General features: G+C 37.8%; 62 protein-coding genes and 1 riboswitch (2 of these 63 cut by a window edge). Of the genes, 15 read left to right on the top strand and 47 right to left on the bottom strand.

All coding sequences use genetic code 11. From position 1 onward, the window contains the following. Both ACYQ73_RS19835 and ACYQ73_RS19830 read right to left on the bottom strand, forming a co-directional pair. Positions 1-676: the 5' portion of a MurR/RpiR family transcriptional regulator gene (locus ACYQ73_RS19835; protein ID WP_460014042.1), read on the bottom strand. 191 nt of this gene lie to the left of the window's left edge; only the first 676 of its 867 coding nucleotides appear in the window; it begins with the start codon at positions 674-676; the stop codon falls past the left edge of the window. A 636-nt stretch (positions 677-1,312) separates the two neighbouring features. Next, positions 1,313-2,542 (bottom strand): MFS transporter, encoded by a 1,230-nt coding sequence (locus ACYQ73_RS19830; protein ID WP_460014041.1) that lies wholly within the window; start codon positions 2,540-2,542, stop codon positions 1,313-1,315. A 206-nt stretch (positions 2,543-2,748) separates the two neighbouring features. Here ACYQ73_RS19830 and thrC point away from each other — a divergent pair, with 206 nt between their 5' ends. The 4 genes from thrC to ACYQ73_RS19810 all read left to right on the top strand — a co-directional run bounded on the left by thrC (position 2,749) and on the right by ACYQ73_RS19810 (position 5,668). Next, positions 2,749-3,801, top strand: coding sequence for a threonine synthase (thrC, locus tag ACYQ73_RS19825; protein WP_142508535.1), 1,053 nt, complete (start codon positions 2,749-2,751; stop codon positions 3,799-3,801). After that, on the top strand, positions 3,798-4,712 hold the full coding sequence (thrB, locus tag ACYQ73_RS19820) for a homoserine kinase (protein ID WP_460014040.1): 915 nt from the start codon (positions 3,798-3,800) through the stop codon (positions 4,710-4,712). The genes thrC and thrB overlap by 4 nt, the downstream gene beginning before the upstream one ends. A gap of 27 nt (positions 4,713-4,739) precedes the next feature. After that, a complete protein-coding gene (locus tag ACYQ73_RS19815; RefSeq protein WP_460014039.1) occupies positions 4,740-5,423 on the top strand; it encodes a 2-hydroxy-3-keto-5-methylthiopentenyl-1-phosphate phosphatase in 684 nt (227 codons plus the stop codon). Between the two features lie 122 nt (positions 5,424-5,545). Further along, the gene (locus ACYQ73_RS19810) at positions 5,546-5,668 is read left to right on the top strand and encodes a hypothetical protein (protein ID WP_460014038.1); all 123 of its coding nucleotides are present in this window, start codon (positions 5,546-5,548) and stop codon (positions 5,666-5,668) included. Here the strand turns inward: ACYQ73_RS19810 and ACYQ73_RS19805 are convergent. The 6 genes from ACYQ73_RS19805 to ACYQ73_RS19780 form a co-directional block, all read right to left on the bottom strand. Continuing rightward, positions 5,663-6,274, bottom strand: coding sequence for a phosphatase PAP2 family protein (locus ACYQ73_RS19805; protein WP_460014037.1), 612 nt, complete (start codon positions 6,272-6,274; stop codon positions 5,663-5,665). The genes ACYQ73_RS19810 and ACYQ73_RS19805 overlap by 6 nt on opposite strands. A 338-nt stretch (positions 6,275-6,612) precedes the next feature. Next, a complete protein-coding gene (locus ACYQ73_RS19800; RefSeq protein ID WP_460014036.1) occupies positions 6,613-7,512 on the bottom strand; it encodes a hypothetical protein in 900 nt (299 codons plus the stop codon). Positions 7,513-7,945: 433 nt separating this feature from the next. Beyond that, a complete protein-coding gene (locus tag ACYQ73_RS19795) occupies positions 7,946-8,560 on the bottom strand; it encodes a response regulator (RefSeq protein WP_460014099.1) in 615 nt (204 codons plus the stop codon). Next, complete coding sequence (locus ACYQ73_RS19790) at positions 8,544-10,802, bottom strand: sensor histidine kinase (RefSeq protein WP_460014098.1); 2,259 nt, start codon at positions 10,800-10,802, stop codon at positions 8,544-8,546. Before ACYQ73_RS19790 ends, ACYQ73_RS19795 begins: the two co-directional genes overlap by 17 nt. Positions 10,803-10,837: 35 nt before the next feature. After that, positions 10,838-10,996, bottom strand: coding sequence for a competence pheromone ComX (comX, locus tag ACYQ73_RS19785; RefSeq protein ID WP_460014035.1), 159 nt, complete (start codon positions 10,994-10,996; stop codon positions 10,838-10,840). A gap of 12 nt (positions 10,997-11,008) precedes the next feature. Continuing rightward, entirely contained in the window at positions 11,009-11,911 is a 903-nt protein-coding gene (locus ACYQ73_RS19780; protein ID WP_460014034.1) for a polyprenyl synthetase family protein, read from the bottom strand. Between the two features lie 489 nt (positions 11,912-12,400). Here ACYQ73_RS19780 and ACYQ73_RS19775 point away from each other — a divergent pair, with 489 nt between their 5' ends. From ACYQ73_RS19775 to ACYQ73_RS19755, 5 genes are all read left to right on the top strand, one after another. After that, positions 12,401-13,045 carry a hypothetical protein gene (locus tag ACYQ73_RS19775; protein WP_460014033.1) on the top strand — a complete coding sequence of 215 codons (645 nt, stop codon included), beginning with the start codon at positions 12,401-12,403 and terminating at the stop codon, positions 13,043-13,045. 97 nt (positions 13,046-13,142) lie between these two features. Further along, positions 13,143-13,328 carry a hypothetical protein gene (locus tag ACYQ73_RS19770; RefSeq protein ID WP_460014032.1) on the top strand — a complete coding sequence of 62 codons (186 nt, stop codon included), beginning with the start codon at positions 13,143-13,145 and terminating at the stop codon, positions 13,326-13,328. 17 nt (positions 13,329-13,345) lie between these two features. Continuing rightward, the gene (locus ACYQ73_RS19765; protein ID WP_460014031.1) at positions 13,346-13,471 is read left to right on the top strand and encodes a hypothetical protein; all 126 of its coding nucleotides are present in this window, start codon (positions 13,346-13,348) and stop codon (positions 13,469-13,471) included. After that, a complete protein-coding gene (locus ACYQ73_RS19760; protein ID WP_460014030.1) occupies positions 13,468-13,593 on the top strand; it encodes a hypothetical protein in 126 nt (41 codons plus the stop codon). Before ACYQ73_RS19765 ends, ACYQ73_RS19760 begins: the two co-directional genes overlap by 4 nt. Before the next feature lie 17 nt (positions 13,594-13,610). After that, a complete protein-coding gene (locus ACYQ73_RS19755; protein WP_460014029.1) occupies positions 13,611-13,799 on the top strand; it encodes a hypothetical protein in 189 nt (62 codons plus the stop codon). Between the two features lie 97 nt (positions 13,800-13,896). Here ACYQ73_RS19755 and ACYQ73_RS19750 read toward each other — a convergent pair whose 3' ends face one another. The 18 genes from ACYQ73_RS19750 to putP all read right to left on the bottom strand — a co-directional run bounded on the left by ACYQ73_RS19750 (position 13,897) and on the right by putP (position 29,708). Further along, on the bottom strand, positions 13,897-14,211 hold the full coding sequence (locus ACYQ73_RS19750) for an antibiotic biosynthesis monooxygenase family protein (protein WP_460014028.1): 315 nt from the start codon (positions 14,209-14,211) through the stop codon (positions 13,897-13,899). A 1-nt stretch (position 14,212) separates the two neighbouring features. Continuing rightward, positions 14,213-15,223, bottom strand: coding sequence for a siderophore ABC transporter substrate-binding protein (locus ACYQ73_RS19745; protein ID WP_460014027.1), 1,011 nt, complete (start codon positions 15,221-15,223; stop codon positions 14,213-14,215). Positions 15,224-15,273: 50 nt separating this feature from the next. Next, entirely contained in the window at positions 15,274-16,035 is a 762-nt protein-coding gene (locus ACYQ73_RS19740) for an iron ABC transporter ATP-binding protein (protein WP_460014026.1), read from the bottom strand. After that, complete coding sequence (locus ACYQ73_RS19735) at positions 16,032-16,985, bottom strand: iron chelate uptake ABC transporter family permease subunit (RefSeq protein ID WP_460014025.1); 954 nt, start codon at positions 16,983-16,985, stop codon at positions 16,032-16,034. The genes ACYQ73_RS19740 and ACYQ73_RS19735 overlap by 4 nt, the downstream gene beginning before the upstream one ends. Next, the gene (locus ACYQ73_RS19730) at positions 16,978-17,928 is read right to left on the bottom strand and encodes an ABC transporter permease (protein WP_460014024.1); all 951 of its coding nucleotides are present in this window, start codon (positions 17,926-17,928) and stop codon (positions 16,978-16,980) included. Before ACYQ73_RS19730 ends, ACYQ73_RS19735 begins: the two co-directional genes overlap by 8 nt. Before the next feature lie 423 nt (positions 17,929-18,351). Continuing rightward, positions 18,352-19,404 carry a YkvI family membrane protein gene (locus ACYQ73_RS19725; protein ID WP_460014023.1) on the bottom strand — a complete coding sequence of 351 codons (1,053 nt, stop codon included), beginning with the start codon at positions 19,402-19,404 and terminating at the stop codon, positions 18,352-18,354. A gap of 53 nt (positions 19,405-19,457) precedes the next feature. After that, positions 19,458-19,781, bottom strand: coding sequence for a hypothetical protein (locus tag ACYQ73_RS19720; RefSeq protein WP_460014022.1), 324 nt, complete (start codon positions 19,779-19,781; stop codon positions 19,458-19,460). A gap of 162 nt (positions 19,782-19,943) precedes the next feature. Continuing rightward, complete coding sequence (locus ACYQ73_RS19715; RefSeq protein ID WP_460014021.1) at positions 19,944-20,198, bottom strand: hypothetical protein; 255 nt, start codon at positions 20,196-20,198, stop codon at positions 19,944-19,946. Continuing rightward, on the bottom strand, positions 20,132-20,365 hold the full coding sequence (locus tag ACYQ73_RS19710) for a hypothetical protein (RefSeq protein ID WP_460014020.1): 234 nt from the start codon (positions 20,363-20,365) through the stop codon (positions 20,132-20,134). Before ACYQ73_RS19710 ends, ACYQ73_RS19715 begins: the two co-directional genes overlap by 67 nt. Beyond that, positions 20,341-20,574 carry a hypothetical protein gene (locus ACYQ73_RS19705; protein WP_460014019.1) on the bottom strand — a complete coding sequence of 78 codons (234 nt, stop codon included), beginning with the start codon at positions 20,572-20,574 and terminating at the stop codon, positions 20,341-20,343. Before ACYQ73_RS19705 ends, ACYQ73_RS19710 begins: the two co-directional genes overlap by 25 nt. Continuing rightward, on the bottom strand, positions 20,487-20,708 hold the full coding sequence (locus tag ACYQ73_RS19700; RefSeq protein WP_460014018.1) for a hypothetical protein: 222 nt from the start codon (positions 20,706-20,708) through the stop codon (positions 20,487-20,489). The genes ACYQ73_RS19705 and ACYQ73_RS19700 overlap by 88 nt, the downstream gene beginning before the upstream one ends. Before the next feature lie 110 nt (positions 20,709-20,818). Continuing rightward, on the bottom strand, positions 20,819-21,073 hold the full coding sequence (locus ACYQ73_RS19695; RefSeq protein ID WP_460014017.1) for a hypothetical protein: 255 nt from the start codon (positions 21,071-21,073) through the stop codon (positions 20,819-20,821). A 28-nt stretch (positions 21,074-21,101) separates the two neighbouring features. Next, on the bottom strand, positions 21,102-22,208 hold the full coding sequence (menC, locus tag ACYQ73_RS19690) for an o-succinylbenzoate synthase (RefSeq protein WP_460014016.1): 1,107 nt from the start codon (positions 22,206-22,208) through the stop codon (positions 21,102-21,104). Positions 22,209-22,230: 22 nt separating this feature from the next. Further along, the gene (locus ACYQ73_RS19685; protein ID WP_460014015.1) at positions 22,231-23,055 is read right to left on the bottom strand and encodes a GNAT family N-acetyltransferase; all 825 of its coding nucleotides are present in this window, start codon (positions 23,053-23,055) and stop codon (positions 22,231-22,233) included. Next, positions 23,055-24,200, bottom strand: coding sequence for a M20 peptidase aminoacylase family protein (locus ACYQ73_RS19680; RefSeq protein WP_460014014.1), 1,146 nt, complete (start codon positions 24,198-24,200; stop codon positions 23,055-23,057). The genes ACYQ73_RS19685 and ACYQ73_RS19680 overlap by 1 nt, the downstream gene beginning before the upstream one ends. A gap of 704 nt (positions 24,201-24,904) precedes the next feature. Next, positions 24,905-26,392 carry a peptide MFS transporter gene (locus ACYQ73_RS19675; RefSeq protein WP_460014013.1) on the bottom strand — a complete coding sequence of 496 codons (1,488 nt, stop codon included), beginning with the start codon at positions 26,390-26,392 and terminating at the stop codon, positions 24,905-24,907. A gap of 408 nt (positions 26,393-26,800) precedes the next feature. Next, positions 26,801-28,087: a GTPase HflX gene (gene hflX / locus ACYQ73_RS19670; protein WP_460014012.1), complete on the bottom strand. Its 1,287-nt coding sequence runs from the start codon at positions 28,085-28,087 to the stop codon at positions 26,801-26,803. Between the two features lie 133 nt (positions 28,088-28,220). Beyond that, complete coding sequence (putP, locus tag ACYQ73_RS19665; protein ID WP_460014011.1) at positions 28,221-29,708, bottom strand: sodium/proline symporter PutP; 1,488 nt, start codon at positions 29,706-29,708, stop codon at positions 28,221-28,223. An 89-nt stretch (positions 29,709-29,797) separates the two neighbouring features. Here putP and ACYQ73_RS19660 point away from each other — a divergent pair, with 89 nt between their 5' ends. Next, positions 29,798-29,923, top strand: coding sequence for a hypothetical protein (locus ACYQ73_RS19660; RefSeq protein ID WP_460014010.1), 126 nt, complete (start codon positions 29,798-29,800; stop codon positions 29,921-29,923). Between the two features lie 248 nt (positions 29,924-30,171). Beyond that, positions 30,172-31,332, top strand: coding sequence for a class I SAM-dependent methyltransferase (locus ACYQ73_RS19655; RefSeq protein WP_460014009.1), 1,161 nt, complete (start codon positions 30,172-30,174; stop codon positions 31,330-31,332). A gap of 136 nt (positions 31,333-31,468) precedes the next feature. Here ACYQ73_RS19655 and ACYQ73_RS19650 read toward each other — a convergent pair whose 3' ends face one another. Then, positions 31,469-32,788, bottom strand: coding sequence for an ABC transporter permease (locus ACYQ73_RS19650; RefSeq protein ID WP_460014008.1), 1,320 nt, complete (start codon positions 32,786-32,788; stop codon positions 31,469-31,471). Position 32,789: 1 nt separating this feature from the next. Continuing rightward, positions 32,790-33,476, bottom strand: a complete 687-nt coding sequence (locus ACYQ73_RS19645) for an ABC transporter ATP-binding protein (protein ID WP_460014097.1) — start codon at positions 33,474-33,476, stop codon at positions 32,790-32,792. Positions 33,477-33,976: 500 nt separating this feature from the next. Here ACYQ73_RS19645 and ACYQ73_RS19640 point away from each other — a divergent pair, with 500 nt between their 5' ends. The 3 genes from ACYQ73_RS19640 (at position 33,977) to ACYQ73_RS19630 (ending at position 37,858) form a co-directional block, all read left to right on the top strand. After that, on the top strand, positions 33,977-34,597 hold the full coding sequence (locus ACYQ73_RS19640) for a DUF47 domain-containing protein (protein ID WP_079562474.1): 621 nt from the start codon (positions 33,977-33,979) through the stop codon (positions 34,595-34,597). A gap of 19 nt (positions 34,598-34,616) precedes the next feature. Next, positions 34,617-35,633, top strand: a complete 1,017-nt coding sequence (locus ACYQ73_RS19635; RefSeq protein ID WP_460014007.1) for an inorganic phosphate transporter — start codon at positions 34,617-34,619, stop codon at positions 35,631-35,633. A 113-nt stretch (positions 35,634-35,746) separates the two neighbouring features. After that, positions 35,747-37,858 carry an MMPL family transporter gene (locus ACYQ73_RS19630; protein ID WP_460014006.1) on the top strand — a complete coding sequence of 704 codons (2,112 nt, stop codon included), beginning with the start codon at positions 35,747-35,749 and terminating at the stop codon, positions 37,856-37,858. 55 nt (positions 37,859-37,913) lie between these two features. Here ACYQ73_RS19630 and ACYQ73_RS19625 read toward each other — a convergent pair whose 3' ends face one another. The 18 genes from ACYQ73_RS19625 to ACYQ73_RS19540 form a co-directional block, all read right to left on the bottom strand. After that, on the bottom strand, positions 37,914-38,525 hold the full coding sequence (locus tag ACYQ73_RS19625) for an alpha/beta hydrolase (RefSeq protein ID WP_460014005.1): 612 nt from the start codon (positions 38,523-38,525) through the stop codon (positions 37,914-37,916). Positions 38,526-38,543: 18 nt separating this feature from the next. Beyond that, the gene (locus tag ACYQ73_RS19620) at positions 38,544-38,717 is read right to left on the bottom strand and encodes a hypothetical protein (RefSeq protein ID WP_460014004.1); all 174 of its coding nucleotides are present in this window, start codon (positions 38,715-38,717) and stop codon (positions 38,544-38,546) included. 40 nt (positions 38,718-38,757) lie between these two features. Beyond that, positions 38,758-39,222 (bottom strand): hypothetical protein, encoded by a 465-nt coding sequence (locus tag ACYQ73_RS19615; RefSeq protein WP_460014003.1) that lies wholly within the window; start codon positions 39,220-39,222, stop codon positions 38,758-38,760. A gap of 556 nt (positions 39,223-39,778) precedes the next feature. After that, a complete protein-coding gene (locus ACYQ73_RS19610; protein WP_460014002.1) occupies positions 39,779-40,390 on the bottom strand; it encodes an NUDIX hydrolase in 612 nt (203 codons plus the stop codon). Between the two features lie 12 nt (positions 40,391-40,402). Further along, positions 40,403-41,482, bottom strand: coding sequence for an AI-2E family transporter (locus ACYQ73_RS19605; protein WP_460014001.1), 1,080 nt, complete (start codon positions 41,480-41,482; stop codon positions 40,403-40,405). A 236-nt stretch (positions 41,483-41,718) separates the two neighbouring features. Continuing rightward, on the bottom strand, positions 41,719-43,416 hold the full coding sequence (locus ACYQ73_RS19600) for a M3 family oligoendopeptidase (RefSeq protein ID WP_460014000.1): 1,698 nt from the start codon (positions 43,414-43,416) through the stop codon (positions 41,719-41,721). Between the two features lie 74 nt (positions 43,417-43,490). Beyond that, positions 43,491-44,066 carry a YdcF family protein gene (locus ACYQ73_RS19595; protein ID WP_460013999.1) on the bottom strand — a complete coding sequence of 192 codons (576 nt, stop codon included), beginning with the start codon at positions 44,064-44,066 and terminating at the stop codon, positions 43,491-43,493. An 86-nt stretch (positions 44,067-44,152) separates the two neighbouring features. After that, complete coding sequence (locus ACYQ73_RS19590; RefSeq protein WP_460013998.1) at positions 44,153-45,895, bottom strand: methyl-accepting chemotaxis protein; 1,743 nt, start codon at positions 45,893-45,895, stop codon at positions 44,153-44,155. 266 nt (positions 45,896-46,161) lie between these two features. Then, on the bottom strand, positions 46,162-47,457 hold the full coding sequence (locus tag ACYQ73_RS19585; RefSeq protein WP_460013997.1) for an arsenic transporter: 1,296 nt from the start codon (positions 47,455-47,457) through the stop codon (positions 46,162-46,164). A 347-nt stretch (positions 47,458-47,804) separates the two neighbouring features. Further along, the gene (locus ACYQ73_RS19580) at positions 47,805-48,524 is read right to left on the bottom strand and encodes a YebC/PmpR family DNA-binding transcriptional regulator (protein WP_132361468.1); all 720 of its coding nucleotides are present in this window, start codon (positions 48,522-48,524) and stop codon (positions 47,805-47,807) included. A gap of 200 nt (positions 48,525-48,724) precedes the next feature. Beyond that, positions 48,725-49,189, bottom strand: a complete 465-nt coding sequence (locus ACYQ73_RS19575; RefSeq protein WP_460014096.1) for a low molecular weight protein-tyrosine-phosphatase — start codon at positions 49,187-49,189, stop codon at positions 48,725-48,727. A 258-nt stretch (positions 49,190-49,447) separates the two neighbouring features. Next, complete coding sequence (locus ACYQ73_RS19570; protein ID WP_460013996.1) at positions 49,448-50,056, bottom strand: lysophospholipid acyltransferase family protein; 609 nt, start codon at positions 50,054-50,056, stop codon at positions 49,448-49,450. Positions 50,057-50,135: 79 nt separating this feature from the next. Beyond that, a complete protein-coding gene (locus tag ACYQ73_RS19565; RefSeq protein WP_460013995.1) occupies positions 50,136-50,972 on the bottom strand; it encodes a putative RNA methyltransferase in 837 nt (278 codons plus the stop codon). Further along, on the bottom strand, positions 50,972-52,357 hold the full coding sequence (locus ACYQ73_RS19560; protein ID WP_460013994.1) for an MATE family efflux transporter: 1,386 nt from the start codon (positions 52,355-52,357) through the stop codon (positions 50,972-50,974). The genes ACYQ73_RS19565 and ACYQ73_RS19560 overlap by 1 nt, the downstream gene beginning before the upstream one ends. A 255-nt stretch (positions 52,358-52,612) precedes the next feature. Then, positions 52,613-53,380, bottom strand: coding sequence for a tyrosine-protein phosphatase (locus ACYQ73_RS19555; protein WP_460013993.1), 768 nt, complete (start codon positions 53,378-53,380; stop codon positions 52,613-52,615). 416 nt (positions 53,381-53,796) lie between these two features. Continuing rightward, positions 53,797-54,759, bottom strand: a complete 963-nt coding sequence (locus ACYQ73_RS19550) for an ABC transporter substrate-binding protein (RefSeq protein ID WP_460013992.1) — start codon at positions 54,757-54,759, stop codon at positions 53,797-53,799. Between the two features lies 1 nt (position 54,760). Then, positions 54,761-55,303 carry a hypothetical protein gene (locus tag ACYQ73_RS19545; protein ID WP_460013991.1) on the bottom strand — a complete coding sequence of 181 codons (543 nt, stop codon included), beginning with the start codon at positions 55,301-55,303 and terminating at the stop codon, positions 54,761-54,763. Between the two features lie 306 nt (positions 55,304-55,609). Further along, positions 55,610-55,817, bottom strand: a riboswitch (cobalamin riboswitch). Positions 55,818-56,048: 231 nt separating this feature from the next. After that, positions 56,049-56,597 carry a hypothetical protein gene (locus ACYQ73_RS19540; RefSeq protein WP_460013990.1) on the bottom strand — a complete coding sequence of 183 codons (549 nt, stop codon included), beginning with the start codon at positions 56,595-56,597 and terminating at the stop codon, positions 56,049-56,051. 217 nt (positions 56,598-56,814) lie between these two features. On the opposite strand from ACYQ73_RS19540, the gene ACYQ73_RS19535 reads away from it, so the two are divergent. After that, a complete protein-coding gene (locus ACYQ73_RS19535; protein WP_460013989.1) occupies positions 56,815-57,066 on the top strand; it encodes a hypothetical protein in 252 nt (83 codons plus the stop codon). Between the two features lie 91 nt (positions 57,067-57,157). Here the strand turns inward: ACYQ73_RS19535 and ACYQ73_RS19530 are convergent, their stop codons facing one another. Continuing rightward, positions 57,158-57,671, bottom strand: partial view of a C40 family peptidase gene (locus ACYQ73_RS19530; RefSeq protein ID WP_460013988.1) — the final stretch only. The gene runs 707 nt beyond the window's last position; 514 of the gene's 1,221 nt are visible here — the last part of the coding sequence; the start codon falls outside the window, past its right edge; the stop codon is at positions 57,158-57,160.

Below are 57,671 nucleotides of genomic sequence, written 5' to 3'. Positions count from 1 at the left end.
ATGCACTTGCATATTCCCGAATAGAAGACAACGCCGAACCAGTAATAGCAATAATTTTAGCCTTTTTCTTCTTGGCTATTTCTACAATCGTTTGAATGTCGTTTGAATGTTTGTCCCCTGCAAAAACTATTAATGTCGTCTGCTCCCCCATACTGTTAATTTGTTGTACAATATCGTCGGATTCTGAGCGAAGCTGTTTTACATTTGGACGTAAAGTTTTCATTGTAGACGATAACCAATTTGCAATTGACGCAGCTTGACGAGTACCTAAAATATAAACGTTCTCTGCTTCATGCATCCATTTTGAGCTTTTTTGAAGCATATTATCGTTAATCAAATGAATCGTATCTTGAATATTTTGAATATCACGTTGCATCACCTTACCGAAACTTGGAATATTCCGCTTACTTGAAAAATATGTAGGTTGAAGACTCTCACCACCATTTTGAGTCAATAAATAGCTTCTAACCTTGTCTTGAAGCTCTACATAGCCCATCAAATCCATCGCATAACAAAAACGAATAACTGTTGATTCACTAACATTCGCCTGTCTACCAACTTCTGCTGCTCCATTACCAATTATAACTGTAGGGTTACTCATAACAAATTGTGCAACTTTACGCTGGCCTTTCGACAGCCTAACAAATCTTCTTTCTATTTCTTCATTAATGCTCATTTCTAACAACCTTTCTTTCAATGAAATTATCACGAACGGAGATTGTTTCCTACTGACTCTAAATTCGGATCAATTATGTCTCGGCATAATTATTGCTGTCGCTTCGCTTTCGCACAGAGAAACAATGCATCCGGAAACGGCTACTTCTTTCATCGGGTGTTTGGACACCTGTACCTGTCGCTTCGCTTTCGCTACAGAAAATAATTGCAGAAAGAAGTTAAAAATACAGTATCACGATTACAATCTGAATACAACGACTTTTCTGAAAAATCTTCAATGCTTTAACTCGCTAATATAAAAAGACAAAAAAATCGCTCTATTTTCATTATCAAAGCACCCTTATAAGTCGAGGGTTGATTTCCGTTGCGACTGTAAGATTTCCTAACGAAGCTCGCTCCAGAGTTACGTCTGTAGCCATGGTCAACAATAAATCCCTAGCCCGCACTCCAATCAATTGATCCACGTGCTATACGTTTTAACCAAATATCATCCCCATTTTCAGTGACGAACCTTATTGTGTGATTTTAACAGATTTTTTAAAATATTTGTATAAAAATTAATAGACCCTAATTTTTATGTAAATCAATTGATAAAAATGTCTTGGATTATAGTTCATCCAAGACATTTTTATTTTTGTTATTCTAATTCAATTTGTTTCGTTTCTCGACCTAAGAATATTACCCCAACAACACCGATAATAATCGCGCCACAGAAAATAGCAAAGATAAAGCCGATATCATAACCTGCTGTTAATAAAGAGCCTACTAACAAAGGTCCAAAAATACCACCGATGCGCCCAACAGCTGCTGCCATTCCTGTACCCGTTCCACGAATAATTGCAGGATACTGCTCTGGTGTATAAGCATAAAGTGCACCCCATGCCCCTAAGTTAAAGAACGATAAAAACATCCCAGATGTTAATAGCACTACTAGTGTTTCCGCATTACCAAAAATGAACGCACTTACTGCTGTACCAATTAAATAAGAAACAAGTACAAACTTCCGTCCGAACTTTTCTATAAACCATGCAGCTGTAAAATAACCTGGTAGTTGTGCAAGCGTCATAATGAGGACATATTTAAAGCTCGTAATCATATCAAAGCCTTTACCAACCATAACACTCGGTAACCATAAAAACATACCGTAATACGAGAAAACAACCGTAAACCATAACACCCATAACATAAGTGTCGAGCGTACATATTTTTTCGACCATACTTCTCGAATATTTTGCATAACACTACGTTTCTTAGACTCAGCCTTTACTGTAAATTGTGGTGAATCTGGCAGGTTCCAACGAAGATAAATTGCATATATTGCTGGAATTGCCGTTAACATTAAAGCACTACGCCACCCCCACGAAGGTATAACAAAATACGAAATCAATGCAGCGATTAACCACCCCGCCGCCCAGAAACTTTCTAGCAAAACAACTACTCGCCCACGCTCTTTGGCTTCTACACTCTCAGAAACTAGCGTCGATGCGACTGGCAATTCTCCCCCTAGCCCCATGCCTACTAAAAAGCGTAGTGTCATAAAAGCAGCTAATGTAGTGGTAAATGCGGACAAGCCACTTGCGATTGAAAATAATACAAGCGTCCACATAAAAATTTGCTTACGTCCCACTTTATCGGCAAGTACGCCGAAAACAAGAGCTCCTACAGCCATTCCAATTGAGTTTATGCTACCTATCCAACCCGACTGACTTGGCGTTAATCCCCAATCAACTGCTAATGCTGCAATAACGAATGATAATATTCCTACGTCCATTGCATCGAAAAGCCAGCCTACCCCCGCTACCCCCAAAAGCTTATTGCGAGAAATAGATTGTTGACATTTATCTGTTGATACTGTATTTATCGTCACTTTAACCACCTGTCTTTACACTTGACTTTACATCATAAGTTTACTATACAGTTGTTTCAAGAAAGTGACAAGCGAAAATTCAAATTACCGAATTGTTTAGACAATTTATGAAATTCTATTGAAAACATGGGGCAATTTGCGTTAAAATGTCTTTTATACAAAAACAACTGTTCTTTCTATAAGAACAAAAGGAGATCGTAAACGTTATGTGGAAAGGCCTAATTGAAGAATACAAACAATTTTTACCCGTAACAGAAAATACACCTGCTCTAACTTTAAACGAAGGCAATACGCCTCTTATACATTTAGTAAATCTATCTAAAAAACTAGGCATTGAGCTTTATGGAAAAATCGAAGGTGCAAATCCAACCGGTTCATTTAAAGACCGTGGTATGGTGTTTGCCGTTGCAAAAGCGATTGAAGAAGGTAGCAAATGCGTTATTTGTGCTTCAACTGGTAACACATCAGCCGCAGCAGCAGCTTATGCAACACGCGCTGGAATCCAGTCCATTGTCGTTATCCCTAAAGGAAAAGTAGCCCTAGGTAAGCTAGCACAAGCAACAATGTATGGTGCAAAGATTATCGAAATCGACGGTAATTTTGATGATGCATTAAATATTGTTCGTCAAGTAAGCGAAACAACTCCAGTGGCACTTGTAAACTCTGTGAATCCATTCCGCATCGAGGGGCAAAAAACGGCATCATTTGAAATTGTAGATGCTTTAGGAAAAGCTCCAGACTATCTTTGCATCCCTGTTGGTAACGCAGGTAACATTACTGCGTACTGGAAAGGCTTTAAAGAATACGATGCAGCAAAAGGCTCAGGTTTACCAAAAATGTTCGGCTTTGAAGCTGAAGGTGCAGCAGCAATTGTAAAAGGTGAACCTATTGCTAATCCTGAGACAGTGGCAACAGCTATTCGTATCGGTAATCCTGCAAGTTGGAAATTTGCAGAAGCAGCTCGCGATGAGTCTGGTGGAATTATTGATTCGGTTACAGACGAAGAAATTTTAGCTGCTTACAAATTAATTGCTGGCACTGAAGGAATTTTCGTTGAACCAGGTTCAGCAGCATCATTAGCAGGCGTTATTAAATCAGTTGAAAATGGCAAGATTGCGAAGGGCTCTAAAGTTGTGACAATTTTCACGGGTAATGGATTGAAAGATCCTGATACTGCCATGAATGTCTCGACTGTAGATGTTGTTTCACTTAAAAACGATGAAGAAGAAATTCGAAAATACATCGAGGGCGTACTATGAGTAACATGTGGGAAATCACGGTTCCCGGGAGCACAGCCAATCTAGGTCCTGGCTTTGATTCAATAGGGCTCGGCTTATCTCTTTACTTAAAGTTAACCGTGTCTTTACAGGATAGTTGGGAAATTATCCACCTCGATGATAATGGTCCTAAAGAGTTTGAGCTGGAAGAGCACTTACTATACGTGATTGCCAAAAAAATTGCGGATCAATACGGTAAGCAACTACCTGCCTGCCGTGTTGAAATGGCAAGTGAGCTTCCATTAGCCCGTGGTTTGGGGAGCAGTGCAGCGGTCATCGTTGCAGGAATTGAACTAGCTAACCAAGTCTGTGACTTAGGCTTAACTTTACAGGATAAACTCAATTTGTCCTCACAAATCGAAGGACATCCTGACAATGCAACTGCCTCGGTATTAGGGGGATTAACCATTTCTTCAATGGATGATAATGGCGTTGTTGATACATTTCATGTCCATGATCTAGATGCTTCCTTTGTTGTGTATGTGCCCGATGTCGAACTAAAAACAAGTGAATCCCGTTCTGTTTTACCAGAACAATTTGACCGTACATATGCAGTGAAGGCCTCTGCAAATGCTAATATGCTAGCTGCATCATTAATGGTTCGTGATTTTGAGCGTGCAGGTCGTTATATGGAAGCTGATTTATTCCATGAACCTTTCCGCGCCAATTTAATTCCACAATATAAAGAGATTCATGAAGCAGCAAAGGCTAATGGGGCATTTGGAACGGCTTTAAGCGGAGCAGGACCAACACTCATTTCCATCATCCCTACTGCTATTGCACAAAATTTCGTAAATGCCATGAAAAATCAATTTCCAGAGCATGAAATTATCTTAACAAAAGCCGATGAACATGGTATACAAGTAAAATTTGAACGTCTACTGCAAAAGTAGACGTTTTTTCTTGAAGGGGGTAGTAGCTTGAAACCAATTATTTTCTGTGATTTTGATGGCACTATAACAGAAACAGATAATATCGTCTCTCTAATGACTCAATTTGTTCCAGAGGAATCTGAGAAAATTGCTAAAACAATGATGGAACAAACTATAACCTTTAAAGATGGCATTTCAGCAATGTTCGCGCTATTATCAACTAAACAAAAGAATGCTGTGATCCAATATTTATTGGATACGGCCATTATACGTGAGGGCTTTGGCGATTTCGTTCGTTATGCACAAGAGAACCATATTCCGTTTTATATTGTTAGTGGGGGTGTCGATTTTTTCATTGAGCCACTATTAAAAAAATACGGTCCATTTTCTGGGATATATTGTAACAGTGCTGATTTTTCCGGACAGCAAATTGAGCTCGTTTTTCCAAATAGCTGTGATGAAGAATGTGCGAAATTTGAGACACAGGGTTGCGGTTGCTGCAAGCCAAGTGTTATGCGAAAGGTTGCACAGAGCAATTATTTTAAAATCGTAATTGGAGATTCACTTTCTGATTTTGAGGCAGCAAAACAGGCAGATTTAGTACTTGCCAGGGATCATCTTATTAAACGCTGTAAAGACCTTCATCTTCCTTATAAGCCGTTTGAAACATTCTATGATTGCTTAGAAGCTGTAAAAAAGCTTATAGAAGCAGAAAAGATTGTTTCAATGTAATTGAAAGATTAAAGAAATAAAGCTCATAACCATACCGTGTTGTTGATTTCCATTCCGACTGGGCGCTTTGTTGTTGCTGTCGCTTCGCTTTCACACAGAGCAAAGCTTCCTGGGGGCGTCCGATGAGCCGCTTCGCTTCGCTGCAGGAGCCAGAAATAAGGGCGGTATGTTCAGAAATATCGCCCTTATTTCTACATAACAAAGGGAACCATCTTCAATTAGATGGCTCCCATTCAAAGTCATGATTTAATTTCCGCTTTAAAATGTCTCTTTCGACGTTCGTACCAAATAACACAAATGATAAACCATGTATAACCCATACTCCATCCGGCCAATACATCTGAAGCAAAATGGCGGGCCCCAGCAACTCGAGACAAACCAATAAGTACAGTGAAAACAATTGCCCCAAGCCAAAGCAATGTCTTACGTCCCTTGCTATTGTTCTCCGAAAAAATATAAGCTATTGTAAATAAATACAAGATACCGGTCATAGCATGTCCTGAAGGAAAACTAAAGGATGTTAATTGTTCTTCAATCTCAGGCCTTGGCCGCTGCACCCATTTTTTCAATAATTGGTTAAGTACATTTCCACCTGCAACCGTTAACAAAACAAATAATATACCTCGGTTATTTTTTACCTTCCACGCTAAATACACTATTAAAACTATAGCTACAGACACTACAAATGCCGGTTCTCCTATATAGTGAAAAAATTCTATAAAACGATTACCGAAAAACAAATCAGCCATTTTCGTATCAAAAGTATTGATCAATTCACTTTGAAAAGTAACTCGTAACACAAAAAAGATAATGAGCGTTAATACCGCTAAAGGATAAGCCCATTTTTTCATACCATACTTCACCTCAAAACAATATGCTGTTATATTTTTCACATCATATCATATTTAAGTCAACTAGAGGTGAATTTGGCTTTTTATCCCGTGTACAACTCCCAACGCAACGATATGCGAACAGCAAGAAGTTAGGTACAAGATTATCTGCCCGTAAATGTCCGATTGGTAAATCTTTATCTAACCCAATGTGCCCCCTCTTTCTTGAGGTAGGACAAATGTTTTTTCATCTGCCTTATTAAAATAATTCGAAAGAGCTAATGCAACGATAAATAAGATTGCAACGATAGGTATTATTTTTCTAAACAAAATATACACTTCCTCATCTTCAGTTTAAATTATTTTAATAATACTGGATCGAATAACCAATCCTTCGGCCCAAAGTTTTTATCCTTCTCTCCTCTTACTTCACGAGATATATTGTTTTTAATAATTAATTCTCTAAACTTTCTACTGAACAAAGTCTTTCGATATAAATATCTACCGTCATGGCTCCATTCTGCTGATAAGAAAACATCATTTTCTACATTGATTAAATCTTTACGATTATAAATATCCGGACCATTGATTACCCCACTTAATCCACAACGACATGGAGGTTGTTCTGTCGCAAAATACAATTTAACTCTTTCAGCGCTACTCTCTGGTAATACTTGTGTCGGTATAATTTGAAAAGCTTTTTGCTTCCCTTCCTTCGGTCCTTGATGAATGACTTCTAACAGTTCATAGCCTTTAATTTCCTCTTGCTTCATTAATGTCGCTAATTCCTGTGAAGCAACCCAATATCCGCTCACATGAACTAAATGACGGTCTTTCATTTCTGTTGTATCTATCACTAATGGAGAAAGCTGCTCTTTTTCCATTAGTCCGCAATGCTGGCAATGGGTGTTTAAAGAAAATAAAGTTCCTCTATCATCTATAAACATATCAGGTGAGTTACCAGTTGAGTTTAGTGTGAACAATGGCGCTTGCTCATATTCGCTATCCGAAAAGTCAAAGTAAAAACGTTCTCCGATTGAAACAATTCCTAATTCGTGTTCCAATGATTTGTATAGTGCTGCTACATGTTCATATGTTACGTCTTCATTTAATGTAAAAATAGGATTAAAAGATGCCTTTAAATTTCTTTTTCTTATTTTAGGTGCACCTATAAAAATACCATAGCGATTATAAACATTAATAACTTGATCTTGACTAGATTCATCTATAGAAAATAAATTTTCAAGTTCTACTTTCAAAATACACGCCTACCTTTATATAAAGTTTTATGGTGAAGTACGTTGACTAGCTAGTAACTTTTAAAAAATCTACAATCTCTACTTTCTTCATAGATAGCCAGGCTCTTATTTTAAACGAAATCTTATATAGTATTATCTACTATAGCAAATCTACTTAACCACGATTATCTTAAGCGTACCAGTACTTACACCGACATTTCAACGTTGGGTTTACGCCAATTTTTTGGCGGTCTTTAGCCCAATTTCCGGCGTGATTTGGCGGGCATAGAAAAAACACCGCCATAATTTGGCGGTGTTATGAAAAAATATAGGTATTTAGAATTAAAATTCAGGTGTAATTAACTAAGTTAAAATACGGTATTACGAAATCACCCAAACTCTCCCTTTTTATTGAAAAATATACCAACAGAAGTTAGTATAACATACAGACAATCTATAGTAAATTCATTCTTTCTGCAAGATTTACGGCCTCTGTCCGTGAATCTACATTCAATAAAGAAAACAGCTGAGTTAAATATCTTTCGGTTGTTCGCTGAGGAATATTTAACTCTATAGCAATTGCTTTATTTGTATGACCTTCCGCAATCAATCTTAAAATTTTCTTTTCTTTTTCATTTAAGTGAATATCGAGTTTGGCATCCTGCAATTGAAATTTATTATCGAGAAAATCCAAGAAATTTTGAGGTAAAACAATTTCACCATTTGCGATTGCTCGAATAGTTCGTAAAATTTGCTCCTTAGATGCTGTTTTAGCTAAAATACCTTCTATTTTCCTTTCTAAAATAAGTGGATAATAATCAGTTATATCATCACCAGTATAAAGAATAATTGAAGCATTTGACTGGATAGCTTTAATGTTACGTCCTAAATTAATGCCATTTTCTAACGGCATATTTATATCAATTAAGTAGATATCATATGGCTTGTTTTTAATTCTCTGTATGACACGAGTTGCATCGCTTTCTGTATCAACTATAATATCTTCATTTTCTTGAAATAGGTTTTTCGTTCCCTCTAACACGATAGGGTGATCATCCACTATGAGCATCGTAATCAAGTGTATCACTTCCTTCTTTTACTGTAATTCTAATAGACATTCCTTCACTAATCTGTGAATCGATATAAAACTGCCCGTTAAAGGCCTTTACACGCTCTTGCATACCTTGAATCCCCATCGATTCTGCGACAATAATATCCCCAATATTACAGCCTACACCATCATCCCTGTAGATAATTTCAAAACCATCGTCCATTTCGCACAGATGAATTTCAACTGTTGTTGCATAGGAATGTTTTAAAGCGTTGTTGAGTAATTCTTGAAATAGTCGATAAATCATCAAATTCATACGCTCATCCTCTAAATAAAGGCGATCAATCGTATAAATTAACACAAAACTAGCTCTTTCTATTACTTTCCGAATGAGCTTTTCTAATGCAGCATTTAATCCTAATGTATCTAATAATGGTGGCTTCAAATTTTCGCAATAAGCTCTTAAATCATGTAAAGATGTCACCATCTGTTGATGAATTTTCGCAAGTTTTGGCTGGATATCTGTTGCATCTTTCATATTGACTAGGACATCAACCTCCCTGGCAATATGAAGCTGCTCTTGCAAATTTGTATCATGTAATTCTTGAGCTAATTGATATTTTTCCTCTTCAAACCTTAACCATAATAATTTGCTTAACCAAGGCAATTGACTATCATCTGCTTGCCTCATATGCTTTAATTCCTCTAACAGCTCTTCTACCATCTTTGTATTTTCAATAAAATTATTTACATATAATAAGAGCAATTCAAGCCATAGAAGCTCTTCATCTTTCAAATGAATCGAATTATTATGTCGCAATACTAACGCTCTTTTATAATGAGCATCTTGATGGAGGAAGGCTAAATAGACTTTGTCAATTCTCCGTATTTCTCCTAATTTTAAATCCTCTATTAACACTGGATTAATTGAAAGTCTTCCCTCAACTGTTGAAGTAAATTGATTTGTGTCATAGTTATAGGTTAATACAAATACATGCTCTAGCTCAAGATGTAAGGAAACTTCTTGAGCAAACTTCTCTAGAAGCTCATCTATTTTAATCGTTTTACCAATCCTATCTACAGCAGTGTATAGCTGATGTATATAATCCCCTTTTGTCGAAAATAAGATTTTTCGTTTTCGATAATCTACCTTCTCTTTTATGTAAAAAAGAACAACTAACGATGTAAAAGTAAAGAAAGAAACACCTGTTATTACGGATATAGTTAAATATTTTCCTGCAATCCAATACAAACCAACTATAAACCATAAAGTAAATATCAATGAAAAGATTACATAATAACGAAGTCTTGTAATATGGTATTCAATATCAAATAATCGTTCTGCTACCTGTGTAAAGATAAAGCTAAAAGGAATAAGCAATAAAAATAAAGAGCAGATTTCACCTGAAAGAATATACTTATCAAAAAAAATGTTAGGGAGTGCATACAAAAAAAGAAATGGCAAAAACGGTATCATTATACTAATCAACAATATTTTCAACTGAGGTGATTTATATTTGAAATAGCTTAGTAATAAAATACTAAGAATAATAATAAGGAGAATGAAGAAAAGGACTAACACTACTTCAGAAAGATAATAATAAGAAGCGGGATTGAAAATAATAATACAGCCCAGTGAAAAAGCGATTACAGGGAATATATAAAAGAATTTGATATTGTTTGTAAACAGCCAATTTATTTTTGCAAATGAATAATAATCTCTTAAAAAATGTAATAATATGACTAAACACAATACCATACTACTACGATTTACTATTATCCCAATTCCATTTACTCTACTAGCTACTCCGCTGCTTACATAAGCCAATGAAACAGTTAACATAAAAAAAATAAGTAAGTTAGTAAGCTTTGTGTTTTTTTGATTAAAATGTAGATATATAGTAATAAATAGAGTTAATAAATAATAACAAGCTGGAAATAGTAAAATATAGTAAAGTTGATGAGGGATATCTAAATGCTTAATATGTATGTGTTCTATTTCTCCATTTGGCTTCATTATCTTTATTTTATTACCGGCTACTATTGTAGATTTATATTTCAACTGATTTAGATGATCCATTGACACATCATCTACGCTTAAAATAACATCAGATGGTGAAATATTTTCCCACTCTTTCCACTCTTTATAGTAAGGTTGCGTTAACCCCCACTTACCATTTTCTTTTTCTACCTTAATTTCCAATAACGGCCCGCTATAATTCACATAATTCAGATATATCCCAATCACTAAATAGAGCATTATAGCAGGCCAAAATAACTTACTACTCGATGATTTTATAACCAAGCTGTACTTTCCAACTCTACTTCACTACTAAACGCATCTAAAATTGCTTTTTGTTCTAAAGATGAAATTCCGATCAATGATGCTTTTTGTGCTTTTAATAGAGTAACTAGGTTTGGGTTTTTTTCTAGATATTGAATTACATTCATCATACATATCTCTCCTCATTTCATTAGTTTTTTTAAGTAGTCTTTACCTACTTCATTTATAGCTACATTTTCAAGAGTATTTAATGCTTTAAACTTGAAAACATTTTTAATTGTAATTGCATAACGTATTGCACCACCATTTGTCAACTCATTTTCCGTAGCATTATTATCCAAAAATGCAACTATATCATCATTATAATAGTTTACAACAGAATTTGAAACATCATTTCCCTGTGATAAAAGATAAATAATAGGCAATGAATATCTTTTATTTAGTAAATCATTTTTAGGTCCCCACGTTTTTAAACCTTGAATATCGTTTTTAATTTGTTGGATAATACCTATGTATTTCCCATACTCTTCAACCTCAGAAGATGTCTCTCCTTTTGCAAGCACTTCGCCAATTAAGCAACCCATTGCTGTTAAAGAACCCGACTTTTGTTCAATCATTTGTATATATGATTGCTCATCCCTACAAGTATTGAGTAAATCTAGTTGCTGACCGTTTATACTTCGTAATGCATAATCCTCTAGTATTTGAATAGCCGTACTTTTGTGTTCAAAGGAAGTCTCACGGATAGTTCGAGAAGCCATAACTAGCATAGCCAAAGCAGTATTTAATGAGAGTTCAGGTGTTTTAGTCCAACTGTAGTCTGAATCCTTGTCCTGCAAGTCGTCGATAATATCAAATGATAAAATTAAAAGCTCGATAGCCGCGGCAACTTTATAAATGTCCTCGTCCAAACAATCTGTAAATGCTTCATAATGCCAATAACAAAGCTTACCAAATGAATAGCCAACTGCCCTTTTCTCTTCTTTAAAATTTTTTAGCATCGACCGTAGTTCATGACCTATCAATGTCTCGTTTTCAATTAGAATGTCCAATGCTTCATTAATTTGTTCGTCTAGCTCCTGCAATAGTCCTCTCCCCCCTTAAGTATGTTATTAAATATTATACAGATTAATGGGAAATAATACTAGACACCGGAATTACAAGGGAATATTTTACATTATATGATCAGCAAAATATACCGCCAAAAAGTGGCGGTATTTGTGGAAAGCACGCCATTTCTTTATTTAGGAATAGTAAAATAAGTGGCGGTGTTATATATTGACCGCCATTTTTTGGCGTAAACTCACCATTGAAATGGCGTCCTCACTGATGATACGCTTACATTAAGCTAAGATAAATTTATATTCTGTCCTTATACTAATCTTTGAGTTATAAGGTTCATTTGAAACGAAATCGTATGCTATGTTGATTGGCGAGAAGACTATGCGGCTTCTCGGGATGAGAGTTACGGATTGAACACCTATTCAGAACGGAAATCCTCTACGTTATCGTGATGTGCCATTTCCGTTTAATCTATTAACAAGGAAATTCTCGAAACACTGGGAGTGATTGAAATGAAAAATGAAGTAAATGAAAACGTTTTAATACTTACAGCTAATTTTTCCTGTTCCATTTTTGTCTCTGAAGAAGAAATCACTATTAAAAAACCTTCGAAAGAACAACAATATATTGAGCAAATTATTATAGATGCTGAGCAACAGGTTTTTAAAGAAACATTAGCAGAGTATAAAAGCAAATCTACATTTTCAAATTTTATTTGCAATATTCCTGGATTTGAAGATACTTTTCAACAAAGGCTGGACAGTTTTATTGAACAATACGGAATTATAAGAGTATCTGAAAAGAGCCTGTCTATGTTGCCTTTAGTAAGTCCATTTACCTCCGAATTAAACATACATAAACCTGTACTCTATACGTCACCAAGCTTTAGCATTATAAATGCAAGAGGCAATTGCTCTAGCGCTTCGTCAATTGGAAATGCTATTAAAATTGGAGAAACAGTCAGTTTACCTACTTATCTTTTTAATTCAGAAATGGCGATGTCCTCTTTAGGGGACGTTGCTGCTGTAAAAAAAGCAAATTGGACACCACAACAATCGACTGCCACTTTCACCGGGGTTTCCATTAGTGACAATGGTATTTCTCTAAATATTACTACAGCAATTAATTCATGGAATAGAACGTCCATTAAACATTAATACTAGATTGGGTATGGCACAGGTATAGTATGTGCCTCGCCCTTCTTCCTTAATGTCGTTCTATATGCCATTTTAATAGTTTTATTAGGTCGCATTGATGGTTTTTTTCGTCACTCTGGGGGTTTTTTCCGTCACTCTGGCGGTTCTTTCCGTCACTTTGACCTTTCTTTCCGTCGCTCTAGCCTTTCTTTCCATCGCTCTGACTTCTATCCGTCACTCTGGCGGTTCTTTCCGTCGCTTTGACCTTTCTTTCCGTCGCTCTGACTTCTATCCGTCACTCTAGCGGTTCTTTCCGTCGCTTTGGCCTTTCTTTCCGTCGCTCTGACTTCTATCCATCACTCTAGCGATTCTTTCCGTCGCTTTGACCTTTCTTTCCGTCGCTCTGACTTCTATCCGTCACTCTGGCGGTTCTTTCCGTTGCTTTGACCTTTCTTTTAGTCGCTCTAGCCTTTCTTTCCGTCGCTCTGACTTCTATCCGTCACTCTGGCGGTTCTTTCCGTCGCTTTGGCCTTTCTTTCCGTCGCTCTGACTTCTATCCGTCACTCTAGCGGTTCTTTCCGTCGCTTTGGCCTTTCTTTCCGTCGCTCGAACCATTCTTTCCGTCCCTCTGACTTCTATCCATCACTCTAGCGATTCTTTCCGTCGCTTTGACCTTTCTTTCCGTCGCTCTAGCCTTTCTTTCCGTCGCTCTAGCCTTTCTTTCCGTCGCTCTGACTTCTATCAGCCACCTTCGCTCCTCTATCCTCCACTTTGACTATCTATCATTACATTTCTATCGGACAATGCGAAGCTTCATGTTCTATTCAAAAGAAAAAAGGTGCCTCAAATGAACTTTGAGACACCTCTAATTATTAACCTTTTACATAATAAACTTCTTGGCCACTTTCAATGATATGATCAGGCTTCGGTTTACCAGCATTCGCTTTATGACCAGCAATATGTTCGGGACTCTTCTCCCAGTTTTTCCACGCTTCTTCTGATTCCCATCGAACCACAATTAGCACTTCCTCATCACCACGTCGTACTTTTTTTACAAGTACTTGCTTATCGATAAAGCCTGGCTGTTGTTCAAGCAATGACGGACCATCTTTTTTGGCGCCAAAACGCTCAACAACTTTTTCAGAATTCCCTTCCGTAACGACAATACGTTTAATTTGTACAAACATATTAGTTAAACACCTTTAAAACGTCTTCAACTTTTTGAGTTTCAGAAGTTAAACCGCCACCAGATAAATACCAAACTTGTGGATCTAAATAAACGATTTTACCGTTTTTCGCAGCGTTAGTAGCACCAACGATTTCGTTTTCAATTGCAGCTTTTGTACCAGACTCACCTTCTGGATTTACTGCAGCATCACGGTCAACTACGAATAAAACGTCTGGGTTTGTATCACGTACATATTCAAATGATGCGTTAGCACCATGTGTAGAAACTTCAATTTTTTCATCAGCAGGTTTTACACCATATACATCATGGATCACACCGAAACGTGAACCAGGACCATATGCAGATAATGAACCTTCAGAACCTAGAACGATTAAAGCTTTCTCTTTAGCTGAAGCTGTTTTAGCTTTAACTTCCTCTACTTTTGCTTCGTATGCAGCAAATGCATCAGCAGCTTCTTTTTCTTTACCAAAAATCTTACCAGCTAATTCAGTTTTTTCTTTGAATGATTCCACGAAATTTTGATCATCTACACCTACAAATACAGTTGGTGCAATTTTAGATAATTCATCGTAAGCAGATGCTTGACGACCAGAGATGAAAATAATGTCTGGATTCATAGAAGAGATTGCTTCAAAGTCAGGCTCTTTTAAAGCACCAACATTCACATAATCTTTACCAGAATATTTGCTTAAGTATTTTGGAACTGATTTTTGTGGAACACCTGCAACTTTAACACCTAAAGCATCTAAAGTATCAAGGAAACCATAGTCAAATACAACAACATTCTTTGGTTGCTCTTTAAGCGTTACTTCTTTAAAAGTCTCTTTACCATCTTTGATAGCTGGGATAGTAAGTGGGTAAGCTGTAGCTTCTCCCTTTTGCTCCTCTGCAGGCTTGTTATCAGTTGAAGAACCTTTATCTTCTTTTTTCGCTTCGTCTTTAGAACCGCAAGCAGCTAGTACTAATAGCATCATTGCCATTAACACAGTAAGTAATTTCCAATTTTTCATTGTAAAATTGCTCCTTTATTTTTCAGATGGACATTTCCATCTATTATTTTTTAAGAGTTAAAATATACACAAATGCGACAACCATTCTGTTCTTGAACTGGGATATCCATATCATAGATTTCCTTAAGGGCATCAGAGTTGATGATGTCATTTGTTGGACCGTCTTTGACAACACGTCCATTTTTTAATGCGACAATATGATCTGAGTATACGGAAGCAAAGTTAATATCGTGCAATACGATGACAACTGTTTTCCCTAACTCATCAACGAGCTTACGCAAAATTTTCATGATTTGCACAGAGTGCTTCATGTCTAAATTGTTAAGCGGCTCATCAAGCAAAATATAGTCGGTGTCCTGTGCAATAACCATTGCAATAAATGCACGTTGGCGTTGACCACCGGATAATTCATCCAAATAATTGTGTTGAAGATCTTCTAAATTCATATATTGAATTGCTTCATCTACCTTTAGCTCATCCTCAGGTTTTAAATTTCCTTTCGAATAAGGGAAGCGACCAAATGAAACAAGCTCACGTATTGTTAGGCGTACATTCATATAGTTTGACTGTTTTAAAATGGATACTCGCTTCGCAAAATCATCCGATTTCCAACGACGTACATCTGATTTATCGAGTAATACTTCTCCAGTGTCTGCATTAAGTAAACGGCTTACCATTGAAAGCAATGTTGATTTACCTGCGCCATTCGGTCCAATAAAAGACGTAATTTTCCCTGGTGCAACGTCGACACTGACATCTTGAATGACCGGTTTTTTCCCAAAAAACTTAGAGATTTCTTTTACTTGGATCATCCTGCTGACCTACTTTCCTTCAATAATAAGTAGATGAAGTACACGCCACCTACGAAGTTTATAATAACACTTAGTGTTGTATCGAAATTAAAAATACGTTCGACCATCCACTGTCCACCGACCAAAGCTACAATACTCATCACACAAGAACCTGCGATTATTACAGAGTGCTTGTACGTCTTGAAAAATTGATACGATAAATTTGCCACGATTAAGCCAAAGAATGTAATTGGCCCAACAAGAGCTGTAGAAACGGCAATTAATACTGAAGATAATATGAGCATACGCTGTACAAGCTTGTCATACGGCACCCCTAAATTAATTGCTGTATCACGTCCAAGAGACATTACATCTAATTGGTTCATGTGACGCCAGCCATAAATAAAGGTTATGATAATGACAACACCTGCAAGCCATACTAAATCCGAATTGACATTGTTGAAGCTTGCAAACATTTTACTTTGTAAGCTTAAAAACTCATTCGGGTCTATTAAAACTTGGAAGAACGTAGTTACACTTCCTAAAAACGTTCCGACAATCATACCAACAAGCAGCAAGAAATAAATCGGACGTTTTCCTTCCTTGAATAATACTCGATAAAATATCACCGCAAAGACAATCATCGCTAAAACAGCTAGTAAGAAATTGTATTTGGCGTTAATAACGAATATCGACATAGAGCCAAAGAAGAAATAGATGAACGTTTGAACCATCATATATAATGCATCAAGCCCCATTACACTTGGCGTTAAAATACGGTTATGTGTAATCGTTTGGAACACTACAGTTGAATATGCAATCGCAATACCTGTTAACGACATCGCTACCACTTTAATAAGGCGGCGTGGGAACGCATAATGATAGTTACCATTAAGTTCATAAAATACATACAGTAAGATAGATGCTACAGCCAAACCTAGTAAAATCAACATTTTTGTACGGTTACGCATATGCTTTCCCCCTAAACAACATAATTAGGAAGATCGCACTTCCGATGACACCGACCGTCATACTAATTGGAATTTCATAAGGGAAAATAAGTACACGCCCAATAATGTCGCAGAATAATAAGAACGACATACCAAGTAATGCTGTATGAGGCAATGTCTTAGCAAGGTTATCCCCTTTGAACAGCGAAACTATATTTGGAATGATTAAACCAAGGAACGGTATCACACCAACTGTTAGCACCACCGTCGTCGAAATAAGTGCCACTAACACTAAACCTAAATTCACAACGAATTTATAAGAAAGACCAAGGTTTTTTGCAAAATCCTCACCCATTCCTGCCACTGTGAAGCGGTTCGCATAAATGTAAGCTAAAATCAGCACGGGTACACTTATGTACAAAAGCTCATAACGACCTTTCATCATTAATGAGAAATCTCCCTGTAACCATGCAGAAATGTTTTGGATAATATCCGCCTTATACGCAAAGAACGTTGTAATTGACGAAAGGATATTCCCAAACATTAAGCCAATAAGCGGTATAAAGATCGCATCTTTAAATTTTATTCGATTTAATATTTGCATAAACAATAATGTGCCGGCTAAAGCAAATAGGAAAGCGAATGAAATTTTTTGAAAATACGTGACATTTGTGAAAAACATCATCGAAATTAGTACCCCCAACTTTGTAGCATCTAATGTACCTGCTGTCGTTGGTGACACGAACTTATTCCTACTTAAGCTTTGCATAATTAAACCAGCAATACTCATACCTGCACCTGCTAACAAAATTGCTACAAGTCTCGGTATACGACTAATAAAAAATAGTCTAGTTTCTTCTGATTCGAAGTCTAATAGATCACTCGGTTTTATATCAACTACTCCGATAAATAGTGAAACTATAGACAGAACAACAGTTGCTGTTAAAAGATATCTTTTTTTCATTATAATCCCCGGTAGATTCATTTTTGCTAGTAACACTCACTGAAAATGATTATCATTACTCACGATTCTCATTATAAGCGTGTTTACATTCTCAGTCAACCTACAATTGAGAATTATTCTCGTTTTATTCGAGAATCCTAAAAAATGAGCATCCTCAACAGAATATTTACACTCAGTGTTATTTCTGAAATTAAAAACCTCTACATTTTTTACACAAATAAAAAGGTAATTGAGAATGAAATACTGATTTCTTCTCAATTACCTTATCAAATCAATTATGCCTCGCCATAATTGCGTCCGGAGGCTTTGGGCCAACAATTGTTTTTTTGCGCGAAAGCGAAGCGTCAGCAGTAGATGTTTTTATAGATAAACGCTTGTAGCTTTCGCTTTGCTTTCGCTACAGAAAATAATTGCTGAAAGAAGTTAAGCTATTCGTCGAACACCTTTTAACCATGCAAAAATAATTAAAACGATTAATACAAAACCGACATATCCCATGACAGCATATAGCTTAGCTACAAGCGTCGTAAAGCCAGCAAGACTTGCTAAAAAGGCCAAACTACCGATAAAAACGGCAGTTACCTTAAAACTTGCCTTATTAGGTTTTAAAAATCTCACCATAAATGAATAGAACATCCCCACTGCTGTATTATAAATCATCCCTAATAAAGAAAAGGACATCAATAGACCAATCAGAGGATGAATTTCATTTGCCAAAGCTAGCATGGGTATATCAATGCCAACGATTACATTCATTTTTGCAAGAAGAGACAGGTTAATAAGTAGAATTAAAGCTCCAAGCAAAATCCCACCAATAATACCTCCCAGCCCTGCCACTTTTTCATTGCGAATAGACCCACACATAACAGTTAAAAGCGAAAAACATACACCGATATTAAAAGACAAATACAGTAAAGCAGTAACCCACCAGCTTTTAGAACTTGCCTGTGCTTGTTGTGCAATGACAGCTTGTTCGACAAAGGTTAAATCCATCGTAGCTAATGAATAGATCGCTATTATTGAGACAATTGCTAGCAGATAAGGTGTAGCAATTGCAATAACATTTATGATGCTCTTCACATCCATCATAACTGTCGCTATAGTTAGTACAATCATACAAATGCTCCCCAGCCAAACCGGTAGTCCAAACATTTGATGTAACGTAGCACCTGCTCCTGCAAACATGATTACTGCTACACCGAATAAGAAGAGCGACAGTAAAAAATCCATCACCAAACCTACAGCATTACCTGAAATTTGATAAATTAAATCCTTGTGCGATGTCGTACGTAATCTTGAGCTAATTTGAGCAATACACATTCCTACTAAGGCAAATCCAACTGTAGCAATAAGTGCACCATAAATCCCTTGAAAGCCATAGCTCGTAAAATATAGTACGATTTCCTGTCCTGATGCAAATCCCGCACCGACGATAATTCCTACATAGGCACCACCGATTTGCAAACTTTTTTTCAATCAGTTCTCTCCCTGTTTATCCTATTATTGGGACTATCACCAAAGCGAGTGGTTCATTTCCTCTCGCTTCGCGGGTATTTCACTCTCTTCCGCGGGTATTTCCTCTCGCTTCGCGGGTTATTCATTCTCTTCCGCGGGTATTTCCTCTCGCTTCGCGGGTATTCGCTTCTCTTCCGCGGATATTCCACTCTCTTCCGCGGGTATTCCACTCTCTTCCGCGGGTATTCGCTTCTCTTCCGCGGGTATTTCACTCTCTTCCGCGGGTATTTCCTCTCGCTTCGCGGGTATTCGCTTCTCTTCCGCGGGTATTCCACTCTCTTCCGCGGGTATTCCACTCTCTTCCGCGGGTATTCCACTCTCTTCCGCGGGTATTCCACTCTCTCCGCGGGTATTCCACTCTCTTCCGCGGGTATTCCACTCTCTTCCGCGGGTATTCCACTCTCTTCCGCGGGTATTTCACTCTCTTCCGCGGGTATTCCACTCTCTTCCGCGGGTATTCCACTCTCTTCCGCGGGTATTCCACTCTCTTCCGCGGGTATTCACTCTCTTCCACGGGTATTTCCTCTCGCTTCGCGGGTATTCACTCTCTTCCACGGGTATTTCCTCTCACTTCGCGGGTATTCGCTTCTCTTCCGCGGATATTCCACTCTCTTCCGCGGGTATTTCCTCTCGCTTCGCGGGTATTTCATTCTCTTCCGCGGATATTCCACTCTCTTCCGCGGGTATTTCACTCTCTTCCGCGGGTATTCCACTCTCTTCCGCGGGTATTCCACTCTCTTCCGCGGGTATTCCACTCTCTCCGCGGGTATTTCCTCTCGCTTCGCGGGTATTTCATTCTCTTCCGCGGATATTCCACTCTCTTCCGCGGGTATTTCACTCTCTTCCGCGGGTATTTCATTCTCTTCCGCGGGTTTTTCACTCTCTTCCGCGGGTATTTCATTCTCTTCCGCGGATATTCCACTCTCTTCCGCGGGTATTTCCTCTCGCTTCGCGGGTATTCGCTTCTCTTCCGCGGGTATTCACTCTCTTCCGCGGATATTCCACTCTCTTCCGCGGGTATTTCACTCTCTTCCGCGGGTATTTCACTCTCTTCCGCGGGTATTCCACTCTCTTCCGCGGGTATTCCACTCTCTTCCGCGGGTATTCCACTCTCTTCCGCGGGTATTCCACCTCTTCCGCGGGTATTTCCTCTCGCTTCGCGGGTATTCGCTTCTCTTCCGCGGGTAGTTCACTCTCTTCCGCGGATATTCCACTCTCTTCCGCGGGTATTCGCTTCTCTTCCGCGGGTATTCACTCTCTTCCACGGGTAGTTCCTCTCGCTTCGCGGGTATTCGCTTCTCTTCCGCGGGTATTTCCTCTCGCTTCGCGGGTATTTCATTCTCTTCCGCGGATATTCACTCTCTTCCGCGGGTATTCACTCTCTTCCACGGGTATTTCCTCTCACTTCGCGGGTATTCGCTTCTCTTCCGCGGATATTCCACTCTCTTCCACGGGTATTTCCTCTCGCTTCGCGGGTATTTCCTCTCACTTCGCGGGTATTCGCTTCTCTTCCGCGGATATTCCACTCTCTTCCGCGGGTATTTCCTCTCGCTTCGCGGGTATTCCACTCTCTTCCGCGGGTATTTCCTCTCGCTCCGCGGGTATTCGCTTCTCTTCCGCAGATATTCACTTTCTTCCTACTTTTGGTGATAAACCTTTTATTGATAGACCTTCTTACTGGTTGTTAGCTTATCAATTACCTTCATATTAGGTGTATATCCAATTCCGGCCGTTTGTGGCACACGAATATAACCATCCTCTACAATTACTTCAGGTGTAATGATATCCTCATACCAATAATGGCTAGAGCCTGCAGTATCCCCAGGCAACACAAAATTAGAGAGCGATGTTAATGCAATATTATGCGCTCGTCCGATTCCTGCCTCTAACATACCGCCACACCAAACGTGAATATTATTTTCCTTACATAAATCATGAATTCTTCTTGCTTCTGTTAAACCGCCTACACGTCCTATTTTTATATTAATAACACCACAACTACCAAGCTCTATAGCTTTTCGAGCATCTTCGTAGGAGGTGATGCTTTCATCTAAGCAAATAGGCGTTTTTAACTTTCGCTGTAGCTTAGCATGATCGACAATATCATCAACAGCTAACGGCTGCTCAATCATTAATAGATTAAATGCATCGAGTTGCTGCAATACATCCATATCGTTCAATGTATACGCAGAATTAGCATCTACCATTAATGGCAGATCTGGCATTTCAGCTCGAATAGCACGAACAACTTCTACATCGTGACCGGGCTTAATTTTCACTTTTACTCGTTTATAGCCTTTATCTACATGGCCTTTTAATAAATCAATTAATGCATCTGTGGAAGATTGAATACCTACGCTAACACCTACCTCTATTTGTTCCTTAACTCCACCTAACGCTTGAGCAAGTGATTGCTTCGTTTGTTGAGCATAAATATCCCAAATAGCCCCTTCAACAGAGGATTTCGCCATGCAATTACGACGAATAGAGGAGAACAAAGCACTGACTTCATCTGGATGCCCAACCTCTTTATGTAACAAGATGGGGATTAAGAAGTCTTCAAGCATATGCCATGTTGTTTTCAACGTCTCCTCTGTATACCACGGCGCTACAAAGGCAACAGCTTCTCCCCATCCTACAGTTCCTGATTGATCGATCGCTTCTATAAGTAAGAACTCTTTTTCATTAATTGTGCCAAAACTCGTTGTAAACGGTGCTTTCATAGGCATTTTTATATGTCTCACTGTAATCTGTTCTAGTTTCACAAGATTTCACTCCTTATCCTTATTATAAAGCTAATAAGGAGCGTCTGACTAATAGATAACTATGAACATATTCCTTATCCTTTTTTACTCGAACAATTGCATAATTTTGTTCAAACAATGTCGTTAAAATAGTACGTACTTTATAACGCCAGTCCTCTGCAAGCCTAGGACTCTCCACTTTCATCTTTTGTAAAAATTGAGGAATGGGCAATAAATAGGCGTCCTTATAATATAATTGCTCTTGCTGAAATTCACCATCAATATCGAGCACTGGTAAGCCATCTACCGTTAAAGACCACGGTACAATTTCTTCAGCTTCTTCTTCCAGTTCATCTAGGGAATCCTCCACTCGATCGTGTTCAATCCACCATTCAACAACTATTCGATCTGAAGGTAGCCCATCGTTAAAATCATCCTTGAGCGGGCCATAATAATCATTTTCGTACTGAAAACTAAAGGCATTGAGCTTCAAAAATGATAAATTAGCCATACATGTTTCTAGCGGATCAAATAACCAAATAACAAGCTGAAACCCATGTTCTTTTGCATATTCCTGTTGGGCATGCTTTAATAATTCACCTACACCTTGTTCACGATATGTTTTCTCCACACCAATCATGTGTGAGTGTAAATACATTTTTCCATGTCGATAGCCAACAAAGCAGTAGTTAAAGCCAATCAGCTTTTCGTCTAAATACGCCCCAAGGATTAATCCACCATTTTGTACAGCTGCTAACAATTGATGTGAGGGTATAGCCTGACTCCCCCAAATACTTTCGTTCAAAATTTGTACTTCTACAATCTCTGTAGGTGCCATTATTTTTTGAATACGTACTTTCTCTAACATTATGCCGATCCCTCCTTTGTATTCCCCGACTCCAATGCTAACAATACCGCTCTTGTAAGGATTTCAACCCCCGTTACAAGCCTCGCCTGCTTAAATTTCATCTTTGGATGATGTAGGCCTGGTGTTACTCCACAGCCTAAACCTAACATCGTAGATTTTAAATGCGGACGTTGAACAGCATAGTGATGAAAATCTTCGCCTCCAGGTGTATGAACTGGCTTTCTTAAATTTGACAACCCGGTTGCTTGCACGATTGCCTGCTCCATAATATATTGAGCAGTTGGGTCTACCTCAGCAGCTACTACATTTGCTACTGTACGTAATTCAATCTGCACTTTATGCAAGATCTTGGAAGAATCAATAACCCTTTTTATTCCCTGTGCAAGCGCACCCATTACATCATTTTGTTGAGCTCGTATATCAATGGTAAACGTCGCACTCCCAGGAATAATATTCCCAGACTCTCCTCCAGCATGGAATTTGGTCATCTTAATTGATACAGGAACCATTGGATCTGTATGAAGCGTTCTTAAATCTTCAATAATAGTTGCGCCTACTTCAATGGCGTTCACGCCGAGATGCGGTCTTGCTGCGTGAGCATCTTCTCCAATGATTTCCCCCTCAAGCAATCGAGAGGCTCCATGATACAATGCAGCACAATATGTGCCGTCTTCAAGCTCATGGACAGGTCTTACATGGACACCAAATAAAAAGTCTAAATCATCAATGATTCCTTCTTTTAAAACTGATAAAGCACCAGTTCCTTTTTCTTCAGCTGGTTGAAAAATCACACGAATTGTACCGTTGAATGATGGAGCAAGCTCTTTCAAAAGTAATAGTGCACCGATTGCCATCGTCATATGTCCGTCATGGCCACAGGAGTGATTCGCACGAAATTCACCATCTACTTCCTGCCATAACGCATCAATGTCCGTACGCAAACCAACTTTAGGACTACCACTTCCTACGTCAACATAAAGTCCTGTACTGTTTTTAAAGCGTATTGGTGAAAATCCTTCACGTGTTAGTAAATCAACAATATAATTTGTTGTTTCTACCTCATGCCAGCTTATTTCTGGATTCGCGTGCAAATACGTGAAAATCTCCATTAATCTTGCCCTCAAACGACTTAAAGCTTCCTTCATAGCATCCAACCCCTTGAATTATCATACTATTAAGAATATTATAACGGAAATATACTATTTTCTACACAAAAACATATTCCCGCATTCAGAAAATTAACTACATGATACGGTAGATAAATGGCTCATCGCATAACGTGTGGTTGATTTCCGTTCCGGCTGCGCGCTTTGTTGCTGACGCTTCGCTTTCGCACAGTTAAAACATTTGTTGCTGACGCTTCGCTTTCGCACAGAACAAAGCTTCCTGGGGGCGTCCGATGAGCCACTTCGCTTCGCTCCAGGGTCTCGGGCCAACACGATGTTGATCACAAAGGCGTTATCACAGGATGTGATGGTTTTAGCCTTCGTTCCTCCATTGCTGATCCCCAAGGAGTCGCCTAGCCTCCACTCCAATCAACTTCTTTACATAGCATACGTTAAAAAAAAATGTCTTCCTAAACTTTTGATGATGAGCCCAAAAAAATAATACTTAGAGTCACTTGAAACATCGAGTCTTAACATTATAAAAGTGGTTATTCATTATATATGTTTGAATGCTTTATGCCTTTCTATTCGTCACTTTTGTTTCTACGGCACAACATTCAACTTTCTGACGAATAGTTGCCCACCTCCTCGGTTTGTTAATTCATACACTAATATCAAATGCTCTTTAATACAAAAAAAGATGCAAGTACAGTTATTTGAATAACTGTACTTGCATTCTTCGATTAATTAATACCTCGCATAGCTTTTGAAATAATTGGCGAAAGTACTAATATTATTATCCCTAAAACAATTGATAATGAGCCTAAGAAACCGAAGTATGTGAATTCACTTACCACTTCATAGACTTTTACAAGTTGTGCGTTGATTGCTTGCGCTGCTGCGCTTGTTAAAAACCAAAGTGACATCGTTTGTGCAGCAAAAGCCTTCGGAGCCAATTTTGTAGTAGCTGATAAACCTACTGGCGATAATAATAACTCCCCAACTACAACTAAAAAGAATGATAATACTAACCACAATGGGCTTACTAATTCTTCACCACCAGATAAATACGCTGGAAGCATCATCACTATGAATGACAATCCTGCAAAGAATAATGCATAAGCAAATTTACGTGGTGTAGATGGTTGTTTATCTCCCCACTTCAACCATAACGTAGCAAATAACGGAGCCATCGTAACGACGAATAAAGGGTTTAACGATTGGAACCAAGAAGATTGAATATGGAAACCACCAATATCTAATTGTGTACGTTTATCTGCAAACGTTGCTAAAATAGTTGCCCCTTGTTCTTGGATTGCCCAAAACATTACAGCCGATACAAACAAAGGAATATAAGCGAGTATGCGAGACTTCTCATCCTTCGTTGTTTTCTCACTGCGATACATATAAATAAAGAACACCGTTGGAATTAATACACCTAGTGTCGTAATAATGAAACTAAAAACATTCATTGTTAGTACGCCAGTTTTGATACCAATAGCCCCGGCAATAATAATAAGTAGAGCTATAATCCCAAATCGTGTAAAGACTTTTTTACGTTCCTCAGGCAGTAACGGGTTGTTTACCTGTAAACCTGCTAATCCTAAATATTTTTTCTCTGTTAATTTATAAATAATTAAACCAACAAACATTCCAATCCCTGCTAGACCAAAGCCTAGGTGGAAATTATACTTTTGTCCAATTGTTCCGACAATTAAAGGTGCAAGGAATGAACCCATATTAATACCCATGTAGAAAATTGAAAAACCTGCATCACGGCGACTATCTGTTTCAGCATAAATATCTCCGACAACGCTTGAAATGTTCGGTTTTAATAAACCTGTCCCAATAACAATAAAGAACATTGAAGCAAACAACATGCTCACACCGCCAGGCAATGCTAGCAGGAAATGACCAAACATGATGAACACGCCACCATAAAAAATTGTTCTACGCGTACCTAGTATTCGGTCAGCAATCCAACCACCGAGAATCCCTGACATGTAAACCATTGATCCGTAGATAGCCATAATTGAGTTTGCTGTTCCACGATCTAGGCCTAAACCGCCTTCATGCAATTCATAATACATAAAGAAAATCAGAATTGCTCGCATACCGTAGTACGAGAAACGTTCCCAAAATTCAGTGAAAAATAATGTAAAGAGCCCTTTAGGGTGTCCGACAAAGCCATTTTGAGGGACGGATTTTACAATTTCATCTTTAGTAGACATAAAAATATCCTCTCCCAATTTCATTATTCAATAATAATATTATTACCCAAAAGTAAGGATAAAAACTTTATTTCATCATACTAAAGCGTTTTAAAAACTTTTTCAAGAGTTTTAAAAAATGTTGGAATTTTACACCTTTTCTTTAAATTCAGAATGATTTTCATTGAATTGTACCAAACCTATTGATATTCCTAAGTTTTCTGATTCTTTAATACCCACTAAATTATAAACCGCTATAAAATTATTCTAAAATATTTTATAGTCAGATTTTTTACTTTTTAAACAAAAAAGCTAGAATTATCTATAATTTCATTCATAGCGATATAAATTCTCTTTTTCGATTACAAAAAAAGCACACTAGAAACACGAAGTGCTTCTAGCATGCTTTTAAAACAATGATGTTATTCATTATTTAATTACGTATTGTTGGAATTTTGCATAATCCGCTTCTTTTAACTCTAGCGTTAGCAGCGTACCATTTTCTTCATATGCTGTTTCAAAGACGGAGGCATGTTCATTTAAATAAGAGACGATATTCCCCTGTTCATACGGAATGAGCATTTTACATGTTACATAATCAGAGAAAATATGCTGACGTATCATTTGCAATAATTCTTCTAATCCCATCCCTTGCTTCGCAGAAATCCAAATATTATCACCACTAGTAACAGGATAAGGGACGTCTGCTATATCCGCTTTATTATACACATAAATTGTCGGAATCCCTTCAACGCCAACTGCCTTAAGCGTTTCATTTGTCACATCCATCATAAAGCCGTGCTCAGAATTGGAAACATCTACAACATGGAGTAGTAAGTCGGCGTCACGAGCCTCTTCCAATGTTGAGCGGAATGCCTTCACTAGATGATGCGGTAATTTACTAACGAAACCAACTGTATCTGTTAATAGGAATGTCTTTTTATCAGATAATTCTATTTGACGGACGGATGTTTCAAGTGTGGCAAAAAGCATGTCCTTCTCAAACACTTGTTTATGATCTTCTTGCCCTATTTTCGAAAGCAGCTGATTCATGATAGTTGACTTCCCAGCATTCGTATAGCCGACAATGGAAACGACAGGGACAGCATTTTTACGTCGTTGTTTACGCTGCGTCTCTCGTTGCTCCTTTACATGCTCTAGCTCCTTCTTTATTTTCGAAATCTGATCCTCAATTTTCCGACGGTCCAGCTCGAGCTTTGTCTCACCGGCACCACGGTTTTTAAAGCCACCACCTGTACCACCACCTTGACGGCTGAGAGATGCATGCAAGCCGACTAAACGAGGTAGCATATATTGCAATTGCGCTAACTCGACTTGCATCTGTGCTTCACTTGTTTTAGCACGACGTCCAAAAATATCTAAAATCAACATCGTTCTATCAATAACCTTCGTCTCTAAATCACGCTCTAAATTACGGATTTGCGAAGGTGATAATTCATCATTAAAGATCACTAAATTCGCTTGTGCTTCATCATAAAAGTTTTTTATTTCTTCAATTTTTCCAGTACCAACATAATGAGATGGCGTAATGCGCTCTAAATTTTGTGTGACAATGCCGGCAACTTCAACATTCAAAGCTTCAGCTAAATTTTTTAGCTCCTCCATCGAATAATCAAAATGCTCATCATTCCGTAGATTTACGCCAACTAAAACAGCTCTTTCCAACAATATATCTACTTCTTTAATTCTATCCATCCACAAACCTCCCACCAAACTTTGGTGCTACTACGACAAATTTTCTTCATCTTACCATATAATGTCCTAATTCGTGTCGTTTAACATATATATAATAAAAAATGCGCCTTTATGCAAAAGGCGCATTTCATTTTTACTTACGTTCTTCTTTTAGTAATACTTCAGTACGATTGAATTCGTCTTCAATATCTTTATTCGGTTTATATGTCAAAATGCTGACAATGACCGCTACAATTAAGCATACTAAGAAGCCCGGAACAATCTCGTATAATGTATCAGCTAAGAACTTTATTTTCCCCCAAACAAAGGCAGTTGCTGCACCTGCTACCATCCCACTGAGCGCTCCGTAATTCGTTAATTTCCTCCAATATAAGGACAGCAATATTACAGGACCGAACGCTGCACCGAAACCAGCCCAAGCAAAGCCTACTAAGTCTAAAATAGAACTATCTGGATTCCATGCTAAAATACCTGCGACAATAGCTACAACTAAAACAGCGACACGGCCAACAAAGACATAATGCTTATCATCAGCTGTTTTATTAAATAAAGCTTTGTAAATGTCTTCAACAAGCGCTGACGAAGTAACGATTAATTGCGATGAAATGGTACTCATTACTGCGGCTAAAATAGCAGCTAACATTATACCTGCAATAAATGGATGGAATAAAATTTGGCCAAGAACAATAAATACTGTCTCAGCGTCCTTTAACTCACCTGCATTTTGCTCAAAATAAGCAACACCTACTAAAGCTGTTGCAATCGCTCCGAATAAACTTAACATCATCCAGCCAATACCGATACGACGAGCCTGCGTTGTTTCTTTTACTGAGCTTATCGCCATAAAGCGGACGATAATATGTGGTTGTCCAAAATAACCTAGACCCCATGCAAGTGATGAAATAATTACTGCAGCAGTTGCATTCGAAGATAATAAGCTTAGGTGTTCAGGATTTACAGCTTTAATGGATGCTATTGTATCTCCAATTCCACCTGTCAAAAACAAACCAAATAACGGTACACTTATAAGTGCTAAAAACATAATAAGTCCCTGTAAAAAGTCTGTATAACTAACCGCTAAAAACCCTCCAAATAATGTGTATGCTACAACTACAGCAGATACAATTAATAAGCCAGTATGGTATTCATAGCCAAATGAGCTATCAAAAAACTTACCCCCTGCAACCATTCCAGAAGAAACATAAAATGTAAAGAAGATTAAAATAATGATACCTGACGCAATTCTTATTAGCTTAGTGTTGTCACGTAAACGATTATCTAAATAACTCGGAATAGTAATTGAGTCATTAGCAACTTGTGTATATACACGCAGCCTCGGTGCTACCAATAGCCAATTCAAATATGCGCCAATTGTTAAGCCAATGGCAATCCAAGCTTTGGAAAGCCCGGCTAAATAGATCGCACCCGGTAAACCCATTAACAGCCAGCCAGACATATCTGCTGCACCTGCGCTCAGCGCTGTGACAGCAGGGCCTAGTGAACGCCCCCCAAGCATGTAATCCGTTAAATTTGATGTTTTCCTAAATGCATACCAACCGATTCCTAGCATGGCGATCATATAAATAATAATCGCAAGTAATTGATACATGTTTTCAGACATACTTTTCCCCCTTTTTCCCCTTTTGACTTTTTATCAAGTATGCCTCGGCATAATTGCGTCTGGAATCGGCTTTGTTCTTAGGCACGCAGATGTTTTTTGTGCGAAAGCGTAGTGCTAACGTAGCGGCAGCAACAGATGTTTATTACGCGAAAGCGAAGCGGCAGCGGCAACAACACGATGCAAGTCAGTTAGTCGTTATCGCATGGATCCGATGATTTTAGACTAACGTCCTTTATTAAGTCCTTTCCGATTCCACGACATGCGCCAAAGGCTTTAACTTCTTCAGCAGATGTTCAGACGTCCGCTGAAAAAAGTTAAAATGTCAGTATAATTAAAATACCACAAATATACAAGATATCCTATAAATATTCAAAGCGTAAATTCTGAAATTTATAATAGCATTGCACTTCAAAAAGTGTGTTAAACTAGTGCCATCTATAACACGATAAAGAAGGCGAAACATATGACATTTGAAGAAATGAAAACTCAGCTTATGGAGCGGATTTTACAGCAGCAACTCGTTACTGCTACGATCAGTCAACCACGTATGAAATCAAACGAAGTAAAACGTATAAAGCTAAAACCTTTATTACTTAAGGATACCTACCATATACAAGTTGAATATCAATTTGAACGTATTTTAAAACATGAAAATGTTCTATTAGAAAAGTTCGATGAGAAGCTAGAAGCATTTTTTAACGATTACCGTCAAGCGCATATTGATTTTATTGATGAAAATATACAAGTACAACTATCAAAAAAGAACAAAGTCCTATGGAAATCTGATAAATCCTCAACGCCAAAGCAAGTTAATTTAGCGCATAATCGCAAGAAAAACTATTTACTGGCAGAGGATAAGGCGTACCCGTTTTTAATTCGTCTCGGGGTACAAACAGAAGAAGGAAAAATAAAGAAACAAAAATACGATAAGTTTAAACAAATCAACCGCTTCATCGAATTTATTGATGATGCATTAACCTATTTGCCAAAGGATCGTCAGGTTCGTATTTTAGATTTCGGTTCAGGCAAATCCTATTTAACATTCGCCCTATACCATTACTTAAAAATCGAAAAGGGCTTAGACATTCGTGTCACAGGTTTGGATTTAAAGAAGGAAGTTATTGAAGAATGCTCACGAATTGCACAGGATTTAGGCTATGAGCAGCTCGAATTTCTAGTAGGAGATATTAATGATTATAATGAGGAGTCTGCTGTGGACATGGTGGTAACTCTACACGCTTGTGATGTTGCCACTGATATGGCATTAGCCCGTGCTGTTAAATGGGGAGCAAGCGTTATTTTAAGTGTTCCTTGTTGCCAGCATGAGCTAAATCGCCAGCTTAACACACCAGCACTGGATATCATGCTTCAACACGGACTCGTACGCGAACGTTTTGCAGCGCTCGCAACGGATTCAATCCGAGCGGAAATTTTATCTCTCGTTGGCTATGAGGCACAATTGCTAGAGTTTATAGATATGGAAAATACACCAAAAAACATTTTAATACGAGCCTATCATACAGGTAAAAAGCCGAGCTCTGAACAGCGAGCTAACTATGATGCCTTTTTAAAGTTGCTAAATGCCAAGCCGTTTTTAGCAAATGAATTACAAGCTTACTTATAAAATTCGCTGTATTTATGGTCGTAGCGTGAGTAACCGCTCTTCTTCCGCGGGTATTTCATCGGGACGCGCGGGTATTTCTAATTTGCGCAATTCAAATTAACAGGGCGGTCCAATAACTTTTGGACCGCCCTTTCTATTATAATTCTTGTCGTAATGCTTGAATAACGTCAATTTTTGTGGCCTTACGTGCTGGACGATAACCTGAAATCATCGCTACCCCAATACTAATCGCTGAGGCAATCAGAACAAGCTGCCAAGGAATAAGGGAGAATGTAATGTCGTTTCTACTAAAAGCATCTTCCCCTGTTGCTGCTTTTAGAATTAAAGGTAATGTAGCATTTGCTACAAAGCTAATAACATATGAAATGGCTACCGCTATTAAAGTACCAATAATACCAATGAATGTACTTTCCATTAAGAACAATCGTTGAATAAGCTTTGGACTTGCTCCAATCGCCTTTAAAACACCAATTTCTCGAGTACGTTCTGTAACAGCCATTGTCATCGTATTGAAAATGCCAATCGAGGCGATCAAGACAGCAATTGTTCCTACAAATATTAAACCAATTTTTAAAACTAGGAAAAATACATTCATTTGATCCAATTGCTCAGTAACTGAATAAACGCTATAGCCCTTGTCTTTTAGTTTGTCTAATATCGGCTTTACATTTTCCATGCTATCCGCAAAAATATTAAATTCCGAATAAAACATTTCATCCTCTTTAACATTACCAGGTGCAGCTAAATTTGTAGCTATCATCGGCTTTTGCTCTGTATCCATATAGATAGAGTTATTGATCATCCAATCATAAGAAGGCTTCTTCATAACACCGACAATCGTATATTTCATTTTTTCTGTCTCTTTTGCCCCATCAGTATGTGGCATTAATGATAATTCGATCTCTTTACCAATTAATGAGTCCTTATAACCTTCCTCACTACCATTGTAATACGTGCCTTCTGCTTCAGCTTTTTTACTCTTTTCTTCAATAATTTTGCGCTCTGCATCATTGACTAATGTTTGGGCAAAATGATAACCTACAACGATTTCGTTTGGCTTTCTTGGATACTTCCCTTTTTCAAGCTTGCCATTCACTTGCTCAAAATCATGCATATTAGCAACCAATAAATCAGATTGTGTATCGCGGTCCTCAAAAAATGAATGGGCAGATGCATTGACAGTAATCGTCTCGAGTACTGTTTCCACATGTTCTATACCTTTTATTTCATGTATTTGGTCCTCTGTAAATTGACCTTTACCAAACACTTGAATTTTCGTCACTTTTTCATCTGATAATATTTCATTACGTATGGAATCCTGAAGCCCAAACCCAACTGATGCGAGGACAATCAAAAATGCACAGCCCATTGTTGCCGCTAGCACGGTCATAAACACACGTAATTTATTTTTCTTTATATGCTGTTTAACAAAATCTAATTGATCTTTAAATAACATGTTATGCTTCCTCCTTTACAAGTTCCCCATCGTACATGCGGAAACGTCGATGTGCTATCGTTGCTACTTCCTCGTCGTGAGTAATGATGACAAATGTTAAACCCAGCTCACGGTTTAGGCTTTGAATGAGTAGCAATATATCTTGCTCTGTTTCCGAATCAAGACTTCCTGTCGGCTCGTCCGCCAACAAAATGGGAGGATTTGTAATTAAGGCTCTTGCAATACTAACACGCTGTTGCTGACCACCCGATAATTCATTTGGGTAGTGGTCTGACACCTCTGTTAACCCAACCTTGTCCATTAATTTTTTTACCTTTTCTATACGCATAGCTTTCTTGATACCCTGTAACTTCAAAGGTAGCTCTATGTTTTCAAATGCCGTTAAGCCTGGCATTAGTTGAAAGTTTTGAAAGATAAATCCGAACTGTTGCAAGCGAAAAGCAGCACTTTCTGCTTCAGTGAGATGAACTGTCTCCATTCCGTTTACCTTAATAGATCCTTGTTCAGATTTCATAAATCCAGCTAATATTTGTAATAAGGTTGATTTCCCAGACCCACTTTTCCCAACAATTGCGACAATCTCTCCTTTTTCCACCTCAAAATTGACACCTTTTAATACCGGAACCTGCTTTTCCTTGCCTTTCTTTCCAATTAAAAATGTATGTTGTAAGTTCTCGACTTGAATCATTTTCAAATAAACTCCCCTTTCACCTTCTTCAGACTCATAACGCAGGGTTGATTTACGTTCCTACTAGTTGCTTCCCTACAAAAGTCATCCTAAATTTTAGGTTATGAGCCTTTCCTTCTCCATTGTAGTAAATAATTCTTAATAAAGTTGAAGGATAAAAATGAAGATATTCTTAAGAAAATGGAAAACTATTAGCAAAACAATTTCTTTACATTTCCTTTACAATTCATTCGGAAATTTTTCAAAATTTTATGTCCAAATAGTATCTTTTTGTATTAAACAGAGGGAGATTTCTTTATAAAACCTATCTTCAAGGCCTTTTTCTGTATTAATAAAAACAAACACAGCAATACCTTTATTATTTTGTGAACAAATTGTATATTACAGAATTGTAAAGTTTTCTGTAGAAATGAAGAATTTTATGTAGATAATTTAAAGATTTTGTTATGATAGTAAAGTTTAGAGGCCAATTTATTTATATCCAGGAGGATTCGATTTACATGCTTAACTCAAAAAAACAAGACCCTTTCTTTATAGCTTTGCATAAAATTGCTGAGAATATGAGAGAGGCCGTACATTACGCAAATGATTTTCGTATTAACAGTGTAGCTGACCTAAAAGAGATTAGCATTACTATGAAAAATTACGAAACAGCTGGTGATAAGCTCATTCATGAACTAATCGTGATGCTAAACAAATCATTTATGACACCTATCGAACGCGAAGACATTCTAGAATTCGCCATTCGTATGGACGACGTATTAGATGGTACGGAGCATTGTATCGCTCATTTTGAAATGTTCTCTCTAACTGAGGTTGATGAATCAATGCGTACTTTCTTAGGCTATATTTCAAAAAGTGCTGATGAAATTGTTAAAGCAACAGAAGAGTTAAAGAAAAAGAATCTTATTGGCATGCGCCCACACGCAATTCTTATTAAGGACTATGAACGTGAATGTGATGAAGTACAACGTTCATCTATTAAACAACTATTTTTAAATGAAAAAGATCCAATTCGACTTATTAAATATAAAGATATATATGAACAACTTGAAGATATCGCTGATCATTGCCAAAACGTTGCAAATACAATGGAAACAATTATCATGCGTAACGCGTAATTAGGAGAGGGCACTTACAATGAACACAATCATTATACTAACTGTACTGGTCGTTATCTTTGCCCTAACATTTGACTTTATCAATGGCTTCCATGATACAGCAAATGCTATCGCAACTTCAGTTTCCACTAGAGCATTGAAACCTCGCGTAGCTATCATGATGGCTGCGACGATGAACTTTATCGGAGCTATTACTTTCGTCGGTGTTGCAAAGGCTCTAACAAAAGATATTGTAGATCCTTTCTCTTTAAATGCCTTTGAGGGAGACACGACTGGCTCAATCGTTATTTTAGCAGCATTAATCTCCGCTATTATTTGGAACTTACTAACATGGTATTTTGGTATTCCATCGAGTTCTTCACATACTTTGATTGGGTCCATTGCTGGTGCAGCAGTTGCTTCTGCTGGCTTCGGAGTTTTAAACTATGGCGGTTTTACAAAAATCATTATGGCCTTAGTGCTATCACCAATTCTTGCGATTTGCGCCGGCTTTATTATGATGACACTGTTTAAATTATGGTTTAAAAACTTAAATTTATATCGTACGAATAAAGGTTTCCGTACAATGCAAATTTTCACTGCCGCAATTCAATCATTTACACATGGTACTAACGATGCACAAAAGGCAATGGGGATTATGACGATGGCGTTAATCGCTGGGGGTTTGCATTCAGGAGATGAAATTCCGTTCTGGATACGAGCTGCAGCAGCAACTGCAATGGGGCTTGGTACTTCTATCGGCGGCTATAAAATTATTAAAACAGTCGGCGGTAAAATTATGAAAATCCGTCCTGTAAACGGAGTTGCAGCAGATTTAGCATCTGCATCAGTAATCTTCGGTGCTACATTAATTCACCTACCAGTATCTACAACACACGTTATTTCTTCCTCTATCATGGGTGTTGGCTCTGCACAACGTGTACGTGGTGTGAACTGGGGGATGGCGCGTAAAATCGTAACTACTTGGGTTATTACAATGCCAATTTCTGCAGTTATGGCAGCTATTATTTACTTTTTGTTATCGTTATTCTTTTAACTTGAAAGCATACTAAGACTCCTGTTCCTTGTTGGACAGGAGTCTTTACATTGTCACACGACAAAATGTGACACATCCTTTACACTATTTTAAAAAGGAGGATAGTACCTACAATGAAAACTTTTTCAGCTTTTATAACAGCCCACGCTAAAGCTATCGTAGCCTTATGGTTCGTAATTTTTATTACTATGGCTATGTTTGCCATACAACTCCCAAGTAAGCTTCATGGAGACGGTTTTTTTGTTAAAGGCGATCATACCTACGTAACAAATGAGCTTGCAAAAACATTTGATTTGCCTTCCGATACAATTTTGGTCGTCTTCAATCCAGCAGACGATAAAAAAATTCAAGATACATTAAAAAAAATGAAAAAAATTAAGGAGATTCATTCAATCCAATCACCACTTGATGATGCTTCTTTACAAAAGAACGGTATAGCTTATGCCATGGTTCATATGAAAAATAATGTTGATCATCTACCTGATGTTGTGAAAGAGATCCGTTCATTAATAGAGGATGATGGTGTGAGCATTACCGGCGGGCCTGTTATTTCAGCAGACATCAATACAGCAAGTCAAAAGGATTTAGCATCAGCGGAAGCAATAGGCTTACCAATCGCTATCATAGTGCTATTACTTGCTTTCGGTACTGTCGTAGCCTCAATCTTACCTATCATTATCGGCATTGTTACTGTTGTAACTGCGTTTGGAATTTTGACTTTGTTTAGCGGTCATGTCAATTTGTCGATTTTCGTGTTAAATATAGTACCAATGCTCGGACTTGCATTAAGCATCGATTTTGCCTTGTTGTTTATTAATCGATATCGCGAAGAACGTGCCCATACATCCATTGTACAGGCTATTCAAACAGCTATACAGACAGCTGGCCGTTCTATCATCTTTTCGGCTGTTTGTGTCATGATTGGCTTAGGTGCCATGATTGTCATTGACGTCGAAATTTTTAACAATATCGCTTTAGGAGGCACAATTGTTGTATTCCTTGCAGTTCTTTCCGGCTTAACCTTGCTACCTGCTACGATGATGCTAATAGGAGATAACCTAAATAAATGGCGCTTATTACGTGTAAAGCCTGGTGGAGCAAATCGTTGGCGTGGCTTTGCTGGCTTTGTCATGAAACATCCTGTGACCATCATTATTGTGGCATCAGTATTACTAGGTATTGGTATGATTCCATTAAAAGATATTAAACTTACAATCCCCCAGGTGGATTCATTACCAACAAAATATGATGCACGTGCAGCTTATGATCAGTTAGATGCAACGTTCGGACTTGGCGATACCTCAACTTTATATTTGTTAGCAGAACGTAAGGAAGGCTGGGAAGATCGTGAGGCAAGAGAGCTTATTTTCAATATTCAAGAAAAATTATTTAATGACCCTCTAGTGAGTCATGTATCAACCATTTATACGACGGCTAACATTAAGTCTCCTGAGGAACTGACGGCTTCTTTGAAAATTCCTCAAGTGGCAGAACAATTAAAACCAATACTAAATACGTTTTCTAAAGATACCCAACTCTTTATCCCAATTACATTGGATGCAGCCGGTTCATCAACTACCGCTCAACAATTCGCTCGAACATGGAAAGATAAAGATTTAGGTGTCCATTTTGTTCTTGGAGGTCATGCGAAATTCAATCAAGAAATTTTCGATGAAATCTCTAATAAAATTTTCTTGGCTGTTTCCATTATTATCGTTTCAACGTTCTTTATTTTAATGCTCGCTTTCCGCTCTATTTTAATTCCACTGAAAGCGATTATTATGAATATCATCGGACTTTCCTCAGCCTTCGGTATTCTCGTCTATATTTTCCAATACGGACATTTGGGGATTGAAGCCGGTACGATTGTCCTTATCATCCCGGTAATTGTATTTTGTCTTGTATTCGGCTTAAGTATGGACTATGAAGTCTTTTTAATATCACGCATCCAAGAGGAGTATCAAAAAGGGGCGGATAATACACGTGCTACGATTGACGGTCTAACCTCTACAAGTCGTATCATTACGTCAGCAGCGCTTATTATGATTGTGATAACAGGGGCTTTCGCTTTTACAGATGTAATGCCTGTGAAGCAAATTGGGGTTGGTATAGCAATTGCGGTCGCCATCGATGCAACTATTATTCGTCTTATGCTCGTTCCAAGTCTTATGAAGCTCTTCGGGGACTGGAATTGGTGGCTACCCTTCGCGAAGAAGCACAAATAAAAAAATCCGCAACCTTTCGTGAGCTCTCCCTCACTTGAAGGTTGCGGATTTTTCCTTATTTTGAATAAATACGGTCATACCATTCTTTAGCTGCTTCTACCTCGGGCATTGTTAGCTGATGACCATAATTAAACCATACAGTTGTCACATCTGCCCCAGCCGACGTTAAAAGCGCCTCTAAATCCTCAGATTCCTGAGCAGTACACATTGGATCATTCGTTCCAGCACCGATAAAGACAGGGATTGAAGAAAGTGTAGGCAATTCAATATCACGTCTAGGCACCATTGGATGATGCAGTATTGCACCTGCTAGAGCATCCTTATAATGGAATAATAGGCTAGCAGCAATATTTGCGCCATTAGAGTAGCCGATAGCAACCACTCGATTACGGTCAAAGCCATACTGCTGTGCTGCTTCTAATAAAAAGTCATTTAATTCCTTCGTACGGAAAATTAAATCCTCTATATCAAAAACACCTTCCGCTAAACGACGGAAAAAGCGTGGCATACCATTTTCAAGGACATTTCCACGAACACTTAAAATGCTTGCTGTATCATCAATTTCTTTTGCAAGGCCAATTAAGCTTTGTTCATTTCCACCTGTACCATGTAACAGTAAAAAAATCGGTTTTGTTTCATCTGTTCCTTTATGAAAAACGTGCTGCATTTACAGTCCACCTCTCAATTATCTTGAATTCGAGATAATTGTAGCCTGTGGCAAAATTAAATTCAAGCTCTTTGACTTATTAATTTCTCGATTTTCACTATTTGGCTGTTCCTCATGGTCTTTATAAAATTTCGTAATCGTAAATACAGAAAATAAACAAACAGCTATAACAACAACAATAACTATTCCCACTATTTTTTTCCCATTCATTCGTTCTTATCCCCCGAATTACTTATTTCTTTTTACGAAAACCTTCTTCTAATAAATATTCTTTCGCAGCTTCTTGTGTACCAAAGGCTTCCTCTAAATTTTCACCATGATAGACATTCCAAGAACGTTGCTCAAAGGCTAGCTTTAATTGAATACCTTCACGATTTTGCCAAATCTCTTCAATCGGCTCTTGATCTTCTTCTTCTTCCGATAAATATTGAATGGCATCTTCAATAATTTCACGAAGTTGTTGTTCATCGTAGTCACGAATATTGACTAGACCTTTATCGTTTGCTTCTTTCTCGTAGCGCAATAAATCACCAACAAAGACGAAGCCGTTGCCATTTGGGTGTAGCTTTTCCACAACAATGGTTTTTTCGTAAAGGCTATCCATAAAGTGATAATTTAAGCGTTTCAATGAAATTTCCTTCTTCGCAAGTTCAGGAAATGAGTCGATGATGGCTTGCTTTTGTTCAAATGTTAGCATATAATAATGCTCCTTTTCTATTCAATCTACCTTACAGTATAACTTATTTTTTCTGTTATATCGAAGTAAAATAGGTAGTACTAAAAGTAAAGTTTGATGTACATAACGTGTAGGTTGATTTCCGTTCCGATTGGGCGCTTTGTTGCTGACGCTCCGCTTTCGCGCAGAGCAGAGCTTCCTGGGGGCGTCCGGTGAGCCGCTTCGCTTCGCTTCGCTGCAGGGTCTCGGGCCAACACGAGGTTGGTCACGAAGGCGTTATCACAGGACGTGATGCTTTTAGCCTTCTTTCCTCTATTACTAATCCCTAAGGAGTCACCCAGTAGGAACGAAGATCAACGTATATACATGACATACTCTTTAACAAAATTGATGATGAGGCAAGAAATCAGAGCCTAATCATTTTTCCTATAAAGACAAAAAAAATCCGCTTAAACTCCCAGGAAAAAGCAAGAACACAATGATGTTGCTCATACCTTATTTACGGAAAGCGAAGCGGATTTTATCTTTTACAATTATGCTAAAATTCCTATGAAGAGCTTTTCAGACACCCCAAAATTCATAACATTTTATCTTTTACAAACTGAATAACATGAGCAACGTATAGTTCCCTGTAAGGGACAAATTGTGCTGTACTTACTGGACGCACAACTTTCGCTCGTTGACCATCAGGGAAATATTCATAGCCTTCAATATTCAGAGTAGCTGTTTCTCCTAAAAAGAATGCTTCTGCCTCATCAAGCTTTGCTCTAACGACCCCTGATACTTCCTCATACTGCAGTTCAAATGATTCCCAATCATGTTTGAATGGATATATATAAACATGACAAAATTCATTGTCTATCATGTTTTCTGAAACGATGCTACAAGATGTCATGCCCATTTTAACAACTTCGTGTACGTCGACATCGAGCCCTAGCTCTTCCTTCACTTCACGAATTCCTGATTCTACTGTCTCTTCGGCTAATAGATGCCCTGCCGCTGTAATATCAAGCAAGCCAGGGTAGTCCTTTTTTTGTGAACTACGGATTTGGAAATAGATATAGTCCTCATTGACAAGCCAACAGTGGAATGTTTCATGCCATAGTCCTTTTTCATGTACCTCTGCTCTCGTTGCTGTCCCAATCTGTTCATGCTGTTCATTAAAAACTTTCACAATTTCTTGTTCCATTTTTTCCGACTCCTATACCGACTTCGTAGCCTTTTTCTTAATCACGTTTCGTTCATCATAAATATTGGATACGATCACTTTTAATACTGCATAAAATGGTACAGCAATGATAATACCGATGAAGCCTGCAATATTACCTGCTGCTAAAATAACTGTAATAACTGTTAACGGATGGATATCGAGTGTTTTCCCCATGACATTAGGCGTTATAAAGTTACTATCAATTTGCTGCGCCACGAGTGTAACAACAGACACCCATATGACTAATACTGGATCCTGAATAATAGCCACAATCAGTGCTGGTGTAAAGGCGATCCATGGTCCAATAAACGGAATCATATTCATAAAGAACGCGAATATAACAAGTAGCAACGAATAGTCTAGACCTATAATTAAATACCCGACATACATAATGAGTGCTAGTAAAAAACTAATTTGCAGCTGCCCTTGAATATAGTTACGTAAAACAGCGTCTATTTCACTTAATGTCTTTTTCACCCATTCTCGACGTTCACCACTAAAATACTTATAAATCGAAGGTGCAAATTTTTCATGATCCTTCAACATAAAAATAAAGAAGAATGGAATTAAAATAGCTAATAAAGAAGCAGATACAACTGATTGTAAAAACGATACTAACCCCTTACTTGCCACAACGGCAAAATGCTGCGCAGAATTTGCCATATTGTCGATAAAATCTTTTAACTGTGGTGGGAAGTTATCCTTGTTTTTAAACACATAATCAGTTGCGTCCTGAATGCTAGCACTAATCATTGGTATATTTTTCACTAAATTATTTACCTGTACTGCAATCGGATTACCAACGATCCAGCCAAACCCACCTACAAGCGCTATTAGTCCAATGACTATCGTTAATATACTTGCCCATCTCGGAAATTTACGCTTCTCTAAAAATCTTTGAATCGGCTCCGTAACGTAATACAAAACACCGCCAAGTAACAAAGGTATAAAAATAGCCTTTAAGATAATTACAAGCGGCGAAAAAATCCAATGAATCTCTATAAAATATTTAATGACCAGTAGAGCAAGTAAAACCCCTACCCCTACTTGAAACCAAACTTTCCTCGTCACTTTCTTCACTTCCTTTTATCACAGTTACTGAAAATACTACTTATATATTAACCATTTCGCAAGTATCCTACTATCTTAATATCCAAATAAAAGAGTTTCTAAACTAAAAAATTCGCAACTCACCAACGGGCAATCCCCGCAAGCCCCTCAAATGCTATAGCATCTGAGAAAGCTCGGACGGAGTGTTTCCCACAGGAGTGTCGCGAATTTCCACTAATGTCGCATAACGTAGTAATCTATAATTTTGTATCTTCTACTGAATTTAAGTAATCTTCAATATCACCAATAACTGATTCAACACAGCCGTCCTCAAATGGTGAAATTAAGCCTGCTTCTTTCACAAGCTTCGTAAAGGACATAGAACCACCTAAACCACATAAATGAATATAGTCCTTCCAAGCAGCTTCAAATTCTTCACGTGAACGTTTCCAGAATTGGAATGCACAAATTTGCGCTAACGTGTAATCAATGTAATAGAACGGACTTGAATAAATATGTCCTTGACGTTGCCATACACCACCTGCTTCTAGATAGCTGTTATGATCATAGTCACGGTGTGGTAAATATGTCTCCTCAATTTTTTTCCACGCAGCTTTACGTTCAGCTGGTGTCATATTCGGATTTTCATAAATCACATGCTGGAACTCATCAACTGCAACACCGTAAGGAAGGAATAATAAGCCACTACTTAAGTGTGTGAACTTATACTTTTCTGTGTCTTCCTTAAAGAATAGCTCCATCCATGGCCATGTGAAAAATTCCATACTCATTGAATGAATTTCACAAGATTCATATGTCGGCCATAAATATTCTGGAATTCCGATGTTACGACTTGAATAGACTTGGAAAGCATGTCCAGCTTCATGTGTTAACACGTCGATATCGCCCGAAGTACCATTAAAGTTCGAGAAGATAAATGGCGAGTGATAGTTTTCGATAAATGTACAGTAACCGCCACTCTCTTTTCCTTTCTTCGCCACTAAGTCCATTAATTCATGGTCAATCATAAAGTTGAAAAATTCACCAGTCTCAGGTGATAGCTCTTCATACATTTTTTTACCGTTCGCCACAATCCATTCAGGATCACCTTTTGGTGTAGCATTTCCTGATACAAAGTTGAATGCTTCATCATAGAACTTAAAATCAGAAATACCAATACGCTTTGCCTGACGTTCATATAATTTTGTGGCAATAGGTACGATTAAATCACGAACTTGGTCACGGAATTTCTTTACCATATTTGCATTGTAATCAATGCGATTCATTCGAATATAGCCTAGCTCGACATAGTTTTTATAGCCTAATTTAACAGCGATTTCATGGCGCACCTTAACAAGCTCATCATAAAGTCGATCAAATTCCTCTTCATGATCGGCAAAAAAGCCAAAGCGTGCATCCGTTGCCGCCTTACGCACTACACGATCAGTAGACTCTGCATATGGTCCAAGCTGAGCAAGCGTTAATGTTTCACCATTAAAGTCAATTTGAGCAGAGGCAACAAGTTTATTGTATTCTGAAACGAGCTTGTTCTCCTTTTGCATTAGATCGATGACTACTGGTGAAAAGCCTTTAATTTGATAGGTTGCTAAATCAAATAATTGCTGACCCCATTTTTCTTCTAACTGCTCACGGAATGGTGAAACGATTAGCGCTTTATAATATTCTGTTGTTACCTCTTCCAACTCAGGTCCAACCTCGTCAAAATAATCGCGTTCTGCATGATAAAATTCATCATTTGTATCAATCGATGCACGAATGTACACTAAGTTTGCCATTGTAGCGTAGTCATTGCTCAGTCCATTTAATTTCTCAATTATTTCACTTTGCTCGTCCATCGTTTGAGCATTTTTAAATTGGTCAATTAAGGATAATTGCTGCTCTTTCATTGCCTCGATATTTGGACGGCTGTATTCATAGTCTTTAAATGTTTTCATAGAAGTCCCCTCTTTCTGTCATATACCCCGTGATATTTCTATTATATGCCAAATCTACTCTATTAAGAAACAAATTAATAGCCAATTATATACGTTTTTAATAATGCTGCCCTTTCACGTAGATTTAACTTTATTTCCACTGATTTTGGTGTTTTTGCCCCAACGACATCTACTTCAAAACCTAAAGACTCAGCTAAATATTTCGCACGCTGTAAATGAAAATCATTAGAGAGAATCGTAATTTTTTTAGTTCCTTTAGGTAAAAGTTCTTTAGAAAATAGTAAATTCTCATAAGTTGAAGTAGATTGGTCTTCCACTAATATTCTGTTAGTATCTATACCCTTGTCTTGTAAGTATTTAAACATTACTGAAGCCTCTGTTCGATCTTCATCCGCCCCTTGCCCACCTGAAACAATTACTTTTACATCCGGATATTTGTTTAAATACTTTACAGCTTCTTCTAATCTATTTTTCAATGAAAGCGATGGAATTCCACCCGTTTTCACCTTCGCTCCCAGGACAATCATGTATGTCGCTGTTCCGTTTGCAGCCGGCTGAGCACCTTGTTTCATCTCCTCGCCGAGCCAAATATAAACAGCTATACAAATAGCAAGCAGTACAACCCCTAATCTAATTACCCATTTTTTCACATTTTATCCCCCCTTACCATTTACTAACGTTTAGACAAAGAAAAAGGATGCTTGTACTAGAATTACTGTACAAACATCCTGATTGATTATCTTAATATAAAGCGCTTAATAGATTCCTGTAACGCCGTTATTTCATCTGTTAAATCACTGGAAGATTCACTAACAAGCTGAATGGCACGCTGTTGTTCATCAACAGATGCTGTTACTTCCTCTGATGCAGCAGCATTTTTCTCACTAATCATTGCAATACTTTCGATAGATTGCATCATGTTATCCTTTGAGCTATTCAAATATTCTACTCCGGCAGTCATTTCTCCAATAACAGAAATAATTTTCTCTACGGCCAATTCAATTTCCTTAAAGGACGACTCTGTGATGGCAACCGAATCATTTTGCTGATGAACAATGACATTTGTTTTCTTCATCTCATCGTTCACTAAATTAGTTTCACTTTCGATTCCCTTTAAGGTTGTGCGCACTAGCTCAGTTGCTACAGATGTTTGGTCCGCTAGCTTACGTACCTCCTCAGCAACGACTGCAAAGCCCTTGCCATGCTCACCTGCTCTAGCCGCCTCTATTGATGCATTCAATGCAAGTAGATTCGTCTGATCAGAAATCTCGGTAATAGTACCGACAATACCTTCAATTTCCCTTACCTTCACAATTAAGCTATTAAATACAGCATAAACATTATTAATCAATTCCGAAGACTCGTGTGATGTCTCTTTTAAGCGGTTTAAATTTAAGAGCCCCTCTTGATTTGATCGCTTCATATGTTGAGATGCATCAAGCATTACTTCATTTTTGTCATGCAATACCTCAATCTGCTGGGCAAAATCAACGGCAGTTCTATTCGTATCTTCAGCATCTGAAGCTTGCTTTACCGCACCATCCGAAACCTCATTTATCGCTTTTACTATTTCATCTCCATAAGCGTTTGTTTCCTCTGCCACAGATGTTAAATTTGACGATGTCGATTGAATTTCTACAATAGCTTCCTCTACATCTGTAATTAATGTTTTCAGTTGATCAACCATTTCATTAAATCCTTCATTTAACTGACCAATCTCATCTGAACGTTGTAGATTTTCAATTTCTACAGTTAAATTCCCCTTTGCTACCTCACGTACGCGTTTAGATAATTTTTTCACTGGTAAAGCTAAATGTCTCGAAACCATTATGACAACTACAGTACCTATAATAATGGCTCCTAATAATGTAAGACCAATAACGAGTAATAATGAATCAGCTTCTTTATTAAAGTCTTGCATATATGTACCCGATGCAATGATCCATCCCCAATTAGGATCCTTTGCAGAATAAATTATTTTATCAGCTAATACATCTTGACCCGGTAGCTCAAACTCATATTGTGTAAATCCCCCACCAGCAAGTGCTTTTTCGGTTACTTCCCGAATAAAGTAATTGCCGCTACTATCTTGATCGTTCCATAGGCTATCCCCTTCTCGAGTCGGATGGGTTGTTAATGTCCCTTTATCATCTAAAACATATATATAACCATACTCCCCTAAGTCTCCAGGATAATTAATTGGCCTCTTTCCTTCACTATCCTTTGGTCCTAGGAGTGCCTCCCGCACACGCTCCTGTGCAACCTCCAAAGGAACGTCGCCCCTTTTAACACTTTCATTCGCAAGCTCGATTAATTGCAAAGTAGATTCAACACTATTTTTGATAACTTGTTCGCCAATATCCTCCATACCTTTTTTGGCTTTACTATAACTAACCCAACCTATTACTGAGCTAGGAATAATTAATAGTGCTAATGAAATGATAATTAGTTTCCCCTGTATCGAACGTGAAAACTTCATGCTTTAGCCCCCCTTTTATCTCTTCGTCACCATGACTATTAATCTATATTATGTTATGATTTGAATTTTTTCACAATGGGTAAAACGTAATTTATGTATGGATTATTCGCCTTTTTACCCAGATATGCTTCATCATCATAACGCTGATGGGTAGGCCGGGGCGCTTTTCTGAGGGCGACCGATGAGCTGGAAAAAACAGAAAAAAACTACCTTTCTACAGCGATATGCCCTATAGAAAAATAGTTTTTTGATTTTATCGTATTTACCTATGATATGACCATAATCCAAGCCACTAAAGCTAATAAGGTAGCGAAAAGAGTGGGGATTGTTAAAATAATACCTATCTTTAAATATTGATCCCAGCCAATTTTTATCCCTTTTTGAGCTAATATATGGAGCCATAATAATGTTGCGAGTGAGCCAATCGGTGTCATTTTAGGACCTAAATTAGTGCCGATGACATTTGCATAAATAAGCCCATCTTTAATAATGCCAGTTGCACTAGTTTCAGCAATAGCTAATGCATCAATCATGACAGTTGGTAGGTTATTCATAATAGCTGACAAAAACGCTGCTACAAACCCCATCGTTATCGTCGAAACCATCAGCCCTTGCTGTATCGCGTGCTCTAATAGACTTGCTAGCAACCCTGTCATTCCTACATTTTTCAAACCGTAAACAACCACATACATACCGATAGAAAAGAACACAATATTCCACGGTGCCCCTTTCACAACTCTCTTTGTATCTACAATATGGCTACGTCGTGCAAGCAAGAAAAAGATAGCTGCTACACCACATAAAATAAATGACACTGGAATTTTGAAAAACTCACTCGTAAAGAAACCAACTAATAATATCGCTATAACATACCATGATAATAAAAATAATCTCGTATCACGAATTGCCAAATTTGGATTATCAACTGCCTCAAGTGAATATTCTTTTGGAATCGAACGACGAAAGATTATATAAAGTACAGCAATGCTTGCCAGTAAAGAAACTAAGTTCGGTATCAGCATATGTAAGAAATATTCCATAAATCCAATACCGAAAAAGTCTGCCGACACAATATTTGTTAAATTACTAATGACTAACGGTAATGATGTTGTATCTGCTATAAATCCACTTGCAATAATAAATGGAAAGACCATTTTATCGGTTAAATTTAACTTACGGATCATCGCTAGAACGATTGGTGTTAGTATTAGGGCTGCACCATCATTTGCAAATAACGCTGAAACAACAGCACCTAGACAGGAAAGATAAATGAATAAGCGGATACCACTTCCCTTTGCGATGCGTGCCATATGGAGGGCAGACCATTCAAAGAATCCTATTTCATCTAAAATAAGTGAAATGAAAATAATTCCTATAAACGATAACGTTGCATTCCAAACGATCCCTGTTACCTCAACAACATCTTGCCAGGTAACAACACCGAGCGTCAATGCAATTGCAGCACCAATACAAGCAGACCAGCCGATCGATATTTTACGTGGCTGCACTATTACAAAAAATAAAGTTACTAAAAATATAGCAATCGCTAAAAGAGCTTGCACCGTTTTCCTCCCTAATTAAAAACCAGTAGCTTTAATTTGCTACTGGTTTTTAGCTTGTCGATAAAAGAATAAATTAACGCGTATCCATAAACAAATGTTGATTTTCACTCCGAGTTGGCGCTTTCCGTGAAAAATCACAGCTCTTCATCATTAGTATGGATGAAGCAAAATAGTATTAAATATAATTATTAAAGAGATCCACCCTAAATAATAATAGGATATGTTTGATTATTATTTTTATATCCAAGGAAAGCCTATTACCATATAACTTTATGTCATCAGGAGTATCGTTTATCTACAGATAAAACCAGTAGCTTTAAAAGTTGCTACTGGTTTTATAATTTATATTATTCGCCTAAATCAGCATTATGGTAAACGTTTTGGACATCCTCTAAATCTTCTAATGCATCAATTAATTTTTCAAATTTCGCAATGTCGTCACCAGTTAATGCTACTTCTGTTTGAGGAAGCATTGAAAGCTCTGCTACTGTAAACTCTTGAACACCAGCTGCTTTTAAAGCTTCTTGTGTGGCAAAGAATTGGTCTGGCTCTGCATAAATAATGACAGCCTCATCTTCTTCTAGAATGTCACGAGCATCAATATCTGCTTCCATTAAAATTTCAAGAACTTCATCTGCTGATTTACCTTCTAAACCAACTACTGCTGTTGAATCAAACATGTAGGCAACAGATCCACTGACACCCATATTCCCATTATTTTTACCAAATGCAGCACGTACATCAGAAGCAGTACGATTAACATTATTCGTTAATGCATCAACGATTAACATAGTACCAGCTGGTCCGAAACCTTCATAACGTAATTCGTCGAAGTTTTCATCGCCGCCACCCTTCGCTTTATCAATTGCTTTTTCAATAATATGTTTAGGAACACTGTATGTTTTTGCTCGTTCAAGAACAACTTTAAGGGCACGGTTTGATTCAGGATCTGGCTCACCTGATTTAGCTGCTACATAAATTTCGCGTCCAAATTTTGCATTGATACGGCTTGTGCTTTGGTCTTTAGACGCTTTCTTTTCTTTAATATTGTTCCACTTACGACCCATAGTTTCCACTCTCTTTCAAATTATAAGTTTATCAAAATAATAGATGCACACTTGCACATCTGTAAATGGTGATTAAATACTTAATGTATCTTTACTCTGCAAATAATAACACAAAAGATGCTTTCAAAGCTAGATATCCCAATGTTTAAGGTGACTTTATTAAGCATTAATTGTAAAAATTTTTTTCGCTTAGAGCCACTTTACAATAGGTTTTCTACTTTGATTTTTTCTAATAGTGCATGACAGCCTTCTAAGGCTAAATCATAGGTTTCTTGAAAATCTCCTGTATAGTATGGATCTGGCACGTCTTTTTGATGGTCGGTTAAATCTAAAAAGCGGAAAATCTTCGGAGAATCAGGATTACCAAGCATCGTTCGGATGTTACGTATATTGCTTTCATCCATGCCAATAATGTAATCAAAATTTTCAAAGTCAGCCTTCTGTAATTGTCGGCCCTGCATCCCTTTCGTTGAGATGCCATACTCTTTTAGCTTTTCTTGTGTTCCTCTGTGAGGAGGTTCACCAATATGCCAAGAGCTTGTTGCAGCCGAATCTACTTCGACTTTATGACTTAAATGCTCTTTTTCTACTAAATCACGCATGACCGCTTCAGCCATTGGTGATCGGCATATATTACCCAAACACACAAAAAGTGCTCGAATCATTTTATATCCTCCTCCATCAAATTCGCCTTGGCGTAATTGTTGCTGTCGCTTCGCTTTCACACAGAAAATATTTGTTGCTGCCGCTTCGCTTTCGCTACTGAAACATTTTGCTGAATGAAGATAAAGCACTCAAAATCAAATTGATTCTGAGTGCCTTCTAAGTTGTCCAGCATATAACTGGTAGGAAGCTACTTCACTTCAAAAGGTTGTGAAGATTTGTATTCTTCACAGGGAGCTCTCCTTTAAATATGTTTCACTTTATTTCTTTTCTGCTGCAACTCGCTTCTGTAATTCTTCAGTTAACGCTACTAATTCATGCTCAAGACGATGCGTAAATTCCTCGCGTCCTTCTTTACCTTTTCCTGTTACATAAAACGGCTCTCCATAAATTAGATAACCCTTTCCGCGCTTAAAAACATCGCCAGCATTACGCGCACCAACATAAGCGGCTGGTACAATTTGAGCTTTGGACAGCTGTGCAATTGTAATCGCACCTTGCTTTAAATCCGAACCCTCAGCATTTCGTGTACCAGATGGGAAAATACCTACGATTTTACCCTCTTTCAATAACTGTGAAGGGATTTTAATAACGCTTGGTCCTGGATTGTCACGGTCAACTGGAAAGGCATTTAAACGCTCTATAAGCCAGCCAAGTCCTTTTATATCAAACAATTGCTTTTTAGCCATAAAGTGAATTTCTCGAGGAGCCATTGAAACTCCAAGGTTTAAAATATCAACATAGCCCGTGTGGGTACATGCAATAATAAACCCACCTTCCTTCGGTAAGTTTTGCTCCTCATATACACGCGCCTTTGAACCCGTTAATTTTAATATCACTTTGACAACATTTGCTATAAATTTATACACTGTTTCATTCCTACCTTATTCAATAGTTATACCCATTGTAATCGAAAAGACCCGTATATCGCAATCGCATGTGAAATAACTAGACTCTTCCCACTAATACATCAACATCAATCGTAATTTCATTTAACTGGATATTGACGTCTTCTTTTTTATGCCAACCCATTGGTGTCATTTCAAGCAGTGCTGGTACAAGCTCTGTAGCTAGCGGTACTGTATAAGTAATACGTTCTACACTAACATCAGCAAAGCTTTCTTTAAACCGAGCAACTATTTGTTCATTCGAGTATGACCCTTTAGTTGAATCCGCATATAATTGTGCTCGAAGCTCATGTAGGTATCCGCTTTGAGGAACAACCTTAACAACACAACCATTCTTCGTTAATAGACGTTTAAACTCTTCGTAATTGGCCGGCGATAAAATATTTAATATGGCATCGAAGCTTGATCTGGCAAATGGACTTTTCGCTAAATCACCAACACACCAAATTTGCTCTGGATAATGTCGGGATGCAGCAAGTATGCCTTCTTTCGCTATATCAATACCTATGCCAATACTGTTGCCTTTTTTATCTTCCATAATACGGGCTAAATGCGAACCCTCACCACACCCTGTATCAAGCACGGTTTCTGCATTAGCAATTAGCTCTCCGATTTTATCTTCTACTAAATCATAGATGCCACTATCAATGACCGCTTTTCGAGATTCAAAGAGGTCTTTACTGTACTTAGAAATAGCACCATGTGTCAGCATATTGATGTAGCCCTGCTTGGCAATATCAAAAGAATGACTTGAGGAACATACTAATCTACCCTGCTCAAATACACTCATTGACTCCTGACAAATAGGACAAGCAAAAAGTGTCATATTTTTATCCATTAAGGCTGCCCCTGCAGCTCTTTTAGAAAGTGCTCCCATTAATTCGCCTCCTTTTGTTCTGTAGGTGAAACAAGTGCAAAACGCTCCCACTTACGACTTCTCCATCTAAAGTATACAATAATGGCTCGCATCCATTCATCTGCTGAAATCGCTAGCCAAATACCTACTAACCCCCAATGTAAAACGAATACGAACAAGTACCCGAGTGGGAGGCTCATACATACCATTGATAAGAAACCGATTTTCACCGGGAATCTTGCATCCCCTGAGGCACGCAATGAGTTAATAACTACAATATTCATTGTACGCCCTGTTTCAAGCAGAATGCTTAATGCTAAGACAGATGCTCCGATGGCTATTACCTCTGGATTATCAGTGAAAACGTGCATAAGTTGCTTACGGAATATCGTCACAACTACAACCATAGTTATCGTAAAGGCAAAAGCTGCTCGTACACTTAACCAAAGCTGATGATAAGCTTGATCTTTTTTACCAGCACCGACATTTCGCCCAATAATTATAGCTGTGCCCGTCCCGATTGCAATCGCAAATAAATACGTAAACATCGAAATATTCATAGCATATTGTCTTGCAGCAAGTGTCTCTGAGCCTAAATACGTCGCATAATAAAGGAAGACAATCTGACAGAACTGATAAAGCACCTGCTCAAATGCTGAAGGCAAGCCTATATTTAATATTTTTCGAATATATTCCTTTGAATACTCGAAATAATATTCTAGCTTCACTCTTACTTCCATCACTTGATACAACAGCCAGAAAAACACAAGAACTGCTAATCCCCGACTTACAACTGAGGAAATAGCCGCTCCTTTTACGCCTAACTCCGGTAATCCTAGGTTACCAAAGATTAAACCGTAGTTTAATACAACGTGTAGCACATTCATCCCTAGTGATACATACATCGTTTGCTTTGTCCATCCATGTACACGAATAATCGCTGCTAACGCATTTATAATTGCCTGTAAAAAAATAAAGCTGCCTATGATTACTAAATAGCTTTGGGCATATTTAAGCACTTCTCCCTGCAAGTTCATCATGGTCATTAAATGACTCGAAAAGAAGAAAAATAAGACACTCATCATCAGTCCAACGATCAAATTCATCGTTACTGCTAAAGCGGAAATTTTCGCAGCTTCAAAAAAGCGCCTTGAACCTAAGTATTGAGATACAACAATGGAAGCACCATTACCAACTACCTCAAGTATTAAAATTGCAATATGAATATACTGATTGGCTGCACCAACCCCTGATACTGCATTATCTGATAAAGCACTGAGCATAAAAGTATCTGCTAGTCCCATCAACATAAATAAAAATACTTCTAAAAATATCGGCCACGTTAAATTAAACAAGCTTAACTTATTTGTCTCTTTTATATCACTTTCTCTTACTGTGTCTGACAATTTCAACTTCTCCTATACGCTTCATAAAGATTTTACAGGCAGTTAATCTCCCAACTACCAATTTTGAGTTGAGAGTTTTGTACCTGACGCTTCGCTTTCGGTACAGTTAAATGACTGCCCGTTACAGCGGGATAAAAATATATAGTATCTTATCATAGATTTTTAGGGTGTAAAGAGTTTTTATAATGAAACATTGTAAAGCTAGTATAATACGTAAAAAACCCCTCTCACAATTTTATGTGAAAGGGTTTCTTATCATAGTAAGCAATGGTCCTGCAATTGCTTACGTTTTTCTGTTGTTAAACCAAACTCTTGCTCTAAAAAAGCGGTCTTAGAGCCATATCGGATATCCATTGCATCAAATGCCGCTTGTAAATAGTCCTCGCGGGCTGACATTAAAGCGTAAAATTGCTGTAATTCTCGATCGCTATAATCTTGCTGAATTGCCTGAGCCATTCGTTCTACTAAGGGATGTAGATGTACATTTGTATCTAAATAGTCCTCCATGATCGTTTCCTCAGGTATATCTAAAGCAAGTAAAATAAGTGCACTGCCAATACCTGTTCGATCCTTCCCGACCGCACAATGATGAACAAGCCCTAAATTTTCAGGATGTTGAATCGTTGCTATTAACTTTTTAAACGAGTCATTATTAAAAGGCATTTGTGCATAAAATTCTCGGAACATCTCTGGGCTTACAACCTTATAAAAATCTTTTCCACCAGTGTTTGTAGGCATCTCAAAAGCATGATTTCCCTTTGCTGGTATTTGAATATACTTGGCATATGGAAATACCGGATTAGGATTATTTTGAGCCTCATGGTTGTCTCGATAATCAAAAATTGTTTTCACACCTAGTGTTTTAAATAGCTCCTTATCCGCTTCCGTCATTTTACCAAGTGCTGCTGAACGATAAATCAAACCATTCTTAACGGCACGCCCATCTTTCGACTTATAACCACCCATATCACGAAAATTATAAATTGCTTCAAACGGAACAATCTTCATATCAAACTGTTTCATTCACTGCACCTCTCTCTGTTAGCAAGCATGCTTATCTCTATATTATAGAACAATTCGATATAATACCAATTTTCGAACTAGGAAATACCATACGCTACTTCGAACGATGAGGGGGGGATTTCAGCGATACTTTATTGAGGAGGAGGTGGCGACCGTATTACCTGATCACTTTTTCATCATAGCTGAGCACTTATCCACTTCTCCCGATCACTTCTTCATCAAAGCGGAGCAGTTATCCACTCCACCCTTCACTTTTTCTTCAAAGCGGAGTAGTTTTCCACTCTACCCGACCACTTTTTCTCCAAAGCGGAGCAGGGCCAAGGAATCTTCATAGTAAATCTCTCACTACCAGATAATTACCCATCAAAAAAGCTGCCCATAAAGGACAGCTCCAAAATACTCTTTTTCAATATAGACTATTTAAATAACTCAGGGTATGTTGCTTTTGCTACTAACTCAACAGCTTCGCCAATACGTGGACCTGGACGGTTTGAGATATCAGTATCTATAGAATAAACCGCTTTATTTTGAATGGCAGGAATTGAATTCCATCCATCACGAGAAAGAATTTCTGCCGCTGAATTTTCCACATAGTTTACTGTTGTTAAAATGACTTCTGGATTTTTCGCTATGATATCTTCCTCAGATACCTTTGCCCAGCTTTCAAGGTCAGCAAAAACGTTGTTAACATGTGCCGCATTTAAAATCTCTTGTTGGAATGTACCAGAACCAGCTGTATAGATGTCTGGCTTTGGACTAATTTCTAAGTAGATATTTTTTGGTTTTTTCACATCTTTAACTTTTGCTTGGACTTCCGCAATTTTAGCTTTAATATCTACATTTAACTTGTCGCCTTTATCTTTGATTCCCATAACTGTAGCGATTTGTTCGATATCCCCATAAACATCATCAAATGATTTAGCTGATTGAATCGCAAACACTTTAATACCCGCATCTTCGAGACCTTTTAAGGCATTTAAATTTTCTTCATCGCCTCCAGTTGTATAGGCAATAACGACATCTGGCTTTAGGGCTAAAATACGCTCACTATTGAATGTTGTAGAACTAGAGACGCGCTCAATTTTTTGTGCTTCTTCTGGATACGTATCATACTCAGTTGCACCAACGATTTTATCACCCACACCTAGAGCAAATAAAATTTCTGTATTACTCGGTTGTAATGAAACAATAGTTTTAGGTGCAGCATCAAACTCTACCTCTACTCCACGGTCATCCTTAACTTTATAGCTAGTTTTCTCAACTTGTTGATCTTCCTTAGAAGTAGCTTCTTTATTAGTATCCTCTTTCGTGCCACAGCCAACTAATACTAGTGCCAGCATCAACACAGAAAGCCATTGTAGCTTAAACATTTTTTTCATTTCATTGTTTCTCCTTTTTCTTTTTCATCGGGTATGACTTACTAATAAACGGTATTTCAGCAATACCAGCATGCTGATTCATATAGACAGCCATTACAAAAAAGACATTGGCTAGTAATCCTAAATAATCAAAGAGAATAGCTGGTACTTCCCGTTCTTCAGATACTTTGTGTAAAACGCGATATGATTTTTTCGCCTCACTACGGCATAAATGTAATGAAGTAGCAGCCCCTGTCCCTTGTGGTAATACAAAGTTTTGTATTTCTTCTTTAACATAGCTAACGTAGAAATCATAGCGATCACTTAGCCAAGTCAAATCATCTTCGGTTACCGCCAATTTACCTCGGACTGAGCCATTCACATGGTAAGCCATTGGTAAAATAGCTAATAAATCACCTGCTACTACCTCTACCGTTTCCTTTTTTACCGCTCCCAAAGCGACGCCAATATGTGTTGTAAGGCTATCTGTTCGAATTTCAAAATCTACTGTTGATGCCTTTTCACGCATAAACGGATAACAAGAATAACGTGCATCTTTTTTCAAATCTAAGTCCCCGCTTTCCTTCGTGAAAAATTCTTACTTTATCAATCTCGCCTAAGCGTAATTGTAGCTGTCGCTACAGAAAACATTTGCCGCTGTCGCGCAGATAAACAATGTGTCCGAAGGCTTTATCTTCATTTGAATGAAGATAAACACCCTCCCTAGCATTCCATCAGGTGAATTATACGTGTACATAAAAAAACGTTGTTCCCACTCATAAGGAAACAACGAAAATAACATAAATAGTGTCGTATAGACACGACATAGCCTATGTAATTGCCGCATTTTCTCCTAGCTTCCGAAGAGTTATCATACGTTCAAACAAAGGTCGGTCTCCTGGCTTGTACAGTTCACTACATTCAATCACGTTGTGAGTCATAAAATAACCTTCCCATCAGATATTTCGACAGTGGTGTATCTTTATGATTCCTGTACTTACAGTTGCGGAAACAGCTTCGGTTTTTCACCGAATTCCCGATTATGCTATAATTCAGCACCCTTATTCTGCAAGAATTATTCACTTGTTAAGCAGTTTAACATAGATTAATAGGAAAAAATAGCTGTGGAATAGAATACACAAATACGATGGATAAAAATCATGCAGGTATTACCTTATGCACGCGGATGTTTTCATTGCCCCCACGGGTATTTCTCATGCTCGTGCAGGTATTAGTTATACTTCATAGATTGATGTTATAAAGGCTATCTCTACGAAAGAAATTGCGTAAAAACAGCTATTTTACTACTTTTAACGGATGGCATTCTTATATTTCTTTTTGTATTTAACATCTTCTTCTTCTTCAATTAAGCGCTGTGCAATCTCTAGTAGTTTCGGGTCTTTCGTTGCATCGAATAGCTTTTTAAAAGATACAATAATATCATAGCGTATCAATGTCGGGTGCTTTTCGTCTATGCATATTTGAAATCTTTTCGCCAAATATGACACGACTAAATCTCTTTGGACCTGCCCTGCTAAACCTATTCTCCAAATTGCCTGCAAAGTATGCCTCGCAGTTTCTGTTTTTTCATCATACGTTACTGCCCAAATCTTTAAGAAGTCCTCTAATACCCTTTCTTCAGGATCACTTTTTGCTGCCAATGCGCATAAAAATTGTGCAGCACTTGCACGCACATGCCCATTTTTGTATGTAAGAGCCTGAACAAGTTGTTCCCAAACTGAATATGTCCAATCAACTGGTTCCTGCATAATTTTCATTAATTCTTCGTATGATTTGTATTGAATATCACGGTCATGCTCTGTTAAATTACTAAAAAGTTGCAAAATCTCTTTTTCCATGATTCATCCCTACCTTTATTGTTTCAGAACGCAAAAATGGCAAACTTGTAAGTATTATTCTAATTTCTATCATTCATTACTTTACTACTACGAAACTAAAGTCACAAACACTTTTAATTTCACAGTAAGATCCCTAATTGTTATATTTCAAAATTATCAGAAATGAGTATCAATATGCAAGGAAACATTTCTTTCAGCTATAAAAGACACATTTTTTATGATTGGAATTGGCCTTCTACGAATCCAAGTGAAATACGCTATAACGATGACAATCATTATAGCGATAATTGATGCTATACCTTTCATCGGCTCTATTTCCATTTTAGTAACTGGTAATATGATAGTAAATATATCTACTTATGTAAATTTATTCATCCTAGATGTTATTTTACTCATTATTCATCGAGTAGTCGAGCCTAAATTAATGGATAACTATACCGGGATGATAGGTTTACTCGCAGAATCTTGAATACCGTCAAATATTAAAAAAGGTCATCTTTGTAATTTTTTTTACAAAGATGACCTTTTTGCTATTTAAATCGTCTATATAATAGTAGGGCTTATTGAATACGACCGAAGCCTACTAAATATTGATTCCACCAATCAAGTGATTCAATGACAACACCTTTATTTTGAGCATCGATCATCGTGTTATTCCCTAAGTAAATACCAACATGCGCTATGCCTGAACCATAGCTGAAGAATACTAGGTCACCTACACGTGCTTCACTTGCTGAAATACGTTGTGTTGCTAAATATTGTTGTGATGCTGTACGTGGTAAAGATACACCAGCTTGTTTGTAAGACCATTGTACAAGACCTGAACAGTCAAATCCTGTTGATGGGTTACTGCCGCCCCAAACATAGCTACGACCTAAGAATTGCTTTGCAGTTGAAATTGCATCACCTGAAGATGCAGTACCCGAACCAGAACCAACAACGACTTTTTGTGATGATTTTTCATTGTTCGCTTTGGCACTATTGCTAGCGTTGCTAGTATTACTGTTATTATTGTTACCATTATTATCGTTAGCGTTGTTATTCGTTGCTTGTACTACCGGAGTAGCTGCTTGA

It is taken from the genome of Lysinibacillus sp. CTST325 (assembly GCF_054665055.1).
This window is presented reverse-complemented; position numbering and strand designations above follow the sequence as displayed.

What these genes read in the sequence shown, in the direction of transcription:
- ACYQ73_RS19610 (WP_460014002.1), bottom strand. Translation starts at nt 40,390, where the DNA reads ATGGAACAAGAAATTGTGAAAGTTTTTAATGAACAGCATGAACAGATT.
- ACYQ73_RS19750 (WP_460014028.1), bottom strand. Translation starts at nt 14,211, where the DNA reads ATGTTTGTACAAATTAAACGTATTGTCGTTACGGAAGGGAATTCTGAA.
- ACYQ73_RS19550 (WP_460013992.1), bottom strand. Translation starts at nt 54,759, where the DNA reads ATGAAAAAAATGTTTAAGCTACAATGGCTTTCTGTGTTGATGCTGGCA.
- ACYQ73_RS19625 (WP_460014005.1), bottom strand. Translation starts at nt 38,525, where the DNA reads ATGCAGCACGTTTTTCATAAAGGAACAGATGAAACAAAACCGATTTTT.
- ACYQ73_RS19590 (WP_460013998.1), bottom strand. Translation starts at nt 45,895, where the DNA reads ATGAAGTTTTCACGTTCGATACAGGGGAAACTAATTATCATTTCATTA.
- hflX (WP_460014012.1), bottom strand. Translation starts at nt 28,087, where the DNA reads ATGGATAGAATTAAAGAAGTAGATATATTGTTGGAAAGAGCTGTTTTA.
- ACYQ73_RS19535 (WP_460013989.1), top strand. Translation starts at nt 56,815, where the DNA reads ATGATTGGAATTGGCCTTCTACGAATCCAAGTGAAATACGCTATAACG.
- ACYQ73_RS19740 (WP_460014026.1), bottom strand. Translation starts at nt 16,035, where the DNA reads ATGATCCAAGTAAAAGAAATCTCTAAGTTTTTTGGGAAAAAACCGGTC.
- ACYQ73_RS19635 (WP_460014007.1), top strand. Translation starts at nt 34,617, where the DNA reads ATGAACACAATCATTATACTAACTGTACTGGTCGTTATCTTTGCCCTA.
- ACYQ73_RS19600 (WP_460014000.1), bottom strand. Translation starts at nt 43,416, where the DNA reads ATGAAAACATTTAAAGACTATGAATACAGCCGTCCAAATATCGAGGCA.
- ACYQ73_RS19660 (WP_460014010.1), top strand. Translation starts at nt 29,798, where the DNA reads ATGTTTTTTGTGCGAAAGCGTAGTGCTAACGTAGCGGCAGCAACAGAT.
- ACYQ73_RS19795 (WP_460014099.1), bottom strand. Translation starts at nt 8,560, where the DNA reads ATGCTCATAGTGGATGATCACCCTATCGTGTTAGAGGGAACGAAAAAC.
- ACYQ73_RS19540 (WP_460013990.1), bottom strand. Translation starts at nt 56,597, where the DNA reads ATGGAAAAAGAGATTTTGCAACTTTTTAGTAATTTAACAGAGCATGAC.
- comX (WP_460014035.1), bottom strand. Translation starts at nt 10,996, where the DNA reads ATGATGAATGTAATTCAATATCTAGAAAAAAACCCAAACCTAGTTACT.
- ACYQ73_RS19650 (WP_460014008.1), bottom strand. Translation starts at nt 32,788, where the DNA reads ATGTTATTTAAAGATCAATTAGATTTTGTTAAACAGCATATAAAGAAA.
- ACYQ73_RS19565 (WP_460013995.1), bottom strand. Translation starts at nt 50,972, where the DNA reads ATGGGAGCACTTTCTAAAAGAGCTGCAGGGGCAGCCTTAATGGATAAA.
- thrC (WP_142508535.1), top strand. Translation starts at nt 2,749, where the DNA reads ATGTGGAAAGGCCTAATTGAAGAATACAAACAATTTTTACCCGTAACA.
- ACYQ73_RS19575 (WP_460014096.1), bottom strand. Translation starts at nt 49,189, where the DNA reads ATGATTCGAGCACTTTTTGTGTGTTTGGGTAATATATGCCGATCACCA.
- ACYQ73_RS19770 (WP_460014032.1), top strand. Translation starts at nt 13,143, where the DNA reads ATGGTTTTTTTCGTCACTCTGGGGGTTTTTTCCGTCACTCTGGCGGTT.
- ACYQ73_RS19680 (WP_460014014.1), bottom strand. Translation starts at nt 24,200, where the DNA reads ATGAAGGAAGCTTTAAGTCGTTTGAGGGCAAGATTAATGGAGATTTTC.
- ACYQ73_RS19615 (WP_460014003.1), bottom strand. Translation starts at nt 39,222, where the DNA reads ATGCTAACATTTGAACAAAAGCAAGCCATCATCGACTCATTTCCTGAA.
- putP (WP_460014011.1), bottom strand. Translation starts at nt 29,708, where the DNA reads ATGTCTGAAAACATGTATCAATTACTTGCGATTATTATTTATATGATC.
- ACYQ73_RS19685 (WP_460014015.1), bottom strand. Translation starts at nt 23,055, where the DNA reads ATGTTAGAGAAAGTACGTATTCAAAAAATAATGGCACCTACAGAGATT.
- ACYQ73_RS19730 (WP_460014024.1), bottom strand. Translation starts at nt 17,928, where the DNA reads ATGAAAAAAAGATATCTTTTAACAGCAACTGTTGTTCTGTCTATAGTT.
- ACYQ73_RS19805 (WP_460014037.1), bottom strand. Translation starts at nt 6,274, where the DNA reads ATGAAAAAATGGGCTTATCCTTTAGCGGTATTAACGCTCATTATCTTT.
- ACYQ73_RS19775 (WP_460014033.1), top strand. Translation starts at nt 12,401, where the DNA reads ATGAAAAATGAAGTAAATGAAAACGTTTTAATACTTACAGCTAATTTT.
- ACYQ73_RS19735 (WP_460014025.1), bottom strand. Translation starts at nt 16,985, where the DNA reads ATGCGTAACCGTACAAAAATGTTGATTTTACTAGGTTTGGCTGTAGCA.
- ACYQ73_RS19790 (WP_460014098.1), bottom strand. Translation starts at nt 10,802, where the DNA reads ATGCTCTATTTAGTGATTGGGATATATCTGAATTATGTGAATTATAGC.
- thrB (WP_460014040.1), top strand. Translation starts at nt 3,798, where the DNA reads ATGAGTAACATGTGGGAAATCACGGTTCCCGGGAGCACAGCCAATCTA.
- ACYQ73_RS19655 (WP_460014009.1), top strand. Translation starts at nt 30,172, where the DNA reads ATGACATTTGAAGAAATGAAAACTCAGCTTATGGAGCGGATTTTACAG.
- ACYQ73_RS19555 (WP_460013993.1), bottom strand. Translation starts at nt 53,380, where the DNA reads ATGAAACAGTTTGATATGAAGATTGTTCCGTTTGAAGCAATTTATAAT.
- ACYQ73_RS19745 (WP_460014027.1), bottom strand. Translation starts at nt 15,223, where the DNA reads ATGAAAAATTGGAAATTACTTACTGTGTTAATGGCAATGATGCTATTA.
- ACYQ73_RS19645 (WP_460014097.1), bottom strand. Translation starts at nt 33,476, where the DNA reads ATGATTCAAGTCGAGAACTTACAACATACATTTTTAATTGGAAAGAAA.
- ACYQ73_RS19640 (WP_079562474.1), top strand. Translation starts at nt 33,977, where the DNA reads ATGCTTAACTCAAAAAAACAAGACCCTTTCTTTATAGCTTTGCATAAA.
- ACYQ73_RS19580 (WP_132361468.1), bottom strand. Translation starts at nt 48,524, where the DNA reads ATGGGTCGTAAGTGGAACAATATTAAAGAAAAGAAAGCGTCTAAAGAC.
- ACYQ73_RS19810 (WP_460014038.1), top strand. Translation starts at nt 5,546, where the DNA reads ATGAGCCGCTTCGCTTCGCTGCAGGAGCCAGAAATAAGGGCGGTATGT.
- ACYQ73_RS19675 (WP_460014013.1), bottom strand. Translation starts at nt 26,392, where the DNA reads ATGTCTACTAAAGATGAAATTGTAAAATCCGTCCCTCAAAATGGCTTT.
- ACYQ73_RS19630 (WP_460014006.1), top strand. Translation starts at nt 35,747, where the DNA reads ATGAAAACTTTTTCAGCTTTTATAACAGCCCACGCTAAAGCTATCGTA.